Here is a 49,546-nt window from a genome sequence, read left to right as displayed (position 1 = left end):
AACTGGGTCTGTAGCTCAGTTGGTTAGAGCGCACCCCTGATAAGGGTGAGGTCGGCAGTTCGAATCTGCCCAGACCCACCAGTTTCTTGTTGGGGCCATAGCTCAGCTGGGAGAGCGCCTGCCTTGCACGCAGGAGGTCAGCGGTTCGATCCCGCTTGGCTCCACCACCCCTTGCTACCGTGTCAAAGCTTAGAAATGAATATTCGCATCGAATATTGATTTCTGAACTTTTTCAGAATCGTTCTTTAAAAATTTGGGTATGTGATAGAAAGATAGACTGGACAGCACTTTCACTGGTGTATGTTCAGGCTAAGGTAAAATTTGTGAATCATTACAAATTTTCGGCGAATGTTGTCTTCACAGTATAACCAGATTGCTTGGGGTTATATGGTCAAGTGAAGAAGCGCATACGGTGGATGCCTTGGCAGTCAGAGGCGATGAAAGACGTGGTAGCCTGCGATAAGCTTCGGGGAGTCGGCAAACAGACTTTGATCCGGAGATCTCTGAATGGGGGAACCCACTCAGCATAAGCTGAGTATCTTGTACTGAATACATAGGTGCAAGAGGCGAACCAGGGGAACTGAAACATCTAAGTACCCTGAGGAAAAGAAATCAACCGAGATTCCCTTAGTAGTGGCGAGCGAACGGGGACTAGCCCTTAAGTGGCTTTGAGATTAGCGGAACGCTCTGGAAAGTGCGGCCATAGTGGGTGATAGCCCTGTACGCGAAAATCTCTTAGTCATGAAATCGAGTAGGACGGAGCACGAGAAACTTTGTCTGAATATGGGGGGACCATCCTCCAAGGCTAAATACTACTGACTGACCGATAGTGAACCAGTACCGTGAGGGAAAGGCGAAAAGAACCCCGGAGAGGGGAGTGAAATAGATCCTGAAACCGTATGCGTACAAGCAGTGGGAGCCTACTTTGTTAGGTGACTGCGTACCTTTTGTATAATGGGTCAGCGACTTATATTCAGTGGCGAGCTTAACCGAATAGGGGAGGCGTAGCGAAAGCGAGTGTTAATAGCGCGTTTAGTCGCTGGGTATAGACCCGAAACCGGGCGATCTATCCATGGGCAGGTTGAAGGTTAGGTAACACTGACTGGAGGACCGAACCGACTACCGTTGAAAAGTTAGCGGATGACCTGTGGATCGGAGTGAAAGGCTAATCAAGCTCGGAGATAGCTGGTTCTCCTCGAAAGCTATTTAGGTAGCGCCTCATGTATCACTGTAGGGGGTAGAGCACTGTTTCGGCTAGGGGGTCATCCCGACTTACCAAACCGATGCAAACTCCGAATACCTACAAGTGCCGAGCATGGGAGACACACGGCGGGTGCTAACGTCCGTCGTGAAAAGGGAAACAACCCAGACCGTCAGCTAAGGTCCCAAAGTTATGGTTAAGTGGGAAACGATGTGGGAAGGCTTAGACAGCTAGGAGGTTGGCTTAGAAGCAGCCACCCTTTAAAGAAAGCGTAATAGCTCACTAGTCGAGTCGGCCTGCGCGGAAGATGTAACGGGGCTCAAACCATACACCGAAGCTACGGGTGTCACTTAGGTGACGCGGTAGAGGAGCGTTCTGTAAGCCTGTGAAGGTGAGTTGAGAAGCTTGCTGGAGGTATCAGAAGTGCGAATGCTGACATGAGTAACGACAATGGGAGTGAAAAACTCCCACGCCGAAAGACCAAGGTTTCCTGCGCAACGTTAATCGACGCAGGGTTAGTCGGTCCCTAAGGCGAGGCTGAAAAGCGTAGTCGATGGAAAACAGGTTAATATTCCTGTACTTCTGGTTATTGCGATGGAGGGACGGAGAAGGCTAGGCCAGCTTGGCGTTGGTTGTCCAAGTTTAAGGTGGTAGGCTGAGATCTTAGGTAAATCCGGGATCTTAAGGCCGAGAGCTGATGACGAGTTGCCATTAGGCGACGAAGTGGTTGATGCCATGCTTCCAAGAAAAGCTTCTAAGCTTCAGGTAACCAGGAACCGTACCCCAAACCGACACAGGTGGTTGGGTAGAGAATACCAAGGCGCTTGAGAGAACTCGGGTGAAGGAACTAGGCAAAATGGCACCGTAACTTCGGGAGAAGGTGCGCCGGTGAGGGTGAAGGACTTGCTCCGTAAGCTCATGCCGGTCGAAGATACCAGGCCGCTGCGACTGTTTATTAAAAACACAGCACTCTGCAAACACGAAAGTGGACGTATAGGGTGTGACGCCTGCCCGGTGCCGGAAGGTTAATTGATGGGGTTAGCTAACGCGAAGCTCTTGATCGAAGCCCCGGTAAACGGCGGCCGTAACTATAACGGTCCTAAGGTAGCGAAATTCCTTGTCGGGTAAGTTCCGACCTGCACGAATGGCGTAACGATGGCGGCGCTGTCTCCACCCGAGACTCAGTGAAATTGAAATCGCTGTGAAGATGCAGTGTATCCGCGGCTAGACGGAAAGACCCCGTGAACCTTTACTATAGCTTTGCACTGGACTTTGAATTTGCTTGTGTAGGATAGGTGGGAGGCTTTGAAGCGTGGACGCCAGTTCGCGTGGAGCCATCCTTGAAATACCACCCTGGCAACTTTGAGGTTCTAACTCAGGTCCGTTATCCGGATCGAGGACAGTGTATGGTGGGTAGTTTGACTGGGGCGGTCTCCTCCTAAAGAGTAACGGAGGAGTACGAAGGTGCGCTCAGACCGGTCGGAAATCGGTCGTAGAGTATAAAGGCAAAAGCGCGCTTGACTGCGAGACAGACACGTCGAGCAGGTACGAAAGTAGGTCTTAGTGATCCGGTGGTTCTGTATGGAAGGGCCATCGCTCAACGGATAAAAGGTACTCCGGGGATAACAGGCTGATACCGCCCAAGAGTTCATATCGACGGCGGTGTTTGGCACCTCGATGTCGGCTCATCACATCCTGGGGCTGAAGCCGGTCCCAAGGGTATGGCTGTTCGCCATTTAAAGTGGTACGCGAGCTGGGTTTAGAACGTCGTGAGACAGTTCGGTCCCTATCTGCCGTGGACGTTTGAGATTTGAGAGGGGCTGCTCCTAGTACGAGAGGACCGGAGTGGACGAACCTCTGGTGTTCCGGTTGTCACGCCAGTGGCATTGCCGGGTAGCTATGTTCGGAAGAGATAACCGCTGAAAGCATCTAAGCGGGAAACTTGCCTCAAGATGAGATCTCACTGGAGCCTTGAGCTCCCTGAAGGGCCGTCGAAGACTACGACGTTGATAGGTTGGGTGTGTAAGCGCTGTGAGGCGTTGAGCTAACCAATACTAATTGCCCGTGAGGCTTGACCATATAACACCCAAGCAATTTGCGTCGAAAGGCCAGATTGCGGTGTTGTGAAGACTGCACAGCCGAGAATTTGTAACTCACAAACATCACATACCCGATTCGCTGGAGTGTCTTAAACAAGACCTTCTGGCAACAGAATTTCTTGACGACCATAGAGCATTGGAACCACCTGATCCCATCCCGAACTCAGCAGTGAAACGATGCATCGCCGATGGTAGTGTGGGGTTTCCCCATGTGAGAGTAGGTCATCGTCAAGATTAAATTCCGAAACCCCTATCTGCGTATGCAGGTAGGGGTTTTGTCTTTTCCGCTCCCACTCTCACTCCCGTAGCAGTGAACACCAGCCCAAAAAAAAACCACCCCGCAGGGTGGTCTCTTCATTTCCATTATCGACTCAGTCGCCGTAATACTCGCAACCACTGGTGCAGGTCTCATGAATCCGCACCTTGGACAGCTCAGGCAGCAGCGGCTTGACCTGGTCCCAGATCCACTTGGCGATCACTTCGCTGGTCGGGTTTTCCAGGCCAGGAATGTCGTTCAGGTAGTTGTGGTCCAATTGCTCGTACAGCGGCTTGAAGATCGCCTTGATCTCGGAGAAGTCGCGGATCCAGCCGGTATGTGGATCGAGCGGGCCGGTCAGGTGCAGGGCAACCTTGAACGAATGGCCATGCAGGCGACCGCACTTGTGCCCTTCAGGCACGTGGGGCAGGCGGTGGGCCGATTCGAACGTAAACTCTTTGAAAATTTCCACGATGTCTTGACTCTGTAAACCAATGCTGGCGGCCAGTTTACCAGCATGGTCACTTCAGTGGTTGCAGATGCGCGTGCAGCTTGCCGGTTTCTATCAGCTCTAGCAGCTCATCGCCCAGGCGCTGGCTTTCGGCCATTGCCTTGTGCCAGTAACGCTGACGGCTGCCAGCGTCGCCTATGAAGCGCTTGAAGTCGCTACGCTCCGGCAGCTTGCCGTAGGGCAGGCTGGCCAGGTACTGCGGCGAGGGCGCAAGCAGCAGCACGTTGCGCAGCCGATCGACATCACCACGGCGCCAGGGCAGGGCCTTGTCGAACCAGCCAGGGATGACCTTGTCGGTGAAGTGCGGGTAGAGCACCAGGTCATCGCCGGCATAGGGCAGGTCCAGGTGATAGTCCAACAAGCCGCCATCACGATAGGTTCCCCGGCCCACGCCGGGGATATCGCGCACGCCTTCCATGACCATGGGGATCGACCCGGAAGCCAGCAGGGCATGGCGCAAATTGGCGACGTCCAGGGGCAGGCAGCGCGAAGGGAAGTCCGTCAGTGGCTGCAGCGGCGGTGCACTGCGGGCATCGTGAAGAATGATCCGTTCGAAGTGCCGCGACAGGCGCGGGCGGCCGATCAGGTTATCGGCAATTACCGATGACAGGCCCATGCCCAGGCGCCCGCGGTGATCGTCAGCAAGCAGGCCATGGCTTTTCACCACCATGATGTTCAGGCGGTAGTCCGGGCTTGCGAGGATCTGCGCGTCACGGCTGTCGAGCAAGTCATTGAGCATACGTTCGCAACTGCGGCTGACTTGCGCCTGGGTCACGCCCTTGGCAAAGTCCTGTTCGGTGTACAGCTGGCCGAGACGCTGCAGGGCTTGGGCCGGGTTGGGCAGGCAGGCACTGGCGAAGCGCCAGGAGCCGATCGAGGCACCAATCAGCGCCCGTTCACGCGGTGCACTGGGCAACCACTGGCCAAACAGTGCCAGGTCCAGCCCCTGGATGCCTAAGGCCTTGGGGCCTCCTGCAGCGCCCGGTATTACGCCCACATCGGCTGCCTGCAGGCCGCGCTCGCCAATTCGCTGCAGGGCACGGCTGCCGGCCTTTAGGGTCAGGGCCGGGTACTTGATATGGATTGCGCTCATACGGGCCTCGCTGTCTTGAGCCGGTAATTATAAAGAACAGCAGTCCAGATGTGGGGCAGGGCTGCGCTATCATGTCGCCAGTTGTTTTCAGCTTCAATTAAGTTCGGTTGGGTACTCTAGGCCCCGTAGAAACATTTTTGATCTCAACGGAGAGACACGATGAAAACTTTGACTGCCCTGTTCGCCACTGCTGCCCTTGCCCTTAGCGCCAACGTTGCCCTGGCTAAAGATGTACAGCCTGACGAAGTCGTGAAACTGGTCAACGCCAAGACCATCAAGTCTCTGGACGAACTCAAGGCCGCTGCCGTGGCCAAGCATCCAGGCGCAACCGTCACCGATTCCGAGCTGGAAGACGAGTACGGTCGCTACATCTACAAGGTCGAACTGCGTGACGCCCAGAACGTCGAGTGGGATGTCGACATGGATGCCAAGACCGGTGAAATCCTCAAGGATGCCCGGGATAACTAATGACCGTTCGATTGCGAACAGCACAGACCGTTCTCATTGCGCTGTTGGCCCTCTGCTCGCTGGCTTCGGCCCGCGACCTCGATCAGGATGAAGCCCTGCAACTGCGCGAGCGGGGCATCATCTTGCCGTTGGAGCAACTGCTCAAAGACGCCCTGGGACGCTATCCCGGGGCGAAGTTGCTGGAGGCGGAGCTGGAAGAGAAGCACGACAGGTACGAGTACGAGGTCGAATTGCTGACCCCTGAAGGCGTGGTGCGCGAGATCAAGCTCGATGCTACCAATGGAGCGCTGCTCAAAGACGAGGAAGATGACTGATGCGCCTGTTACTGGTCGAGGACAACGTACCGCTGGCAGATGAACTGACCCAGAGCCTGCAACGCCAGGGTTATGCGGTCGACTGGCTGGCCGACGGCAGGGACGCGGTCTACCAGGGCAGCAGCGAACCCTATGACCTGATCATTCTCGACCTTGGCTTGCCCGGCTTGCCGGGCCTCGAGGTGCTGGCCCAATGGCGGGCATCGGGGCTGGTGACACCGGTGCTGATCCTCACCGCGCGCGGCTCGTGGGCCGAGCGTATCGAGGGCCTCAAAGCCGGCGCCGATGACTACCTGAGCAAGCCGTTTCACCCGGAAGAACTTCAACTGCGCATCCAGTCGCTGCTGCGTCGTGCCCGTGGCCTGGCCAACCAGCCGACCCTGGAAGCCGCCGGCCTGCAGCTGGACGAAGGCCGCCAGTGTGTGACCCGCGCCGGTGTCGACATCCAGCTCACCGCTGCCGAGTTTCGCCTGCTGCGTTACTTCATGCTCCACCCGCAACAGATCCTCTCGAAAAGCCACCTGGCCGAACACCTCTACGACGGTGAAACCGAGCGCGATTCCAACGTCCTCGAGGTGCACGTCAATCACCTGCGCCGCAAGCTCGGCCGCAGCGTGATTGAAACCCGCCGTGGCCAGGGTTATCGCTATGCCGGGAGCAACGAGTGAAGTCGATCCAGGCACGCTTGAGCCTAGGCCTGATTGCGGTACTGGTGGTGGTCGGGCTGATCCTCGCCCAGCTCAGCCTGTGGCTGTTCGAAGCCGGCCTGCAACGCTACCTGGAAACCGGCCTGCGCAAGGAGAGCGAGAACCTGCTGGTGGCCCTGGTGCGTGGCCAGACCGGCCTTGAGCTGGATGAACGGCGGATATCCTCGGCCTACAAGCGGCCGTTTTCTGGTTATTACTTCCGCATTGATTTTGACGGTGGCAATTGGCGTTCGCGTTCGTTGTGGGACATGGACATGCCGGCGCCGCAAACCCCGGGGCTGCACGCCGGGCTGGAGCTGGGGCCTGAAGGCCAGCAGTTGTTGGTGCTGCGCGCGGACTACCGGCGCCTGGGCCAGGCCATCTCCATCAGCGTTGCCCAGGACTATACCCCGGTGCGCGATGGCTTCAGGCGCATGCAGCAGATCGGCCTGGGCTTGGGCCTGGTCGCGCTGTTGCTGATCCTGGTGCTGCAACGCATCACCGTGACCCGCTCATTGCGCCCGCTGGAGCGGGCCCGCGAACAGATTGCCCAGTTGCAGCAGGGCCAGCGTTCGCAGCTCGATACCCAGGTGCCTACCGAGCTCGAGCCCTTGGTCGCGCAGATCAACCACTTGCTGGCCCACACCGAGGACAGCCTGCGTCGTTCACGCAATGCCCTGGGCAACCTTGGCCATGCGCTGAAGACGCCTCTGGCGGTGCTGCTCAGCCTGGCCTCCAGCGAACGCCTCAAGGACCTGCCGCAAGTCCGTGCCCAGTTGCGTGACCAGCTCGAGCAGATCCAGCAGCGCCTGAGCCGCGAGCTCAATCGCGCGCGGCTGGCCGGCGATGCATTGCCGGGCGCCCAGTTTGATTGCGATGCCGAGCTGCCAGGGCTGCTGGCAACCTTGGGCATGATCCATGGTGAAGGGCTGGAACTGAGCCAGCAGGTGCCAGCCGGTTTATTGCTGCCCTGGGATCGCGAAGACCTGCTCGAACTGCTGGGCAACCTGCTGGACAACGCCTGCAAATGGGCGGACAGCGAAGTACAGCTGACTGTCGAAGAGCTGCCGCAAAGCTACCGTCTATGGATCGACGACGACGGCCCCGGCATTCCCGAAGCCGCGCGGGAACAAGTGCTTGAGCGCGGTACCCGGCTTGACGAGCAAGTCGATGGTCACGGCCTGGGCCTGGGCATCGTGCGCGATATCGTCGAGGCCTGGGGTGGGCAGATGAGCTTGCTGGAGAGCCCTTTGGGTGGGTTGCGCGTCAGTATCGAACTGCCGCGCAGGGTTTCGAAAACCATTTAATCGTGTTTAAAGATATCTGAAAATCTCCCCTCGGAGACGGTAAAGTTGTACGGTTCCCATGGTGGTATCCCCCATGATTCAGGAGGTGGCTCGACGGGGATGGAGCAGTCAAATTCACCGAACAGTTGATTGGTCTTTCTATCATGGTGAATAATTTTCAGTGTTCCTGATGTGGCTTTATGTACCGTTAGCCCGATAAGCTCTTCAGTCACCTTGAAAAAAAACGCTAGTGAGAGACTTGGGAGGTTGTCTTTGAGGTCATAGGTGCCAGGTTCGATTTCGGGTGAGGTTATTACTTGCAGGCTTTGCTGGATGGCTCCGTGGAAACCAGGCTGCTGCGAGCCAACGCTAGCCCTTTGACCGGTGGGGGTGAAATTGACAATTACGCCAGCATTTGAGTAAAAGATTTTTTTCGGTTGCTGAGGCTCTCCCAAGTAGGCGAAGTACTCGGTCCAGCTTGCCGGAGCCTGCAACCCTTGTTCTCGGGCTTGCGACGGGGTCAAGGTTTTGAATTCACTGCGGGTGATTATTGTCATTGCGATACTCTCCATGGTGGAAGAATGATCTTCAGAGCATGGCAATCGGCCGTCTACTGGTAAAAATATCAGGTGTGGATACCGGCTGGCGGAAATCAACAGGGCGTGTGCCACCGGCCAGCAGGCACACGGACGGGCATTGAGTAACGTTACAGAGTTTTACGGGGTCGTTCAGTTCGCCGCAGCTGCCCATACGCCTGGCTAATCCGGTCAATCACCATTGCCAACGCCACAATCGCCAAGCCTGCCTCCACGCCTTTGCCCACATTGAGCGTCTGGATCCCCGCCAGCACATCCTCACCCAAGCCGCGCGCGCCGATCATCGAGGCGACCACGACCATCGACAGCGCCATCATCACCGACTGGTTGAGCCCGGCCATGATGCTTGGCATCGCCAGCGGCAGTTGCACCCGTCGCAGCCGCTGCCAACGGCTGGCGCCAAGACCGTGTGCCGCCTGGATCAGGCTCGGGTCGATCTGGCTCAGGCCCAGTTCGGTCAGGCGGATCAACGGCGGCAGGGCGTAGATCAGGGTGGCGAAAATCGCCGGCACCTTGCCCAGGCCGAACAGCATCAGCACCGGGATCAGGTAGACGAAACTGGGCAACGTCTGCATGACGTCGAGTACCGGCATCAGCAGCTTGCGCGCCAAGGCCCGGCTGGCCAGCAGGATGCCCAGCGGAATGCCGATCAGCACGCACAGGCCGGTGCTCACCAGCACCAGCGCACAGGTCTGCAGGAGCTTGTCCCACAGGCCGACCACGCCGATCAGGAACAGCAGGCCGCTGAGCACCAGGGCGCGAGTGATACTGCGGCTGGCGTGCCAGGTCATCAGGGCGACGATCACCAGCAACAGCCACCAGGGCGTCAGGCGCAGCAGGTTCTCCAGGCTGACCAGCACTTGCAGCAAGCCATCGGAGACGTTGCGCAGCTGGTCGCCATAGGCCAGCACCAACCAATCGACAAAACGGTTAACGGCATCGGCAAAGGAGAAGTGCAGTGCTTCAGGAAAGCCTCCACTCACAAGCCTGCCCCGACTTTGCTGGCGACCTCGGCGGGCAGCCAGGCTTTCCAGATTGCCGGGTTGTCACGCATGAACCTGAGCGCGGCATCCTTGGGCGATTCGCGCTTTTCGCTCATCTGCGCCAGGGTCTTGTTGAGGGTGTCGATGGGCAGCTCGACCTTGGCGAAGAACTCGACCAGTTCGGGGTATTCCTTTTTGAAGGGCGCCGAAACACCGATGGACAATTTCGCCGGCAACGAGCGCGTACCTTGCGGGTTCGGATTGTTGGCGTCGGTCAGGGTCTGCCACGCTTGGGCATTGAACGGCGGCTCCTCAAGACGCACCAGATCGTAGCGGCCCATCAGTGGGGTAGGGCTCCAATAGTAGAACAGCACGGGTTTTTCACGGCGGATGGCTGAGGTGATTTCCGCGTCAAGGGCAGCGCCCGAGCCACTGCGAAAGTTCACGTAGTCGTTATCCAGGCCGTAGGCCTTGAGCTTCTGGCTGTTGACGGTCTCGGAGGTCCAGCCGCTGGGGCTGTTGAGGAAACGGCCTTTATCGGGGGATTCGGGGTCCTTGAACACGGCCTTGTATTGCTTGAGGTCGGTCACCGAGCGCAGCTTGGGCGCCAGATTCCTGATCACGTAGGCCGGCACATACCAGCCCTCATCGGCGTTCTTCACCGTATCGCCGATGCTGAACACCTGACCGGCTTTTTCGGCCTTGATCCAGGCCGGGCTGCGGCCGGCCCATTCTTCACCGATGACCTGGATGTCGTTGCGGGCCAGGGCTACTTCCATGCTCACGGTGCTACCGGGCAGGGTGTCGGTGGGGTAGCCGTAGCCTTTCTCGACGATCAGCCGCAGGATTTCAGTGGTGAGGCTGCCGCTTTCCCAGGTGATGTCGCCGAAGTGGATGGGCGTGGATTTGTCGGCGGCGTGGCTGGAGGTGATCAGGGTCAGCGCAAGGACGGCGCCGCCTAGCAGGGTAGTGATTGGCTTCATTGTGCCTCGCTCGCAGGGTAGGGAGTCTGGCAAGTGTAGTAGACCGATCGCGGGGCAAGCCCGCTCCCACTGTGGGAGCGGGCTTGCCCCGCGATACTGTCACACCCTGAACTGATCCATCAGCCCCTGCTGCTGGTTGGCCAGGCTGTTGAGCGACTGGCTGACGCGTGCCGATTCGTTGGCCTGCTCCGACAGCGACTCGGTGACGTCACGAATGGTCGCCACGTTGCTGTTGATCTCTTCAGCCACCGCGCTCTGCTCTTCGGCGGCGCTGGCGATCTGCAGGTTCATGTCGCTGATCACCGTGACCGCATCGCCAATCTGCTGCAGGGCGGTGACCGCCTGGCCGACCTGCTCGACGCTGCCCTGGGCCTGGCGATGGCTGCTGTCCATGGCACCGACCACTTCGCGGGTACCGGCCTGCAGCTCTTCGATCACCTGGCGGGTTTCTTCCACCGATTCCTGGGTACGGCGGGCGAGGTTGCGCACCTCGTCGGCGACCACGGCAAAGCCGCGGCCGGCTTCACCGGCACGCGCGGCCTCGATGGCGGCGTTGAGGGCCAGCAGGTTGGTCTGTTCGGCGATCGAGCGGATCACTTCCAGCACCGAGCCGATCTTCTCGCTGTTCTCGGCCAAGCCTTCGACCTGGCCCATGGCGGTGCTCATGTCAGCCGCCAGAGTGTCGATGCTGCTGGTGGTGCGGTCGATCACCGCCAGGCCCTGGCGGGTGGCCTGGTCGGCATCGCGGGCAGCCTGGGCGGCTTGCGCGGCGCTGCGAGCGACGTCCTGGGCGGTGGCGCTCATTTCATGGGACGCAGTCGCTACCTGGTCAACCTGACGGTACTGCTGCTCCATGCCGGCGCTGGTCTGGGTGGCAATGGCCGAGGACTGGTCGGCGGTATTGCGGGCGGCCTGGACCGAGCGTTTGACCTCGGCAATGGTCGGCTGCAGTTTGTCGAGGAAGCGGTTGAACCAACCCGCCAATTCGCCCAGTTCATCGCGCTTGTCATAGGTCAGGCGGCGGGTCAGGTCGCCTTCGCCGCTGGCGATGTCCTTGAGCATGGCTGCCACGCCGAGGATCGGCCGGGTCACGGTGCGTGCCATCAGCCAGATCAGCAACAGGCCGACAATGGCCGCCAGCAGGCCCAGGCCCAGTTCCATCAGGGTCCCGCTGGTGTTGCGCTGGTCGAGCTCTTGCTTGAGGGCCTCGGCCGGGCCGGTCAGGGCGCTCTCCGGCACGTCGAGCAGTACGCCCCAGGACTTGCCGCCGGGAATCGGCGCGAACGAGGCCAACACTTTCAGGCGCTGGTTGTGGTGGATGCTGTGCAGCGGCGTGCTGTCGCCGAGCAGGCGGGTCAGCTCGGCGCCTTTTTCCGGGTCGACCTGGTCAAAGCGCTGGGCCAGTTTGCTGGCATCCGGGCTATAGCCGGCCAGCAGGCCCACGGGGCTGAGGATGCCGACCTGGGTCTGGCCCTGGTACAGATTGCGGCTGGCCTGTTGGCTCATGGCCTGCAAACTGTTGAGGTTGATGTCGATGGACAGGGTGGCGATGACCTTGTCGGCGGCCATCAGCGGGAACACGATGCTGGTCATCAGCACCTGCTGACCGTTGATCTCATAGAAGTAGGGCTCGATCACACAGACCTTGCCGGTGGTGCGCGGGCACACCGACCAAGTGTTGGCCGGTTCGCCGCTGGGGCCAATGCTGGTGTCGTTCATGTCGCGTTCTGGCAGGGCCATGGAGGTCAGCTGGCCCGGGGTCGGTTGCGACCAGTACAGGGCGAAGCGGCCTTTCTCGTTGCTGCCCAGGTCTTTCTGGTCGACGAACAGCGAGTCCTTGTTGTCCAGCGCGTTGGGTTCGAATACCAGCGACAGGCCGAGCAGGTCGGGGTTGGCCTGCAGTGCGGCGCGCACCTGGCGGGTCATGTCTTCGCGCAGGTCGAAGGCATCGAGAAAGCGCTTTTCGGCCTGCTCGCGCAGGAACAGCACCTGGCGCGAGAAGCCGGCGCCGTACTGGTAGGCATCCATGAATTGGCGACGAATGTTCAGCGCCTGGACTTCGCCCTGGGATTCAATACGCCCCTGGGCCGCTTCGGTGAGCATCTGCATGCTGCTGGCCTTGACCAATTGCGTGCTGTGCTCCATGCGGTACAGCGAGAGTCCCACCAGCAGGGTGACGATGCCGGCCAGGCACAGGCCGGCGAGCAGGGTGATCTTCCACTGAATGGAAAGTTGTCTGAACGACATGGCGAAGTCCTTAGATCCTGAAAGATTGAGGCTGCCGACTATATCGGCCGCGATGCCGTTTTCTTTATTCAAACGTTCAATTGAAATGCGTCGTTTTCGGTCAGGGAAGCGACTGATTGTCGCAGCCGGCAAACCGCGTTTTTTTGACAAGCGCGGGGGTCTGCTTCAGAGTGTGCGCCCTCCATAAAAATACCTGTCGTTCGGCCACTGCTCCCGAGCAGTCTGTCGCCGGATCGGTCGCTTTTTGTCTGGTTTCTAGAGGTCACAGAATGAATGCAGTAATTGCCGCGGTCGGCATCATGCTGGTATTGAGCCTGTCCCGCGTGCATGTGGTGATTGCCCTGATCGTCGGCGCTTTGGCCGGCGGCCTGGTCGGTGGCCTGGGTATCGAAGGCACGCTCAAGGCCTTCAACGGCGGGCTGGGTGGCGGTGCCACGGTAGCGTTGTCCTACGCTTTGCTCGGCGCCTTCGCCGTGGCTATTGCCAAGTCGGGCATGGCCCATGCACTGGCCGACCGCGCATTGGCCATGGTCGACCGTCAAGGCCATAGCGACGGCGGCAAGGTCAAGTGGCTGCTGATAGGTCTGCTGCTGGTGGTGGCGATCTCTTCGCAGAACATCCTGCCCATCCATATCGCCTTCATTCCGTTGCTGGTGCCGCCGTTGCTGTACGTGCTGACCAAGCTGCAGATGGACCGGCGCCTGGTGGCCTGCGTGATGACTTTCGGCCTGATCACCCCGTACATGTTCCTGCCGGTGGGCTTCGGCAATATCTTCCTCAATGAAATCCTGCTGGCCAACGTCAGCCGCAGCGGCGTGGATGTCAGCGGCGTCAACGTTACCCACGCCATGGCCATTCCGGCGGCGGGCATGCTCTTCGGCCTGCTGGTGGCGGTGTTCATCAGCTACCGCAACAAGCGCGTGTACGACCTGGAGAAAATCGAAAAGGTCGAACAGGTGGCGGTGCGCTACAACCCGCTGACCCTGCTGGTGGCGGGTATCGCCATTGCCGCGGCGTTCATCATCCAGCTGTGGCTGGACTCGATGATCATCGGCGCCATGGCCGGCTTTCTGATCTTCTCGGTGTCGGGCATCGTGCGCTGGAAAGACACCGACGACCTGTTTACCGAAGGCATGAAGATGATGGCCATGATCGGCTTCATCATGATTGCCGCGTCGGGCTTTGCCGAAGTGATGAAGGCTACCGGCGAGGTCAAGTCCCTGGTCGAGGCTTCGGCGGCCTGGATCAACCACAGCAAGGGCGTTGGTGCGTTGCTGATGCTGCTGGTGGGCTTACTGGTGACCATGGGGATCGGCTCGTCGTTTTCCACCGTGCCAATCCTGGCGGCGATCTTCGTGCCGCTGTGCGTGCAGTTGGGCTTTGATCCTGTCGCCACCGTGTGCATCGTCGGTACCGCTGGTGCCTTGGGTGATGCCGGCTCACCGGCGTCGGACTCGACCCTGGGGCCGACCTCTGGCCTGAACGTCGACGGCCAGCATCACCATATCTGGGACACCGTGGTGCCGACCTTCATCCACTACAACCTGCCGTTGCTGGCGTTCGGTTGGCTGGCGGCGATGATGCTCTAGGGCAGGGCAAGGGCTGAGCGCACGGCTCAGCCTTTGGCGGGCGGTGGCGAGATGCGATTGAGCACCATGTTGCCGCTCTTGTTCTGGGTCAGGTACACCGGCAGCACCTTGGGCAGGGTGCTGACCAGGCGCTTGATCTCGCTGGTGTTGTAAATGCCGCTGATGCGAATGCTGCCGGTGCCGGTATCGGCCAGCAGCAGCGGTTTGTCCAGGTAGCGGTTGATCATCGGCAGGGCCTGGGCCAGGCTCTGGTTGTCGAGGATCAGTTTGCCGTTGCGCCAGGCCAGGCTGTTGTCCTGGTTGTCGGTCTGGTCCAGACGCGGTTCATAGTCGCCGGCCCTGTAGCTGGCCTGCATGCCAGGGCCGAGGCGATAGCTGCTGTCGCTGGCGTTGCCGTCGCTGCTGACCCGTACCGATCCTTCGACCAGGGTCACCTTGACCTGATCATCATACTTCCACACGTTGAACTGGGTCCCGGTGACCCGCGTCCAGCCGTTGGCCGCGTGCACCACAAAAGGGTGCTGGCTGTCGTGGCTGACCTTGAAGAAGGCTTCGCCCTTGATCAGGGTGACCCGGCGCTCATCCTTGTAGTTGGTGTAGCGCAGTTCGGTATTGAGGTTCAGTTCGACCTCGCTGCCGTCGCTCAGCACAACGCGATTCACCCGATCACCGGTCTCCACGAACTGATAGCTGTTGGGCAGCCAGCCCTGTTCCCAGCCAATCCAGGCACCTGCCGGCAGGGCCAGCAGGATGATGGCTGCCGCCGTGGCGAAACCCTGCCAGCGGTGGCGCTGGCGTTGAGGCAAAGGCAGCACATTGTCCGGGAAGGTGCGCGGCAGATGGTCGGCGGTCTGCCAGATCTCCAACATCGCTTGATATTCCTGCAGGTGCAGCGGGTTGGCGCTCAGCCATTGTTCGAACGCGCGCCGCTCGGCGGCGGTACAGTCTTCAGCTTGCAGGCGCAGGCACCACTGCGCGGCGGCATCGGTGATGGCATCGTGTTCGGCGGCGCTGAGACTGGTGTGGTTCATTGATACTCCCGGTTTTGTCCATTCTACCTTGCAGGGTAGGTGGGCGAGAACCGAGATAATGGCGAATGACTATCATTTGTAAGTTTTTTTACCGTCAAAACCCCGTAAAACTGCGGATCTGACAATGATTACTTACAAAATCACGGACGAAAGGTAGGCCTGCGCTGCTGGCTAGCAACGCAGGCGGTTTTTCAGAACTGCGTGGCGTCCAGCTCGAACAGGGAGGCACTGCCGGCACGAATGCTCGCCTGCAGTGACAGGGTCCGTGGCAGCAGGCGTTCGAAGAAAAATCCGGCGCTGGCCAGCTTGGCGCCGTAGAACGCTGGGTCCTGAACCAGCGAATCACGGGCGACAGCCGCCATGCGTGACCACATGTAGGCGTAAGCGACGTAGCCGAACAGGTGCAAGTACTCCACAGACGCCGCGCCGATGGCATTCGGGTCGCGGCTCGCTTGCTCGCACAGCCACTGGCTGAGCTCTTGCAGCTCGCCCAGGGCCTTGAGCAGCGGCTGGTGGAAAGGCGGCTGGCTTTCGCTGAACTGGCGAACCTGCGCGGCAAAGGCGGCCAGCGCCTGGCCGCCATCGGCGACCACCTTGCGCCCGAGCAGGTCCAGGGCCTGGATACCGTTGGTGCCCTCATAGATCTGCGCAATGCGTACGTCGCGCACCAGTTGCTCCTGGCCCCATTCGCGAATGTAGCCATGGCCGCCGAATACCTGCTGGCCGAGCACACAGCTTTCCAGGCCGTTGTCGGTGAAAAAGGCCTTGGCCACCGGCGTCAGCAAGGCCACCTGGCGTTGCGCCGCGTTGCGTTCATCGGCGTCTTCGGCGTACTTGGCGATGTCCAGTTGCTGGCCGACGTAGGTGGCGAAGGCGCGTCCGCCTTCGGTGAGGGCGCGCATGGTCAGCAACATGCGCCGCACATCCGGGTGGACGATGATCGGATCGGCAATCTGTTCTTTGTTCTGGGCACCGCTGGCAGCCCGGCTTTGCAGGCGCTCGCAGGCGTAGCGGGCGGCGTTCTGGTAGGAGGCCTCGGCGCAACCGATACCCTGGATGCCGATCGACAGGCGCTCGTAGTTCATCATCGTGAACATCGCCGCCAGGCCGCGGTTCGCTTCACCGATCAGGTAGCCGCGGGCGCCGTCGAAGTTCATCACGCAGGTGGCCGAGGCCTTGATGCCCATCTTGTGCTCGAGCGAACCGCAGCTGACCGCGTTGCTGTCGCCAAGGCTGCCGTCGGCATTGACCAGGTACTTGGGCACCAGGAACAGCGAAATGCCCTTGGGCCCCGGTGGTGCATCCGGCAGCTTGGCCAGCACCAGGTGGATGATGTTTTCGGTCAGGTCCTGGTCGCCGCCGGTGATGAAGATCTTGGTGCCGCTGACGTTGTAGCTGCCATCGGCCTGAGGCTCGGCCTTGCTGCGAATGATGCCCAGGTCGGTGCCTGCGTGGGGCTCGGTCAGGCACATGGTGCCGGCCCACTGGCCGCTGTACAGCGCCGGCAGGTACAGGGCCTTGAGCGCTTCGCTGGCGTGGGCGTCGATGGCCAGGCAGCAGCCGGCGCTCAGGGCCGAGTACAGGCTGAAGCTGCAGTTGGCGGCGTAGAGCATCTCTTCGAACTGCACAGCGAGCATCTTCGGCATGCCCAGGCCGCCAAACTCCGGGTTGCCGGCCAGACCCACCCAGCCGCCGTCGCGGTAGGTCTGCCAGGCCTGACGAAAGCCGTCTGGGGTGTGTACTGCACCGGCCTCGAAGGCCACGCCCTGTTCATCGCCGCTGCGGTTGAGCGGGGCGATCAACTGGCCGGTGATTTTCGCCGCCTCTTCGAGGATGGCATCGGCGGTGTCGGCATCGACCCGCTCGGCCAGGGCGGGCAGGCGCGCCCACAGTGCCGGGCCATGGAACACTTCATGAAGGACGAAGCGCATGTCGCGCAGGGGAGCATTGAATTCAGGCATGGCAGTTCTCGCAGTCAAAGGGGTCAGAGCGCTTTGGCCCAGTCGCGCAGCAGGTACTTCTGGATCTTGCCGGTGGAGGTTTTCGGCAACTCGCTGAACACCACGGTTTTCGGTACCTTGAAGCCGGCCAGGTGCTCGCGGCAAAAGGCGATGATCTCGGCTTCGCGGGTGCCCTCGCAGCCAGCCTTGAGGGTGATGTAGGCGCAGGGGGTTTCACCCCATTTCTCGTCAGGGCGGGCAACCACGGCGGCTTCGAGCACTGCCGGGTGTTTGTACAGGGCGTCTTCGACTTCGATGGTGGAGATGTTCTCGCCGCCGGAAATGATGATGTCCTTGAGCCGGTCCTTGATCTCCACGTAGCCGTCGGCGTGCCACACCGCCAGGTCGCCGGTGTGGAACCAGCCGCCACGGAAAGCTTCGGCGGTGGCTTCGGGGTTTTTCAGGTAGCCCTTCATCACCGTGTTGCCGCGCATGAAGATTTCGCCCAGGGTGTTGCCGTCGCGTTGTACCGGCTCCAGGGTCTGCGGGTCGGCGACCATCAGGCCTTCAAGGGTCGGGTAGCGCACGCCCTGGCGTGACTTGATCCGCGCCCGTTCGGCCAGCGGTTGTTCGTCCCACTCGGCATGCCAGGCGCACACGGTCACCGGGCCATAGACTTCGGTCAGGCCATAGACGTGGGTGACCTTGATGCCCATCTCTTCCACCGCACCGATGACCTTGGCCGGCGGCGCCGCACCGGCGACCATGGCATTGACCGGGTGATCGATCGCCGCCTTGGCCGATTCGGGCATGTTGATCAGCGCGTTGAGCACAATCGGTGCACCGCACAGGTGGCTGACCTGATGCTCGCGGATCAGGGTGAGGATCTTCTGTGGGTCGACCCGGCGCAAGAACACATGGGTGCCGGCCAGGGCGGTGACGGTCCAGGGGTAGCACCAGCCGTTGCAATGGAACATCGGCAAGGTCCACAGGTACACCGGGTGGTTGCCCATGGCCCAGGTCATCTGGTTGCCCAGGGCATTGAGGTAGGCGCCGCGGTGGTGATAGACCACGCCCTTGGGGTTGCCGGTGGTGCCGGAGGTGTAGTTCAGCGAGATCGCCTGCCATTCGTCTTCGGGCCAGTGCCAGGCGAATTCGGGGTCGCCTTCGGCAAGAAACGCCTCGTAGTCCAGGTCGCTGGCCGCCTGGCCTTCGCCGTACTCCGGGTCATCGACATCGACCACCAGCGGCGGGTACTTCATCAGCGCCAGGGCCGCTTCGATGACCTTGTGGAACTCGCGGTCGGTGATCAGCACCTTGGCTTCGCCATGCTCGAGCATGAAGGCAATCGCTTCGGCATCCAGGCGCACGTTGAGGGCGTTGAGCACGGCGCCGATCATCGGCACGCCAAAGTGCGCTTCGAGCATGGCCGGAATATTCGGCAGCATCACCGCCACCGTATCGCCCTGGCCGATACCGCGCCCGGCCAGGGCGCTGGCCAGGCGGCGGGAGCGTTCGTAGGTCTGCTGCCAGTTGCGCCGGATGGCGCCATGGATCACCGCCGGGTACTGGCCATAGACGGCGGCGGTACGCTCGATGAAACTCAAGGGGCTCAAGGCAACATGATTGACAGGGGCGGGCGCCAGGCCCTGGGAGAAAATCGACATGAGGTCGTCCTGTGCAGGAGGCAGCCGCCCGTTGGCGAACTGAAACCCCCGATGGCTGATTGTTAGCTCTGTTCAGGTGGCGTGAAGGGCAGGCCCTTGCGCTGTCGCAAGTTTTACGCGAATGGCTATGGTAACTGGAAGATAGACTATAGCAATATGGTATAAATACTATAAAGGCCCTGAGGCACTGCTTTGGACACTTCCTACTCCTTGTGGCTGGCCAAGGATCCGCAACCCAGCCTGTTGCTGGATGCCGCGGCGAGCCTGCTGGCCAGCAACCCGGCGATGCAGGCCTTGCTCGGGCCCTGGCCGCAGCGTGACGTCGAGCACTGGCTGCCGAGCAACTATCGGGCCCTGGTGCGCGCCTGCCTGGAGCAAGGGCGAGCGATCAGTGAGGTTGAAGCGCAGGTGACCGGGCAGATTCTGCTCTGGACCTTCATCCCCGATGACGCCGCCCAGCAGGTGCTGGCCCGTTGTCGTGACGCCACCCTGGAACGCCAGGGAGAGCGTGATGCCAGCCAGGCCCGGCGTCTGTACCGGTTGATCACCGAGAACACCACCGACCTGATTTCCCGGCACACGCCCGATGGTAGCTTTATCGACGCTTCGCCCGCTGCGTTCCGTCTGCTGGGCTATTGGCCGGAGGAGCTGCGCGGAGTGCCGGTACAGTCGCTGTTTCACCCCCAGGATCGCCAGCAGTCGCTGGTGCAGGCGTCCCAGGCGCTGGAGCTGGACGGTTATCAGACCATGACCTGCCGGGTACGCCACCGTGACGGGCGGTACCTGTGGTTCGAGATCGCCAGCCGCGCCATCCGCGAAACCTATACTGGCGCCGTGGTGGAAATCGTCAGCGTCTCACGCGACATCAGCGTGCGAATCGAGGCCCAGGAAAACCGCCGACGCCTGGCCGAAGTGGTCGAAGCCAACACTGACCTGGTGCTGTTCAGCGACCGCGACGGCCACCTCAGCTACCTCAACCGTTCGGCGCGCCGGGCCTTGGGGTTGCAGGGGGTCGAGCCGCTTCCCGGCTTGCAGGCCTTGCTCGATCCACAGCTGCAGCAGCGCCTGCACAGTGAAGGCTGGCAGCGTGCCGAGCAGCACGGTGTGTGGCAGGTCGAGGCGCGGCTGGTGCCGCATCAGGGCGGCGCGGCTTTTCCGGTATCGCTGGTGCTGCTGGCCCATCGCGCTACCGGTGGCGAGCGCTACTACTCGTTGGTGGCCCGCGACATGACCGAGCGTGAACTGCGCGAAAGCCAGCAGCGCCGCCATCAGGACGAACTGGCCCATAGCGCCCGGCTGATTACCCTGGGCGAGTTGGCCTCGGGGATTGCCCATGAAATCAACCAGCCGCTGGCGGCGGTGGTCAATTACGCCAGTGCCAGCCAGCGTTACCTGCAAGCCGTGGAGCGCGATCCGCAGGCCGCCCAACGGGTTGCCCAAGGCTTGCAACGCATCAATGAGCAGGCGACCCATGCCGCGCAAGTGATCAAGCGCTTGCGTGCCTTCTTGCGCAAGGAGCCGCGGCGCCTGCAGGCCTTGGCGATTGTCGATGTCGTGGCGCAAGTCGTGCGTCTGTGCGACTGGGAGGCCAGCCGCGATCAGGTGAGCATCGAGCAGCGCGTGGTCGAAGGCTTGCCGGCGGTGTATGCCGACCGGGTACTGCTCGAACAGGTGCTGCTCAACCTGTTGCGCAACGCTATCGAGGCCAACCGTGAGCAGCACAACGGCCAGGCCTCGCGTATCCTGCTCAGCGCCGAGCTTGAGGCCGGTTGGCTGACGATTCGGGTCAGCGACCAGGGGCCGGGGGTGGCTGCCGAGCGCCTGGACGGCATCTTCACCCCGTTCAACACCAGCAAGGCGGATGGCCTGGGGTTGGGCTTGAGCATGAGCCGCAGCATCGTCGAAGGCTTTGGCGGCACCTTGCAGGCACAGCCCGGCGAGGCGGGCGGATTGATCTTGTGTTGTCGGCTGGCGCCGGTGGCCAACAGTGGGGAGTGATATGCAGGAACCGCGGGTGTATGTGGTCGATGATGACCAGGGCATGCTCGATTCGACCGTGTGGTTGCTCGAGTCGGTGGGCTTGCAGGCGCTGCCGTTCACCAGCGGCCAGGCGTTCCTTGATGCCTGCGACGGCCATGTGCCGGCCTGTGTGCTGCTTGATGTGCGCATGCCGGGGATGGGCGGCTTGAGTGTGCAGGAAGCGCTGCGCGCGCGCGGGCTCGAGTTACCGGTGATCTTTGTCAGCGGCCACGCCGATGTGCCGATCGTGGTGCGCGCCTTCAAGGCCGGGGCCTGCGATTTCATTGAGAAACCCTACAACGACCAGTTGCTGCTCGACAGCGTTCAGGACGCCCTCGGCCAAGCGCGCCAGGCCGGGCCGCTGGAAGCGGTGCAGGCGCGTGTCGAGAGCCTCACGCCCCGTGAACGCGATGTGTTCCTGCCGCTGGTACAGGGCTATACCAACCGGGAAATTGCCGAGCAGTTGCAGGTCAGCATCAAGACGGTCGACCTCTATCGCTCGCGGGTGATGAAGCGCATGCAGGCCGAGCATTTGCCGGCGCTGGTGGGCATGGCGATTGCCTGTGGGCTGGTGCAGCCGTTGAGTTTGCGTTGAATTCATCGCGGGTCAAGCCGAGGCGTCGCACCGCCGCTCACAGGAGCGCGCTTGCCCGCGATGGGTGTTAAGGTCTGCGGCCCAGCAACAAGCCAACCACCAGGCCAAAGCCCGCTGAAATTGCTACCGTCTGCCACGGATGGCCGCCGATGTAGTCCTGGGTGGCGTCGACCACTGGCTGCGCCTTGCTGCGCACGCCGGTGACCGCATCCCGGGCCTGTTTCAATTTCAGCCCGACTTGGGCACGCAGGGTTTCGGCTTCTTCGCCTACCAGCGCAGCGCTGTCGCTGAGCAGTTTTTCCGATTCCTCGATCAACGCCTGCAATTCGCTGAAAGCCTGATCCTTGATTTGCTCGGCATCGCTTTGCACGGTGGTTTTCTTGGCCATGGGTGCTTCCTCGTCAGTTGATGGGCATTGAACAGTGGATGCCGACGGGCTTGGAAAGTTGCAGCGGTTTGCCGAGCGTCGGCGGCTACAGTGTAAGATAGCGCCTATTTTCCAGCGGCAGGACACCCCTCATGAGTTTCAATCTGGCCAACAAGAGCTTCGCCGAACGGGCGCAGATCGAGGACGAGAAAGCACGACTGTACGAGCTCTGGCAGACCAACCTGGGCAAGGCCAAGGCCGATGCTGCGCGGATCATCGCCGAAAAGCCGCGGCGCAAGGGCAAGTGGGCCGAATGGGTACGGGCAGAACTGGACGGCATGTCGCCGCCCGAATACGCCAACATGGTCCGCAGTGAAGTCAACAAGCTGATGGCCGCGGCCAAGTAACCGTTACCAGGGCGCGCTGGCCGGTTGCGGCAGGTTGAGCCGGCCGCTGTCGCTGAAGCGCCGGGTGCCGAACGCGCCACCGGCCAGTTTGCCGCGTACCGTGTACGGCAGGCCATCGAGGCTGCGCACCTGGCTCAGGCCCACCGCCTGGCGCAGCACCGAAAACGCGGTGATGCTCACCGGCACCACCAGAACCCCTTCGCTGAAGCGGCCAATGCTGCCGCTTTGATCGCTGACACCGGCCGCCAGCGGCTGGCCGTTGACCTCAAGGTTCAGGGCGATGCCGTTATAATCGATTGCGCTTTCGTTGGGGTTCTGCACGCGGATCTTCACCGCCATGCGCAGCTCCAAGTCCTGGCCGGGCAGGGGGTCGATACCGATCACGCTGATATTCACCGGGTCGCGGGGCTGGAGCAGGGCGCAGGCGCTCAAGCCGCCAATCAACAGCAGGGCGAGGCACAGGCGTAGGAATCGGGTCACGGGTACAGCTCCAAGCAGGAGAACAGCCCCGAGTGTGGCAAATGCACAGCGGCGTTGAAAGTGCTGTACGTTATGAAAGATACTTGTTCTCATTAACGCCCGCTAATTCCTCTTACTGGCACCCACTCTCTCCATGTTGACGTCTCCCGTGTCCGGGCTGCTGGCAAGCTTCCAGGAACATTACGATGACCTGCTGCTGTTCCTCACCCGGCGCATGAGCGACCGGCAGCGGGCCGCCGACGTCGCCCAGGAAACCTACCTCAAGCTGGTCAAGATCGAGCAGCAGGACCTGCCGGTGCTGCATGCGCGCAGCTTCATCTTTCGCGTGGCCGGCAACCTGGCCATCGATACCCTGCGCCGCGAGCAGCGCATGAGCAGCAATCTTGACGACAGCGACGCGGCGCGCCAGGTGCCGTGCCCGGCGCCGGCGCCGGAAGCGGCGTTGCTGGCCAGTGAACGTCTGGAATTGCTCGATGAGGCCTTGCTGCAACTGTCCGTCAATGCCCGCCAGGCGTTGCTGCTCAACCGCGTCGAAGGCCTGACCCAGGCGCAGATTGCACAACGGCTGGGCGTTTCCGAGAGCATGGTGGCAAAATACATCGGCCAGGCCCTGCGCCATTGCCGCGACTGGCTCAAACACAACCATGACTGATGCCTACGCCATGCCAGCGCCGCAACCGATCAGCGATTTGTCCGATGATGCCCTCGACTGGCAGGTGCTGTTGCATTCGGGCAACGCCAGCGCCAACGATCGGCAACGCTACCAGCGCTGGTGCGCGCTCAGCCCGGCCCATGCCGAGGCCGCGAGCGAAGCCGAGGCACTGTGGGCCGACCTAGGGCAGACTCGGACGGCGGCTGAAGTCAAAGCAGCTGCGCCACGTCGGCCGCGCTGGGGATCGGCCCTGGCCGCCTCGCTGGTGCTGGCGCTGGTCGGCTACGGCGGCCTGCAGCAGGCGCCGGCGTTGCTGGCCGACTACCACACCGGCATTGGTCAGCAACAGCGCATCACCCTGGCCGATGGCTCGCAGGTCACCCTCAACAGTGGCAGTGCCTTGTCGGTGGACTTCAACCGTGGCGAGCGTCGCGTTGTGCTCAAGGCGGGAGAGGCCTTGTTCGAGCCGGCTGCCGATCCGCGGCCATTCGTGGTCGATGCCGGGGCAGAACCCGTACAGGGCAGCGCTGCGGTGTTCAGCGTACGCCGTGACGGTGCGCGCAATCGTGTGGTGGTTGCCCAGGGCCAGGCGCGGGTCGGTGAGCAGTTGCTTGAGACCTCGCCCGATGCCCGGGCGCAAACCGCCTGGCAACGCGGCAAGCTGATCTTCAACGGCAAGCCACTGCGTGAGGTGCTGGCCGAACTTGAACGCTATCAGCACGGGCGCATCGTGCTGTCGGATCAGCAACTGGCGGCACTGCAGGTCAGCGGGGTGTTTGACCTGAACGACCCTGAAGGGTTGTTGCGCACCCTTGAGCAGCGGTATGCGCTGAAGGTCACCTATTTGCCGTGGTTGGCCGTGGTGTACTGACTGACCCGCGATAGCAGCACCACTGGAAAAATATTTTTAAATTCCCACTGCAAGTTCTTCCCCGCCCAATCGTCGTAGTGAGACTGATCAGCAATCCATTCTCATTTACAACTATTTGCCTGGAAGAAAACAGTGAAGGGTCCGCTCAAGCCAATCGCCCGTTCCACCGGTTATTTCAAACACGCTCTGCTGGCCTCGACCGCCGTTGCCGCGCTGCTCGGCACCCTGCAGGTGCATGCCGCCGACGCAGTAACCGCCGCCAGCACCCAGCAGGAACGCGAAGTATCCCTGGAGCTGCCAGCGCAGAACCTTGACCAGGCCTTGACCGCCTTCGCCGACCAGGCGGGCCTGCACCTGCTGTTTACCAGCCAGGACGTTGCCGGCCGGCAAAGCCCGGCGCTCAATGGCCGCTACAGCATTGCCCAGGCCTTGCAGAGCCTGCTGGCCGGCAGCGGCATGAGCTGGCAGTTCAGCGAGCAGAACACGGTGATCCTGCGCAAGAGCGCGGCGGCGCAAAGCGTCAGCCTCAAGCCCATTGAGGTCAGTGTCGCCTCGCGTACCAGCACCTCGATCAGCGAAATCCCCGGCACCGTCTGGGTGGTCGACCAGCAGCAGCTCAACGAGCAGATCAATAGCGGCGTCAGCCTCAAGGAAGCCATCGGCAAGCTGGTACCGGGCCTGGACCTGGCGCCGGAAGGGCGCACCAACTACGGCCAGAACATGCGCGGGCGCAACGTGCTGGTGATGATCGACGGCGTCAGCCAGAACAGCTCACGCGGCTTGTCGCGCCAGTTCGACAGCATCTCGCCGTTCAACGTCGAGCGCGTCGAGGTGCTCTCCGGGGCCAGCGCCATCTACGGCGGCGGTGCCACCGGCGGGATCATCAACATCGTCACCAAGAAGGGCGAATCGGGGCCGGCGCGCTTTGAAACCCAGCTGGGCGCCAGCAGCGGCTTCAACAACAGCGACGACCTGTCGACCCGCATCGCCCAGTCGATCAGTGGCGGCAACGAGCGGGTCAATGCCCGCCTGGGCGTGTCTGCCGAGCAGAACGAAGCCTTCTACGACGGCGCCGGCGACCAGATCTTCATCGACAACACTCAGACCGACCTGCAGTACAACCGCACCATCGACGTACTCGGCAGCCTGGGCCTGCAATTCAACGACGAGCAGAGCCTCGACCTGCTGGCCCAGTACTACGACTCGGGCAACCACGGCAGCACCGGCATCTATTTCCCCAACCTGAACCACAACGCCCCGTCGGACCTGGAAGACGCCGAGCTGCGCGGTGGTTACTCCACCGACCTTGAGCCGCGCACCAAGCGTCTGCTGCTCAACGCCAACTACCACCACAGCGATGTGCTCGGCCAGGACTTCTACCTGCAGGCCTCGTACCGCAAGGAAGACGACAACTTCTACCCGTTTGCGTATTACAACGCCGGCAAACCGGCGGGCTCCAAGGGCGTGTACTTTGCCGCGTCGCAGCAGAACTTCGAGGTCAGCAGCCTCAAGGCGCTGTTCGCCAAGCAGTGGGACAGCCTCAAGCTGACCTACGGCGTGGACCTGGACCGCGAGCGTTTCAACGCCGACCAGACCACCTTCGATGCCCTGACGTCATCCGAAAGCGGCGGCCTGGACCTGGATGAAGCCAGCAAGGCGGCGCGCTACCCCAGCTACCGGGTCGATGGCATCTCTGCCTACGCCCAGCTGGACTGGAAGGCGACCGATAACCTGAGCGTTTCCGGTGGCGCCCGTCGCCAGCAGATGGACGTCGATGTCGGCGACTTCAAGAACGTGCCCGGCGGCAACAACGACTACCAGGTCAACCTGTTCAACCTTGGCGCCATCTACGACTTCAAGAACGGTCACCAGCTGTGGAGCAACTACGGCGAAGGTTTCGACCTGCCGGACCCGGCCAAGTACTACGGCAAGCCGGGCCTGAGCGTCGAAGACAACCCGCTGGCCGGGATCAAGAGCCGCCAGGTGGAACTGGGCTGGCGCTACGCCGACCTGGACTGGGACGCTCAGGCGGCGGTGTACTACATCTGGTCGGACAAGATCATCACCACCGACATGGCTACTTTGACCATCAACGTCGAAGAACAGAAGAGCCGCGACTTCGGCTTTGAAGGCGCATTGACCCGCCACTTCGAAAGCGGCTGGGAAGCTGGTAGCACCCTGCACCTGGTGCGCTCGGAGGAGGAAGACAAAGACGGCGACTGGATCAAGCGCGATGCCCGTTATGCATCGCTGTCCAAGTCCACCGCCTTCGTCGGCTGGAAGGGCGATGGCCGCAGCGCGCGCCTGCAGGCCAACCACGCCTTCACCCTCAAGGACGATGCCGATCACAAGATCAGCGGCTACACCACCTTCGACCTGCTGGGCAGTCAGGACACCGGTTTCGGCACGTTCAGCGCCGGCATCCAGAACCTTCTCGACAAGCAGTACAGCACCGTCTGGGGCCAGCGCGCGACGCTGTTCTACTCGCCGACCTATGGCCCGGCCTACCTCTATGACTACCAGGGCCGTGGTCGCACCTACACCCTGACCTGGTCGCTGGCCTACTGAGTCAGGCGAAGGCTGCCAGCAGGTCGGCTGCAAAGGCCTGCTCGGCATCACTGGGCACCTGGGCGCGGTGGCGCACCAGCACGAACGGCACGGCGAAATCCAGTGCCGGGTCCAGGCCCTGCAACAGGCCGCGCTCGACCCAGGGCTCGGCATAGTGGCAGGGCAGGTAACCGATGTGCCGACCGGAGAGGATGAAGGTCAGGGCGCCTTCGACCTGCTCGGAGCGGGCGGCGCCACTGGTGCCGTCAAAGGGCTCCTGGCGGCTCTGGAAACGGTAGGGGTGTTCGACCTGGTCGGCTTGCTGCAAGGCCTCCAGGCTGACCTCAGCTTGGCCGGCCAGCGGATGGTGGCTGGCGCAGTACAGGCGCTGGCTTTCTTCGAACAACGGCGTGTAATCGAACGCCGCCTGCTTGCCGGAAAAATAGCCGATGGCCAGGTCCAGGCGCTGCTGCAACAGTTGGCGCTCAAGGTCGGCCGGCATGGCGCTGACCAGCTCCAGGCGCACCGACTCGTCACGCTGGCGAAACCGCTCGATGGCCCGCGCCAGGCGCAAGGTCACGGTGCTCTCCTGAGCTTCGGAAATGCCGATGCGCACCTCACCGAGCAAACGCCCGGCCACACCATTGGCCTGATGACGAAACGCCTCGATCTGCACCAGCAGTTCGCGGGTGGCCTTGAGCAGCACTTCGCCCTTGGCGGTCAGGCGAAAGCCGCCCTTGCCGCGGCTGCACAGGCGATAACCCAGGCGGGTTTCCAGACGCGCCATCTGCTGGCTGATGCTCGGCTGGCTCAGGCCCAGTACGCCCTGGGCGGCACTGAAGCCGCCGGCCTCGACTACAGTGACGAACAGCCGCAGCAGGTGCAGGTCGAGGTCGTGCAGTTGTCCCAGCATCAAACATTGCTCCTGATGAATGTCAGGTTAATTGACTTGCCATTTTAGTAATGTAACCCGGCAGGCATGCTGGCGGCATCCACTGACTAAGGTGCCCGACATGCGTACATCCCTGTGGTTGTTATCCCTGATCCTGGCCCTGCCGGTGCAGGCTGAGGAAAAAGTCCTCAATCTGTACAGCTGGGCCGATTATGTCGCCCCTGAAACCTTGCAGCGTTTCGAAAAGGAAACTGGCTACAAGGTGCGCTATGACACCTTCGACACCACCGAAGTCCTGGAAACCAAGTTGCTCACCGGTGGCAGTGGCTATGACGTGGTGGTGCCATCCTCCAGCCTGCTGGCCCGGGCCCTGGCTGCCGGCGCCTTGCAACCGCTGCAGGCCCAGGCCATGCCCGGCTACGACAACCTCGACAAGGACCTGCTGGCCAAGCTGGCCGAGGTCGACCCCGGCAATCAGTACGCGGTGCCCTATACCTGGGGCACCCTGGGCCTGGGCATGAACCTTGAGGCAGTGCGCCAGCGGCTCGGCGATGTACCGCTGGACAGCCTCGACCTGCTGTTCAAGCCCGAATACGCCAGCAAGCTCAAGGATTGCGGGATTGCCATGTCCGACTCGCCCCAGGAGGTCATCGGCGTCGCCCTGCATTACCTCGGCAAGGATCCCTACAGCCGTGACAAGGACGACTTGGCGGCAGCCCAGGCGCTGCTCAAGCAACTGCAGCCATCGATCAGCTATGTCGCCAACGGCCGGCAGATCAGCGACCTGGCCAACGGCAGCGTGTGCCTGGCCCTGACCTACAACGGTGACGCGGCCATGGCCGCCGATCAGGCGCAGAAGGCCGGCAAGCCGTACCAGGTGATCTATCGCATTCCGCGCGAAGGCACGCTGATTTGGCAGGACAACCTGGTCATGCCCAAGGACGCGCCGCACCCGGACGCCGCCCGCGCCTTCATTGCCTTCATGTTGCGCCCTGACTCGGTGGCGCCGCTGACCAACACGCTGTTCTTCGCCACTGCCAACCAGGCGGCCACGCCCCTGGTGGACGAGGCGGTGCGCAGTGACCCGGACATCTACCCCACGGCCCAAGTGCGCGCGCGGCTGTTTGCCGACCGCAGCATGAGCCTGGCCGATATGCGCCAGCGCACTCGCCTGTGGACCACCTTCCGTAGCCGCCAATAACAACACACCAGGAGCCCGACCATGGACCTCGCCCCCGACAACGACCAGGCCATCACTCGCGACAGCCTCTACGGCACCATCGCCGAAAACACCTTTGCCGGTATCACCAGCTTCTCGCGCCGGCGCTACAGCCGCGACCTGCGCGGTGTCGACGTGGTGGTCAGCGGCGTGCCGTTCGACACCGCCACCAGCAACCGCCCTGGCGCACGCTTCGGCCCGCGGGCGATTCGTGCCGCCTCGGTGCAGCAGGCCTGGGCCCGGCACTGGCCGTGGGAATTCGACCCCTTCGATCATCTGGCGGTGATCGATTACGGCGACTGCAACTTCGACTACGGCAGCCCGCACAGCGTGCCCGGGAGCATCCAGGCCCATGCCGAGCAGATTCTCGAGGCCGGCTGCGCCATGCTTACCCTGGGCGGCGACCACTTCATCAGCTACCCGCTGCTCAAGGCCCATGCGCGCAAACACGGAGCGCTGGCGCTGGTCCACTTCGATGCCCACAGCGACACCTGGCCGGACGAGGAGGGCCAGCGTGTCGATCACGGCACGATGTTCTGGCATGCCGCCCGCGAAGGCCTGGTGGACCCGGCGCGCTCGGTGCAGATCGGCCTGCGCACCACCCATGACGATACCCAGGGCTTTGCCGTGCTCGACGCCCGTCAGGTGCATCAACGCGGTACCCAGGCGATCATCGAGGCGATTCGCCAGCGGGTCGGCGATCAGCCGGTGTACCTGACCTTCGATATCGACTGCCTGGACCCGGCGTACGCGCCCGGCACCGGCACTCCGGTGTGTGGCGGGCTGACCACGGTGCAGGCCCTGGAGATTCTCGGCGGGTTGCGCGGTATCAACCTGGTGGGCATGGACCTGGTGGAAGTTGCGCCGGCTTACGATCATGCCGATATCACCGCCCTGGCTGGCGCCACCCTGGCCATGGAAATGCTTTGCCTGTATGCCGCGCGGCACAAGGTCGATGGCTGATCCGGTAACAAAATGAATCACCTGCGCGGCAAATCGAGGTTTCCCGGCGAACCTGTCGCGCCTTAGGCTATCCAACGCTTGGGCGCGCTGGTTTTCGGCGTCGTGTGGTGCCGGAGGTGAATACCATGAACCGATCACTGTCGGGCCTAGCCATGGCCCTGTTGTTGAGCTCGCCGCTGCAGGCTGCGCCCGTGGCCGGGCCGTTGCAGTTGGCGGCCAGCAACAACAACCCCTACAACAGCCCGATCATGCGCGCCAACCCCAACAGCCGCCAGGGCAGCGTGCCGGCCACGCCGCCCGTGCGCGGCCCGTCGACCCAGCCCAATCCGCGTCCGCCGACCCTGGATAATCGCGGCATCGGCAATGGCGAAAACATCCGCCGCGAACAGACCACCCCGCGCCTGGAACCCACCCGGCCGCCGCGCGCACCTGCGCCCTGAGCAACAGGCCCTCCCTGGAAGGAATCGTTGATGTCCCCACGCACCTGGCTACCTACCCTGATGACCGCGGCGCTGCTGCCGCTGCTGGCCCACGCCGCACCCGAGCGCGATTTCAAGAGCGAGGAGGGCAGCGTCAAGGTCAGTACCCTCGCCGAAGGCTTGCGCAACCCCTGGGCCCTGGCGTTCTTGCCGGACGGCCAGGGCATCCTGGTCACCGAGCGCGCCGGCAACCTGCGCATCGTCAGCCCCGAAGGCAAAGTCGGGCCGCCCCTGGGCGGCGTCCCTGAGGTCTGGGCCCAGGGCCAGGGTGGTTTGCTCGATGTGGTGCTGTCGCCGACCTTCAAGCAGGACCGCATGGTCTACCTGTCCTATGCCGAAGGCGGCGGCGAAGGCGGCACGGCGGGTACCGCCGTGGGCCGCGGGCGCTTGTCGGCCGACAACGCCAAGCTTGAAGACTTCAACGTGATCTTCCGCCAGCAGCCCAAGCTCTCCAGCGGCAACCATTTTGGTTCGCGCCTGGTGTTCGACCGCGACGGTTATCTGTTCATCGCCCTGGGCGAGAACAACCAGCGCCCGACCTCGCAGGACCTCGACAAGCTGCAGGGCAAGGTGGTGCGCATTCTGCCCGACGGCACAGTGCCCAAGGACAACCCGTTCGTCGGGCGCGACAACGTGCGCCCTGAAATCTGGTCGTTCGGCCATCGCAACCAGCAGGGTGCGGCGCTCAACCCCTGGACCGGCGAGCTGTGGACCCACGAACACGGGCCCCGTGGCGGCGACGAGATCAACCTCCCGAAACCCGGCAAGAACTATGGCTGGCCGATCGCTACCCACGGCATCAACTATTCGCTGATGCCGATTCCGGAGGCTCAGGGCGAGCATGTCGATGGCATGATCGACCCGCACCATGTCTGGGAAAAATCCCCGGCCATCAGCGGCATGGCGTTCTACGACAACCCGCGCTTCAAGCCTTGGGATCACAGCCTGTTCATCGGCGCGCTGGCGGCGCAGGAGCTGATTCGCCTGGAGCTCAATGGCGACAAAGTAGTGCATGAAGAACGCCTGCTCGGCGAGCTCAAGGCGCGGATTCGCGATGTGCGGGTAGGGCCGGACGGCTATCTGTACCTGCTGACCGATGAGAGTGGCGGTGCGCTGCTCAAAGTCGGGCTGGATCTGTAGAGACGTTGTGGGAGCGGGCCTTGCCCCGCGATCGAGCGCGCAGCGGTCGTATCTCAGACAACATCCGATGTGCTGACTGTACTTGCCTCATCGCGGGGCAAGCCCGCTCCTACCAATGGTGGTACCACTTGCCCCGCGATGCCCCCCGCCGCAGAATGCCCCTTTTGCGACGGACGCCGCGCATGTCCTGCTTCACCGAACAGTCCCCCCTGACCCTCTACCAGCAGGCCATTGCCAGCGAAGGCTTTGTCAGCGACCCGGCCCAGTTGCAGGCCGCCACTGCCCTGCAAACCTGTTTCGAGGCCCTGCAGCGCGGTGAAACCCCACGGGGTGTCTACCTCTGGGGGCCAGTGGGGCGCGGCAAGACCTGGCTCATGGATCAGTTCCATGCCTGTCTGCAGGTACCGGCCCGGCGCCAGCATTTTCACCACTTCATGCGCTGGGTGCATCAGCGCCTGTTCCAGCTCAATGGCACTGCCGAGCCCCTGCAGGCCCTGGCCTTGTCCCTGGCCGAAGAAATCCGCGTGCTGTGTTTTGACGAGCTGTTCGTCAACGACATCGGCGATGCGATCATTCTCGGCGGCCTGTTCCGGGTGCTGTTCGAGGCCGGGGTGGTGATCGTTGCCACCTCCAACCAGCCGCCCGAGCAGCTCTACAGCGACGGTTTCAACCGCGAGCGCTTCCTGCCGGCAATTGCCGCCATCGCGCAGCATATGCAGGTGGTCGCCGTCGCAGGCGAGCAGGACCATCGCCTGCACCCCGGCGCGGCCCAGCAACGCTACTGGGTACGCGACCACGGCCAGCCCGGCGCCCTTGCGCAAGTATTTGCCCAGTTACGCGGTGAGCAAGCGAGCACTGATCAGCCGTTGCAGATCGGCTCGCGTCGCTTGAACGTGGTGCAACGCTGCGACAGCGTGCTCTGGTGCCGCTACGCCGACCTCTGCGAACAACCCTTCGCCGCCATGGATTTCATGGCCCTGTGCGACAGCTTCCAGGCCATCCTGCTCGGCGAGGTACCAGCACTCGGCGCCCGCCAGCGCCCGGCGAAGATCGCCCGTGGCACCGAGGACGGCGCCCAGCGGGTGGTGGCCGGCGACCGCGAACTGCCGCAGCTGTCGGTGCACGATGACAGCGTGCGGCGCTTCATCGCCTTGGTCGATGAATGCTACGACCGTCGGATCGCCTTGTACCTGGAGGCCGAGGTACCCCTGGAAGCGCTCTACACTCAAGGGTATCTGGAGTTCCCGTTCCGGCGTACGCTCAGCCGCTTGCGGGAGATGCAACTGCAACGCTTTTGCTGAGGAGTCGATCATGGCCGAGCCTCTTTCGCACCACCTGCTGACCATGGCCTACCACAACGGTTGGGCCAACCACAGGGTGTACAAGGCCTGCAGGCAACTGAGCCAGGATGAGTTCGTCGCCCCACGGGCGAGTTTCTTCCCGTCGATCAAGGCCACCCTCAACCATATCCTCACGGTCGACTGGTTCTACCTGCAAGCCCTGGAGTGCGAGCAGCGCGGCGAAGCGCCCGACCCCGATAGCGAGCGTTTCTTCGAGCCCGAGGAGCCTTACGCCACCTGTCTGCAACTGCACGCCGAACAGCTGCAGGCCGATCACCGGCTGATTGCCTACTGCCGCCAGCTGCGCGACGACCAGTTACGCCGCTACGTGAGCATCGTGCGCCCCGACTGGGTGCAGCGAGAGCAACGCCTGCGCCTGCTGTCGCACCTGTTCGAGCACCAGATCCACCACCGCGGCCAGGTGCATGCAATGCTCAGCGACACCTCGGTGCGCCCGCCACAGCTGGATGAGTTTTTCTGTGAGGAGCAAGCGCACCTGCGTGCCCAGGATTTTGCCGAGCTGGGCTGGAGCGAGGCGCAGATCTGGGGGCACTAGTGCTGCATCCAACCCAGGGTAAGCAACGCCAGCACCAGGTAACGGCCGGCTTTGGCGACAGTGACCAGGAGCAAAAAGCGCCAGAACGGCTCGCGCATGATCCCGGCAATCAGCGTCAACGGGTCGCCGATCACTGGCATCCAGCTCAGCAGCAGTGACCACTGGCCATAGCGCTGGTAGCGGCGCTGGGCCTTTTCCAGTTGCTCTGTCTTGAACGCAAACCAGCGCTTGTCGCGCAGGTGCTCGATGCCACGCCCCAGCAGCCAGTTGACGATCGAACCCAGCACGTTGCCTGCGGTGGCGATCAGCAACAGGCTGACCACGGCGTCAGGCTGGCGTAGCAGCAAACCGATCAACACCGCTTCCGATTGCAGCGGCAGCAAGGTCGCTGCGCCGAAGGCGCTGAGAAACAGCGCCCAATAACTGAGCATCAGCGGCGGATCAGTAGTTGGCGACCACTTCGTCCTGGCCCTCGGCGGTCAAACCGATGACCTGATAGGCGTCCTTGTGGTCACCCATTTCCATGCCCGGCGAGCCCATGGGCATGCCCGGTACGGCCAGGCCCTTGAGGTCGGGACGCTTGGCCAACAGCTTGATCTGTTCGGCCGGTACATGGCCTTCGACGAATTTGCCGTCGATCACCCCGGTATGACACGAGGCCAGGCGCGGAGCGACGCCCAGGCGCTGCTTGACCGCGCTCATGTTCGGCTCGACATGGTCGTTGACCGTGTAGCCGTTGTCTTGCAGGTGCTTGATCCACTCCTTGCAGCAGCCGCAGTTGGGGTCACGGTACACATCGATGGTCTGCCCGGCCTGGGCCAGAGTGCTCAGGGCCAGCAGGCCGAAGGCGACGATTTTCTTGCTCAGCATGTACTTCTCCACTTCTAGAAACGCAGGCGAACCCCGGCGACCAGGCGGGTCTGGCCGATATCGCCGTGCTCATCACGGATTTGCTCGGCGTTGTTGCCGTAGGCCCGATTGAAGCTGATGCCCAGGTAAGGGGCAAAGCCGCGGGTGATTTCGTAGCGCAGGCGCAGGCCGATCTCGCTGTCGGCAAGGCCGCTGCCCTGGTCCCGGGTCGCGTCGTTACGGCCGTAGAAATTGGCCTCCAGCGATGGTTCGAGGATCCAGCGATTGCTCAGCAGGATAGCGTAACTGCTCTCCAGGCGCAGCGCGGTTTGCTCGCGTTCGCCAGCATACAGGGTGGCTTCCAGCTCCAGCCCGTACAGTGGCGTGCCCTGGATGCCGAAGGCGGCCCAGGTCTGGCCGCTGGCCGGCTTGAAGTCCTGGCGCAGGCCACCGACCAGTTCCCACCAGGGGCTGATGGCATGCCCCCAGAGCGCCTGCAGTTCGGCCTTGTGGGTCACGCCCTGTTCGCGCTCGCCTTCAGTGCGCAACCACAGGCGGTCGATATCGCCGCCGATCCAGGCGTTGGCGTCCCACTTCAGGGCGCTGCTGCTGTCGAAGTTCTGGTACTCCAGTTGCTCGACCGTCATTGCCCAGTTGGTCTGCCGGTCGTGGACCTGATGACCGGGCAGCGGCGGGAAGGCCGCCTGGCGGTCGGCGTCGGTAATCGGGCGCAGCGGCGTGCGTGGCGAGTTGGGCGCGATGCTGTGCTTCATACCCTGGTGATTCATGGCTCCGTGGCCCATGGCGGCATGATCCATGATTTCGGCACGCGCCTCTTCACTGGCCAGCAAGGCCAGTAGGGCGAAGCCGCCGAGCAGCGGGCGCAAGATGGGCTCATTCATCGACGCGTACCTCGCGGAACATACCCATCTCCATGTGATAGAGCAGGTGGCAGTGATAGGCCCAGCGCCCCAGGGCGTCGGCGCTGACCCGGTAGCTGCGGCGGCTGCCTGGCGGGATGTCGAGGGTGTGCTTGCGCACCTGGAAACGCCCGTGTTCGTCTTCCAGGTCACTCCACAGGCCATGCAGGTGGATCGGGTGGGCCATCATCGTGTCGTTGACCAGGGTGATGCGCAAGCGCTCGCCGTAGGTCAGGCGCAGTGGCTCGGCGTCGGAGAACTTGATGCCGTTGAACGACCAGGCGAAGCGCTCCATGTGCCCGGTCAGGTGCAGTTCGATCTCCCGTGACGGCTCGCGGCCATCGGGGTCGGCGAAGGTGCTTTTCAGGTCGGCATAGGTCAGCACCCGGCGGCCGTTGTTGCGCAGGCCAATGCCCGGGTCGGCGAGGTTGGGCTTGGGGTTCATGGTCTGCATGTCGACCAGCGGGTTGGCGCTTTCGCTGGCTGGGTGCTGCTGCATGCCAGCCATCTTCGAGTGGTCCATACCGGCCATCTGGCTGTGGTCCATGCCGCCCATGCCCGCCATGGCGCCGTGGCCCATGTCGGCCATGCTCAGGATCGGTCGCGGGTCCGGCTCCGGCACCTCGGCGCTCAGCCCGTTGCTACGTGCCAGGGTGCCACGGGCGTAGCCTGTGCGGTCCATGCTCTGCGCATACAGGGTGTAGGCGGGCAGGTCGCCGACCCGCACCAGCACGTCATAGGTTTCGGCCACGGCGATGCGCAACTCGTCGACTTCGACCGGCTGCACGGGCTGGCCATCGGCGGCGATGACCGTGAGTTTCAGGCCCGGGATGCGAAAATCGAAGTAGCTCATGGCCGAGCCGTTGATCAGGCGCAGGCGCACGCTGTCGCCGGGCTGGAACAGGCAGGTGAAGTTGCCGTCCGGCGGCTGGCCGTTGAGCAGGTAGGTGTAGGTGGCGGCGCTGATGTCGGCAAGGTCGGTGGGGCTCATGCGCATGGCGGCCCAGGCCTTGCGTTCGGTAATGGTTTGCTGCCAGCCGTTGCTGGCGACATCGTCGATGAAGTCGCCGACGGTGCGCTTGTGGTAGTTGAAGGCGTCCGACTGTTTTTTCAGGGTCGCCATCAGCTCAAAGGGGGCCTGGTCGCTCCAGTCGCTGAGCAACAGTACGTAGTCGCGCTGATAGCGATGGGCTTCAGGCTCTTTGGGTTCGATGACGATCGCCCCGTAGACCCCGGCCTGCTCCTGCAAGCCGGAATGGCTGTGGTACCAGTAGGTGCCGTGCTGCTCCAGGGTAAAGCGGTAGAGGTACTCGCCACCGGCTTCGATGCCGGCAAAGCTCAGGCCCGGTACGCCATCCATGTTGGCCGGGAGGATGATCCCGTGCCAGTGCAGCGAGGTCGGCTCGCTCAGGCGGTTGCGCACCCGCAAGGTTACGGTGTCGCCTTCACGCCAGCGCAGGGTCGGGCCGGGCAGGCTGTTGTTGATGGTCAGCGCCGTGCGCGGGCGGCCGGTGAGGTTCACCGGGGTCTGACCGATGAACAGCTCGAAGTGCTCGCCGCTCAGTTCATTGGCCAACACGGGGGGCGCGGCAAACGCCGGCAGGCGCCAGAGGCCGAGGCCGGCCAGGGCGCTGCCGGCGGCGAAGCCCTTGACGAAGGTGCGACGGGTCGGGTGTCGAAGCATGGGTGCCATTCCAGGGGCGGGGATGGCACGACCTTAGCCAGCGCTGACTGTCAGCAAACTGAGCAGTGGATTACAGATTTGTCAGCTGGCCATGGGGGCAAGGCTTCACTTGTGGCTGCGGGCCGGTATACTCCGCGCCGCACGGAGCCCACCATTTTGAAGGAACAGCGATTCATGCAGGCAATCAAGGCCTATTTCAAACGCCACGGCCACGGCCCGTTCAAGCTCGGCGACGGGCGTATCAGCGGCTACATCTCGGCCACCCTGGGGCTGCTCAGCCTGCTGGCGGTGCTGTGCTTCCTGTTTCCGCAGTGGCTGACCTTTGCCGAGTTTCGCAAGGTCTACAGCGTGCACTTTGCCCGCACCGTGCTGCTGATCGGGCTGATCCTGGCTTTTGCCCTGGGCACCCTGAACATCCTCCTCAACAAGCGCAAGCGCCTGGGCTTTACCGGCATCAGCGCGGCAGGGCTGGCGATGTTTCTCGGCGGCACCAACATCCAGACCGAAACCATCGGCCAGACCCCGTACTCGCTGGGCCTGGACTGGTTCGTGCTGGCGCTGCTGGTGTCGGCGGTGATCTTCATCCCGCTGGAAAAACTCTACGCCAAGGATCCGCAGCAGAACATCCTGCGCCCGCACTGGCGTACCGACCTCAGCTACTTTTTCGTCAGCCACATGCTGGTGCAGTTCATCCTCATCTTCGTCACCGCCTCGTCCAGCTGGCTGGCCGGCTGGGTGGTCTCCGATACCTTGCAGGCCAAGGTGCAAAGCCTGCCGATCGTGGTGCAGTTTCTGCTCGCGGTGTTTGTCGCCGACCTCGGCCAGTACTGGCTGCACCGCCTGTATCACGTGGTGCCGTGGATGTGGCGTTTTCATGCAGTGCATCACTCGAGCACGCACATGGACTGGCTGGCCGGTTCGCGCATCCACTTCTGCGAGATCCTTCTGACCCGTACCGGGGTGCTGGCGCCGCTGATCCTGCTGGGTTTCTCGCCCCAGGCGATGAACGCCTATGTGATCCTGGTCGGCGTGCAGGCAGTGCTGGCCCATGCCAACGTGCGCATCGACGGCGGCTGGCTCAACTACCTGCTGGTGCTGCCGCGCTATCACCACTGGCATCACGCCCGGCACAAGGATTACATCTACAAGAACTACGCGATCCACACGCCGCTGGTGGACATGCTGTTCGGCACCTTCAAGCTGCCGCCCAAGGAATGGCCGGCGCGTTACGGCGTGTTCGGCAAGGACTTGCCTGAAGGCATCGTGCGCCAGCACCTGTACCCGCTGCGCAAAGCCGAGCCCAAGGCGCCAGTACCGCCACCGGCTGCCTGAAGCGGCTTTGTACCCGGCCCCTGACTGCGTTAGCCTTGAGGGGTCAACGTCATTGGGGCCAAGGAGTATCCATGGACAAGGTTATCGTGATCACCGGCGCCAGTCGCGGTATTGGCGCCGCCACCGCACGCCTGGCCGCACGTGCCGGTTACCGTATCTGCATCAACTACCTGCGTGACGACGAGGCTGCCCAGCGGGTGCTGGCCGAGGTTCGCGAGCTGGGCGCCGAGGCCATTGCGGTCAAGGCCGACGTCAGTGTCGAGGATGAGATCATCCAGCTGTTCCAGCGCGTCGATGCCGAGCTGGGCCCGGTCACCGCGCTGGTCAACAATGCCGGTACCATCGGCCATCAGAGCCGGGTCGAGGAGGTGTCGGAGTTTCGCCTGCTCAAGCTGATGAAGACCAACGTGGTCGGGCCGATGCTGTGCGCCAAGCATGCGCTGCAACGCATGTCGACCCGCCATGGCGGGCAGGGCGGCAGCATCGTCAACGTCTCGTCGGTGGCGGCGCGGCTGGGTTCGCCCAACGAATACGTCGACTACGCTGCCTCCAAAGGCGCGCTGGATACCTTCACCGTGGGCCTGGCCAAGGAAGTGGCCGGTGAAGGGGTGCGGGTCAATGCCGTGCGCCCGGGTTACATCTTCACCGACTTCCACGCCCTCAGCGGTGACCCGCAGCGGGTCAGCAAGCTTGAGCCGGGCATCCCCATGGGCCGCGGTGGGCAGGCAGAGGAAGTGGCCGAGGCGATCATCTGGTTGCTCTCGGACCAAGCCTCTTATGCCACTGGCAGCTTCCTCGATCTGGGCGGCGGGCGCTGATCAGCCGATCATTTCCTCGATACGCTGGGCCAGGTTATCGAGGCTGAACGGCTTGGTCAGCACCCGCGTAGTAGGCTCGAACACCCCAGTGCCGAGCACCGCCTGCTCGGCGTAACCGGTGATGAACAGCACTTTCAATCCGGGCCGCAATTGACGGGCGGCGGCTACCAGTTGCTGGCCGTTCATGCCGCCGGGCATGCCGACATCGCTGATCAACAGGTCGACGGTCGCGCCACTTTGCAGGGCCGCCAGGGCGCTGTGGCCGTCGCCGAATTCGAGCTTGGCGTAACCCAGGTCGCTGAGCACCTCACCGACCAGCATGCGAATGGTCGCTTCGTCATCGACCAGCATCACCGTCATGTCGCGCAGTTCACGCCGGGTGTGGGCCGTTGGCTGCGACCCGCTGGGCGGCAGGCTGGCGTTGTCCAGACGCGGCAGGTACAGGTGCACGCTGGTGCCCTGGCCCGGCTCCGAATACACCCGTACCTGGCCACCGGACTGGCGCACGAAACCATAGACCATCGACAGCCCCAGGCCCGTGCCCTGGCCCATCGGCTTGGTGGTAAAGAACGGGTCGAAGGCACGCGCCAGCACCTGCGGCGGCATGCCGCTGCCGTTATCGCTGACGCTCAGGGCCAGGTAGTCACCGGGCTTGAGGTCCAGGTGCGCGGCGACCTGCTCATCGGCCTGCAGATGACGGGTTTCGATGGTGATCCGGCCACCGGCCGGCATGGCGTCACGGGCGTTGATGCAGAGGTTGAGCAGGGCGTTTTCCAGTTGCGATGAATCGATGCTGGCCCGGCAGGTCGCGTTGGCGGTAAACACCTCGGTCTCGATGTGCGGGCCGACGCTGCGGCGGATCAGTTCGCTCATGCCGCTGACCAGGCGGTTGACGTCGATGGTGCGCGGTTCCAGGGTCTGACGCCGGGAAAACGCCAGCAGCCGATGGACCAGGGACGCGGCGCGGTTGCACACGTCCTGGGCGGTGCGCAGGTAGGGGGCGATTTGTTCATGGCGGCCGCGTCCGAGCAGGTTGCGCGACAGCTCCAGGGAGCCGCTGATCCCGGTCAGCAGGTTGTTGAAGTCATGGGCGATACCACCGGTGAGCTGGCCCACCGCTTCCATTTTCTGCGCCTGGCGCAGGGCTTCTTCGGTCTTGCGCAGGCGTTTTTGCTCGCGGACCCGCTCGCTGATGTCGTAGGCGAACAGGTAAGCACCGATCAGTTGCCCGTGCCCGTCATGCAGCGGGCTGAAGCGCAGTTCGTAATGGTGGTGCTGGTCGCCTGCGCCAAACTCGGCAATCTCGACGAACGCTTCACCTGTGAGCGCCCGTGTCCATAGCAGCAGGCCGCGGGCGCAGTCATCGGGATGCTTGGCCATCTTTGTGGGCAGGCTGTCGCCGACGCTCGGCGTCAGGCCGAAAATCCGCTGGAACTCGTCGCGGGCAGCGCGGTTGATTGCCAGCCAACGCATGTCCAGATCCACCACCTGGATCTGTGCCAGGGTGGCTTCGACCACATCGGTGAGGATCTTGCGTTCTGCCATCGCCTGGGCAACCCGTTGTTCCAGCTCCTGGTTGAGCCGCTTGAGGGCGAATTCGGCGCGCTTGCGCGCAGTTACATCCTGGAACAGCACCGCGACCTGCTTGCGGCCGGCCGGCTCCATGCGAAACGCGCAGATATCCAGGTGGCGGCCGGTGGCCACCAGTTCTTGCTCAAAGCGGATCGGATTGCCGCTGTGCAGCACCGCACCGTAACGGGCAATCCAGCCGTCGGCCTCCTCGGGCACCATCTCCCGCAGCTTCTGCCCGACCACATTGTCGATACCGGCATGCATGGCGTAGGCGGCGTTGGCTTCGATGTGGACGTAGTCGCTGAGCGGGCCATGGGGGCCGTCGAAGAACTCGATGATGCAAAAACCTTCGTCCATGGCCTCGAACAGAAAGCGGTAGCGCTGCTGGGTATCGGCCTCGGCTTGCTCGGCAGGTACGGGGGCCGCGCCGTTGCGCTTGGCGAGCCGGGCTTTGAGCAGGTTGTTTTGCTGCTTCAACTGCTCAAGTTGCTGACGCAGGGACTGCAGTTCGCTCGACGGCATGCGCGTGTTCCGACCTGGGGACTCTGGCAAATGTAGCGCTCCGCGCAGCACTCAACAACTGCGCGGCCTCAGGTCGAATGCTTCAATGGCCGTGGTAGCGAGCGCTGGCCCATTCCCACCACAGGGCGTTCAGTTCGCAGTAGGGGGCAATCCGCCCGGTGGTTTCGGCATACAGGTCGTCCCGGTCGAGTTTCCCGGGGATGAAACCCAGGCTGCGCAAGTCTCGGTCGATCAGCGTCACGCTGCTGTCCAGCGCCTTGATCGGCTGGCGCTGGTAGGGGCGTGGGTCTTCACCGTAGTACACCTTGGCCGGGCCGAAGGGTACGCCTTCAAGGCGGATATGGCCGAGGTTGTTCAAATAGCCTTCAGCAACGCTGCCGTCGGCGAAGATCACCTTGTAGGCCGCGCCGGGAACCCCGCCCAGCTTGCCGTCGTCAAGGCTCAGCTCCAGCCAGTTGCTGGTGGCCGCCGGGTTGATCTGCTCCCGGCTGAGTTTGCCGCCATCGCTGGCCGCCGGATGGGTACTGAGCGTGCCGTGCTCGCGCAAGCTGTCGACCCGCCGCGACTGCGGTTTGCTGGTTTGCGCCGGGATGCGCTGGCTGCTGCCCGAGGCCTCGCCAGAGCTGTTGCGTTGCACCGCAAGCCAGGGCATCAGGCGTTCGTCGATGCGTTCGAGCAGATCATCGAGGTGCTCGCCGGCCTGTTCCAGGTCGCTCAGCACCAGGGCCTGGCGTTGCTCGTCGAGGGCCAGGAAGGTCGCACTGGCACGTACCGCGGTGATGATCTGCGCAAGCTCGGTACGCAGCAGCTCGGCGTTCAGGCTTTCTTCGAGCAGGGCATCCGGGCTGGTCTTGAGCTTGCAGTTGAGCAGTACATGGCGCAGCAGGTCATAAAGCTGTTCGGCGTGCTTTTGCGGGTCGCGATTGACCAGGCGCAGTACTCGCTTGAGGCCGTGGCCGGGGCCTGGGACCCAGCCGAGCAGGGCCAGGGCGAGGTCGAAGAAGGCGTCGTCTTCCTCCTGCTGATCGGCCGCCAGGTTCAGGGCCAGGATCGCCTCGACGGTGTCGTAGGCGCTCAGGGCCTGGGCCAGGTGCGGGATGCTGCCGGCGTCGATGGCATCGGACAGGGTCACGCCGGCAGCCTTGATGTCGTAGGCGAAGTCTTCGTCGCTGTCCTCTTCGTCCTCTTCGTCGATAACCTCATCTTCCTCTTCCTGCTCGTCTTCACCTTCGCCCAGGCACTCCCAGCGAATGGCCTGGTACGCAGGCAGGTTGCGGGCGTGCTCGAGCAAGTCATGGGGGAAGATCACGTGCAACAGTGCGCGGGTATCAATGCCATACAACAGGGCCACGGCTGCGGCCTCGAACGACCAGTAGCCAACGTAGCCGCTTACATCGTCGCCATGGGTGTCGTACCAGCTGGCGTGCAGGAAGTGGTCGTACCATTGCTCGCAGTAGCCCTGCAGGCGGCTGGCCGCTTGCTCGGGGCTGGCGGCATAAATGGTTTGCACCAGCGGCGTGGCGTAATCCTGGTACCACTCATCGACGTCGTAGCGGTCGGGCAGTACCCGGCTCAGCAGGTCTTCATAGAGGGTGTCTTGTTCGGCGTAGCCGCCGTTGTCCATCAGGGCGACGAAGCGTTCGAGCAGGTCGTGGCGGCCGAGCAGGATGCACAGGCTGATGACCTGCATGCATTCGTGGTGCTCTTCGGTATCACCCAGATTCAGCGGGGCGACGTCTGGGTCCTCGGCGTACACGGCCATCTTGTGTTGCAGTTGCTCGTACTCGACGATCAGCGTCTCGAGCACGGCGGGCAGGGCATCAATGTCGACGCCGGCGGTATAGCTGATCAGCAGCTTGTCCAGCGCCAGTTCCTTCAGGCTCTTGCCGCTGAATACCGCTTCCTGTTCGTCGGAGTCGGCTTGCAGTCGATTGTTGCGCAGGAATGCACGGCTCTCTTGGTCGTGTTCGAGGAAACGCTCGTAGCGTTGTGGCGTAAGAAAATGCTGTCGCTTGTGCATGCCATCCATCCCTGGGAAATCCGAGCGCGCAGGGTGCAGCAAGCGCGCTCGAAGTTCAACCGTGGCTCAGAACGAGCGGACGATCTTGCCCAGGGTTTCCATGGCCTTTTCCGATTGCTCGGTCCAGGGGCTGCCGTAGTTGAGGCGGATGCAGTTGCGAAAGCGCCGGGTCGGCGAAAAGATCGGCCCCGGGGCGATGCTGATGCCCTGGGCCAAGGCCATCTGGAACAGTTTGAGCGAGTCCATCTGTTCGGGCAGCTCCAGCCACAGGAAGTAGCCGCCGTCAGGGTGACTGACGCGGGTTTGCGCTGGAAAATAACGGGCAATCGCCGCAAGCATCGCCGCCTGTTGCTCTTCCAGGGCGTAGCGCAGCTTGCGCAAATGACGGTCGTAGCCGCCATGTTGCAGGTAGTCGGCAATCGCCGCCTGCGCCGGCATCGAGGCGCACAGCGAGGTCATCAGCTTGAGCCGTTCGATCTTCTGCGCATAGCGTCCAGCCGCCACCCAGCCGATGCGGTAGCCGGGGGCCAGGCTCTTGGCGAACGAGCCGCAGTGCATCACCAGGCCGTCGGTGTCGAAGGCCTTGGCCGGTTTCGGCGCCTGCTGGGCGTAGTACAGCTCGGCGTAGACGTCGTCTTCGATCAACGGCACCTGATGCTCGCGCAACAGTTCAACCAGTTGCTGTTTCTTTTCCTCCGGCATGCTTGCGCCCACCGGGTTCTGGAAGTTGGTCATGCACCACACGGCCTTGACCGGGTGTTTGGCCAGGGTCTGGGCCAGCACCCCGAGGTCGATGCCTTCACGCGGGTGCACGGGGATTTCCACCGCCTTGAGCTTGAGCCGCTCAAGAATCTGCAGGCAGGCATAAAACGCCGGCGCTTCGATCGCCACCAGGTCACCGGGCTCGGTCACCGCCTGCAGGCACAGGTTCAGGGCCTCCAGCGCGCCGTTGGTGATCAGCAGCTCTTCCATGGGCAGCATCAGGCCGCCGACCATGTAGCGCAGGGCAATCTGGCGGCGCAACTGCGGGTTGCCCGGCGACAGGTCGGTGACCACCATCCGTGGGTCCATCTCGCGGCTGGCGCTGGCCATGGAGCGGGCCAGGCGCGGCAGCGGGAACAGGCTGGGGCTGGGGAAGGCCGAGCCGAAGGCCACGGTTTGCGGGTCCTTGATCGAGTCGAGGATCGAGAACACCAGTTCGCTGACATCCACCTCGGTGGATTCGCTGGCCTGCTCGATGATCTGCGGCTCGCTGAACTGGCGCGGCGCGTGGGCGTTGACGAAGTAGCCCGAGCGCGGCCGCGCGCGGATCAGCCCGCGGCGCTCCAGCAGGTAGTAGGCCTGGAACACCGTGGACGGGCTGACGCCGTGGGTCTGGCTGGCATAGCGCACCGACGGTACGCGCTGGCCGGGACCCAGGACCCCGGAGCGAATCAGTTCGGCAATGTCGTCGGCGAATTTCTCGTAGCGTTTCATCATGGCTCGAAGGGTTTCGGATGCTCGGGCAGTGTATGGGATCAGCGGTTCAAAGGCGCGACAAAACGGCTATGGGCGACGCTGCGCACGCCCGGCTCGTCGGTGTCGAGCAGTTCGAAGCTGATGTCCTGGGAGCTGCTTTGCGGGCGCTCGGCCAACATCGCCACTGACACTGGCAAGTCGCTCATTTCCCCGGCCGCCAGGCTGAACTCGGTCTTGCCGTGCAGTTCGAAACCGTCGGCATCGAGCAGGCGCAGGCGATAGTGCTGGGGTTGCTGGGTCTTGTTGATGACCTTGAGGGTGTAGATGTTTTCGATCTGCCCGGCATTGTTCTCGCGGAACAGGCCGCGGTCCTTGATCACGTCCATCGACACCATCGGCCGTTGCTGCAGGGCGATGACCAGGGCGCCGATCATCACCACCAGGGCGGTGACGTAACCGAGCAGGCGCGGCCGTAGCCAGTTGGTGGTACCGCCTTGCAGGGTGTGTTCGGACTTGTAGCCGACCAGGCCGCGGGCGTAGCCCATCTTGTCCATGATCGAGTCACAGGCGTCGATACAGGCGGCGCAACCGATGCACTCCATCTGCAGGCCATCGCGGATGTCGATGCCGGTGGGGCAGACCTGCACGCACATGTGGCAATCGATGCAATCGCCCAGGCCCTTGGCCTTGTGGTCGACTTCCTTTTTACGCGGGCCGCGGGATTCGCCCCGGGCCGGGTCGTAGGCGACGGTCAGGGTGTCTTTGTCGAACATCACGCTCTGGAACCGCGCGTACGGGCACATGTGCATGCACACCGCTTCGCGCAGCCAGCCGGCGTTGATGTAGGTGGCGCCGGTGAAGAACAAAATCCAGAACAGGCTGACACCGCCCAGTTGCAGGGTGAACAGTTCTTCGGCCAGCGGACGGATCGGCGTGAAGTAACCGACGAAAGTCAGCCCGGTCAGCAAGCTGATGCCCAGCCACAGGGTGTGCTTGGCCGAGCGCCGGGCCAGTTTGTTCAGGCTCCAGGGCGCGGCATCCAGCTTGATGCGCTGGTTGCGCTCGCCTTCGGTGATCTTTTCGCACCACATGAAGATCCAGGTCCAGGAGCTCTGTGGGCAGGTATAGCCACACCACACCCGGCCGGCGAACACGGTGATGGCAAACAGGCCGAAGGCGCAGATGATCAGCAGCGCCGAGAGCAGGATGAAATCCTGCGGCCAGAAGGTGGCGCCGAAGATGTGGAATTTGCTGTCGGCCAAGTCCCAAAGCACGGCCTGACGACCGCCCCAGTTCAACCAGACGGTGCCGAAGAACAGCAAAAACAGAAAACCCGCGCCAGCCAGGCGCAGGTTGCGAAACAAGCCGGTGAAGCTGCGGGTGTGGATCTGTCGGTCGCTGCTGGCAGGCTTCTTCTTGAAGGTGGAAGGCTCAGCAATTTCAACGATCTGGACGGGGATTCTATCGCTCATGGTTCGTCGCTCATCAGGCCTCGATCAGGCCAGAGCACTATGGCGCCCCATCTGTTTGCATAACAGGCTCAGGTATCTGGATAAAAACCGTATCAGATTTCCCGCTGAAACCCTGCAGGCCTCAGATTACCGAGCCTGGCTCGGATGCTTTGAGATGCCTGCGACCATCCACCGCACCCGCTACAGTGAGGGCGTCTGCCTCTTGTTCGGTGATCGGCACGCGCTCGCCGTTGAGCACTGCGACGGACATGCGCAGGTCGGCATCAGTGACGACTTCGACATCCTTGGCTTCGCCCTGGATATGCATGTTGTCGCTGATCAGGGTGCAGCGTTGGTTGCTCTCGTCAATTTCGATAGGCATGGCCGTGTCCTCGTTGCTGGGGTCCTATGCTTGGGACCACACGAGCGCGGCGGATACTGGCGGCAACCGATCAGCGGTCGGCGGCGCACTTGCCGTCTACGCCGTTGTCCATCGATTAACCCTTCTGCATGGACACAGCCCATGGACGCCTGGTGGCATCAAGTCTGGATTACCCTGGTGGCGGAGTTTGCCGACATCACCGATGCCAAACAGCTTACCCAGGTCACGGTGCGTCTGATTATGGCGGCACTGCTTGGCGCCATCCTCGGTTTTGAGCGCGAGCTCAAGGGCAAGGCCGCCGGGGTGCGTACCCATATGCTGGTGGCCCTGGGCGCGGCGTTGTTTGTGCTGGTACCGCGCATGGCCGGGGCCGACGACGCGGCGCTGAGCCGGGTGGTACAGGGTATCGTCGCGGGGATCGGTTTTCTCGGTGCCGGTACCATTCTCAAGGGCCACGACCAGGATGCCGGGCATGTCAAAGGCCTGACCACGGCAGCGGGCTTGTGGATGACGGCGGCGATCGGCGTGGCGGCGGGCATGGGCCGTGAAGCCACGGCAGTGATCAGCACCGTGCTGGCGTTGTTGGTGTTGGGTGTGATGCCGCTGGTGGTGAACCGCTTCGAGAAGGACAACGAGGATGAAAACGGGGAGGGCGGGAAGCACTGAGGGGAGCCTAAGCTCCCCTCAAAGATTGTTGCGTGCTCTTTTTTTGTTATTGGAGGGCGGCCTATTGTTGTTTTTGGCGACCGTTGCCTCTGTATCACTGGCGATCCCCATCCGGGATCAAGAGCAAACGTATTTTTTTGAGCGCTGATCTACCTTCATCATTGCTGATCCAACCGTGACTTGCGCTACCTTGGGGTAGTTTTATTGTTCTGTGTCCGGTTGCGGGGCAAGCCCCTGGAAAGCACATCCTCTCCAAAAAAATCTGTTAGCTGCGCCTCTGTCGTGTTGTTCTTGTTATGTCAGAGTCGTTTCGTCTTATTTTTATTGGGTGTGTCGCACTTTTTATTGTTCTTGTACCTGAGATATAGCAGGTGCCGTGCCAACTTTTTAAAACCCAATAAAATCAATAGTTTGCAGGTTTTATGAAAAAAACAGGCCGGGGAATTCTGTCGATTTGTTTCCGTGTTACCCGGAATTTCCCTGGAAAGTGCGGGGGCGGTAACACCCGGACGCTGATCCGGCTGTTACCGCGTGTGTTTATTGTGCGTGACGGGCGCGTGCCACCCGCGAGCCACTGGCGCGGCCGAGCACTTCACTGATACGCAAGCCCGCGGCAATCAAGCGTTCCAGGTCGATACCGGTGTCGATCCCCAGGCCCTGGAGCATGTACAACACGTCTTCGCTGGCAACGTTACCGCTGGCGCCCTTGGCATAGGGGCAGCCGCCAAGGCCCGCAACAGAGCTGTCGAACACACTGATACCTTCGAGCAGGCTGGCATAGACATTGGCCAGGGCCTGGCCGTAGGTGTCATGGAAGTGACCGGCCAGTTGGGCCCGGGGAACCTGGGCGCCGACCACCTCGAACAGGCGCCGGGTCGCCCCGGGGGTGCCGGTGCCGATGGTGTCGCCCAGCGACACTTCATAACAGCCCATGTCGTGCAGCTCGCGGGCCACCGGGGCGACCTGTTCGGCACTGATCATGCCTTCATAGGGGCAGCCCAGGACGCAGGACACATAGCCGCGCACCCGCACCCCATGCTGGCGCGCCGCTTCCATGATCGGCACGAAGCGCTGCAGGCTGTCGCTGATCGAGCAGTTGATATTGCGCTGGGAGAACGCTTCGGAGGCTGCGGCGAACACCGCCACCTCCTTGACCCCGGCCGCCAGCGCATCTTCGAAACCACGCAGGTTCGGCGCCAGCGCGGCGTAGGTCACCCCACTGTGTTGCTGGATATTGGCAAACACTTCGGCGGAGCCGGCCATCTGGGGCACCCACTTGGGTGAAACGAAGCTGCCCACCTCTATATAGGACAAGCCTGCGTCGCTCAGGTCATCGACCAGTCGTACCTTGTCGGCCACGCTGATGGGCTGGGCTTCGTTCTGCAGGCCGTCGCGCGGGCCGACTTCGACCAGGCGAACTTTTTCAGGCAATGACATGGGCAGGGTTCCTCAGGGCTCAATGGCTGTTTTTCTGGTTGTTCAGGGTGGCGGCCAGGGCTTGCTCGCAGCGCTCTTGGGCGGTGTCCAGCTCCAGTTGCATCTGCTGGATGTCGAGCAACTGCTGTTCAAGCTGGGCCCGGCGCTCGGCGATCTTCGCCAGCATGCTGTGCAGTTGCTTCAGGTTGCCGCTGGAAGGGTCGTAGAGTTCGATCAGCTCTCGGCACTCGGCCAGGGAAAAACCGATGCGCTTGCCGCGCAGAATGAGTTTCAGGCTGACCTTGTCGCGGGCCGAATAGACCCGCTCCAGGCCACGGCGCTCCGGGCTGAGCAGGCCCTGTTCTTCATAGAAGCGAATGGCCCGGGTGGTGATGTCCAGCTCGCGGGACAGGTCGGAGATGCTGTAGGTCTGGCTGCTCATTGCTTGGCTCGGTAAAAGGGCATGGAGCTAAGCTAATTGCAGGTTGACGTTTACGTCAAGCAAGGATTGGCGGGGTCATCGCGGGACCTCAGCCTTGGCCGCCCGGTCATCCTGGGCAACCACGCCCTGGCACAGCTCGATGATCTGCTCGCGCATCCAGCGGTTGGCCGGGTCCTGGTCGGTGCTTTCGTGCCAGTACAGGTGGGTTTCCAGCGGCGGCACGTCCACCGGCAGGCTGACATGGTTGAGCTGGTGGCGGCGGGCGAAACGCTCCGGCACGGTCATGACCATGTCGGTCTGTTGCAGCACTTGCGAGGCCATCAGGTAATGCTGGGAGCGCAGGGCGATCTTGCGCTGCACGCCCATCTTGCCCAGGGCCAGGTCGACATAACCCAGGCCATTGCGGCGGCTGGAGATATGGATGTGGGTCATGCCCAGGTAGTCGTCCAGGCTGAGTTTGTCCTTGAACAGCGGATGCCCCTGGCGCATGGCGCAGACGTAGCGGTCCTGCATCAGCTTGACGTGGCGCACCTGCGG

The 49,546-nt window shown here is 62.6% G+C and carries 43 protein-coding genes, 2 tRNA genes, 2 rRNA genes and 2 pseudogenes (1 of these 49 cut by a window edge); 24 read left to right on the top strand and 25 right to left on the bottom strand.

Annotated features, from left to right (window positions below; genetic code table 11):
- Window positions 1-4 precede the first annotated feature (4 nt).
- The 4 genes from F8N82_RS15570 (at window position 5) to rrf (ending at window position 3,534) form a co-directional block, all read left to right on the top strand.
- Window positions 5-81: transfer RNA gene (locus F8N82_RS15570), tRNA-Ile, on the top strand.
- A gap of 10 nt (window positions 82-91) precedes the next feature.
- Window positions 92-167: transfer RNA gene (locus F8N82_RS15565), tRNA-Ala, on the top strand.
- Between the two features lie 222 nt (window positions 168-389).
- Window positions 390-3,280 (top strand): 23S ribosomal RNA (locus tag F8N82_RS15560).
- A gap of 138 nt (window positions 3,281-3,418) precedes the next feature.
- Window positions 3,419-3,534: ribosomal RNA gene (rrf, locus tag F8N82_RS15555) — 5S ribosomal RNA — on the top strand.
- 137 nt (window positions 3,535-3,671) lie between these two features.
- Here the strand turns inward: rrf and queD are convergent.
- Window positions 3,672-4,028: a 6-carboxytetrahydropterin synthase QueD gene (gene queD / locus F8N82_RS15550; protein ID WP_010226613.1), complete on the bottom strand. Its 357-nt coding sequence runs from the start codon at window positions 4,026-4,028 to the stop codon at window positions 3,672-3,674.
- Between the two features lie 49 nt (window positions 4,029-4,077).
- Entirely contained in the window at window positions 4,078-5,160 is a 1,083-nt protein-coding gene (locus tag F8N82_RS15545) for a patatin-like phospholipase family protein (RefSeq protein ID WP_038996114.1), read from the bottom strand.
- Between the two features lie 159 nt (window positions 5,161-5,319).
- Here F8N82_RS15545 and F8N82_RS15540 point away from each other — a divergent pair, with 159 nt between their 5' ends.
- From F8N82_RS15540 to F8N82_RS15525, 4 genes are read left to right on the top strand one after another with little or no spacing between them, the layout of a single operon-like run.
- On the top strand, window positions 5,320-5,628 hold the full coding sequence (locus F8N82_RS15540; protein WP_038996113.1) for a PepSY domain-containing protein: 309 nt from the start codon (window positions 5,320-5,322) through the stop codon (window positions 5,626-5,628).
- Complete coding sequence (locus tag F8N82_RS15535) at window positions 5,628-5,942, top strand: PepSY domain-containing protein (protein ID WP_038996112.1); 315 nt, start codon at window positions 5,628-5,630, stop codon at window positions 5,940-5,942. The genes F8N82_RS15540 and F8N82_RS15535 overlap by 1 nt, the downstream gene beginning before the upstream one ends.
- Window positions 5,942-6,610: a response regulator transcription factor gene (locus tag F8N82_RS15530; RefSeq protein WP_038996111.1), complete on the top strand. Its 669-nt coding sequence runs from the start codon at window positions 5,942-5,944 to the stop codon at window positions 6,608-6,610. Before F8N82_RS15535 ends, F8N82_RS15530 begins: the two co-directional genes overlap by 1 nt.
- The gene (locus F8N82_RS15525; RefSeq protein ID WP_038996109.1) at window positions 6,607-7,935 is read left to right on the top strand and encodes a sensor histidine kinase; all 1,329 of its coding nucleotides are present in this window, start codon (window positions 6,607-6,609) and stop codon (window positions 7,933-7,935) included. The genes F8N82_RS15530 and F8N82_RS15525 overlap by 4 nt, the downstream gene beginning before the upstream one ends.
- On the opposite strand, the gene F8N82_RS15520 is transcribed toward F8N82_RS15525, so the two are convergent.
- The 5 genes and pseudogenes from F8N82_RS15520 to F8N82_RS27630 all read right to left on the bottom strand — a co-directional run.
- Window positions 7,932-8,471: a hypothetical protein gene (locus F8N82_RS15520; RefSeq protein ID WP_038996108.1), complete on the bottom strand. Its 540-nt coding sequence runs from the start codon at window positions 8,469-8,471 to the stop codon at window positions 7,932-7,934. The two genes, F8N82_RS15525 and F8N82_RS15520, sit on opposite strands and share 4 nt — an antisense overlap.
- A gap of 149 nt (window positions 8,472-8,620) precedes the next feature.
- Complete coding sequence (locus F8N82_RS15515; protein ID WP_038996107.1) at window positions 8,621-9,493, bottom strand: ABC transporter permease; 873 nt, start codon at window positions 9,491-9,493, stop codon at window positions 8,621-8,623.
- Window positions 9,490-10,476: an ABC transporter substrate-binding protein gene (locus tag F8N82_RS15510; RefSeq protein ID WP_038996106.1), complete on the bottom strand. Its 987-nt coding sequence runs from the start codon at window positions 10,474-10,476 to the stop codon at window positions 9,490-9,492. The genes F8N82_RS15515 and F8N82_RS15510 overlap by 4 nt, the downstream gene beginning before the upstream one ends.
- A gap of 99 nt (window positions 10,477-10,575) precedes the next feature.
- Entirely contained in the window at window positions 10,576-11,331 is a 756-nt protein-coding gene (locus tag F8N82_RS27635) for a methyl-accepting chemotaxis protein (RefSeq protein WP_371857280.1), read from the bottom strand.
- A gap of 102 nt (window positions 11,332-11,433) precedes the next feature.
- Window positions 11,434-12,402, bottom strand: a pseudogene (locus tag F8N82_RS27630) (HAMP domain-containing protein); the annotation flags it as partial.
- 590 nt (window positions 12,403-12,992) lie between these two features.
- Between F8N82_RS27630 and F8N82_RS15500 the strand changes: the two are divergent.
- On the top strand, window positions 12,993-14,312 hold the full coding sequence (locus F8N82_RS15500) for a Na+/H+ antiporter family protein (protein ID WP_038996104.1): 1,320 nt from the start codon (window positions 12,993-12,995) through the stop codon (window positions 14,310-14,312).
- A gap of 26 nt (window positions 14,313-14,338) precedes the next feature.
- Here the strand turns inward: F8N82_RS15500 and F8N82_RS15495 are convergent, their stop codons facing one another.
- The 3 genes from F8N82_RS15495 to F8N82_RS15485 all read right to left on the bottom strand — a co-directional run bounded on the left by F8N82_RS15495 (window position 14,339) and on the right by F8N82_RS15485 (window position 18,950).
- Window positions 14,339-15,343: a FecR family protein gene (locus tag F8N82_RS15495; protein ID WP_038996102.1), complete on the bottom strand. Its 1,005-nt coding sequence runs from the start codon at window positions 15,341-15,343 to the stop codon at window positions 14,339-14,341.
- 191 nt (window positions 15,344-15,534) lie between these two features.
- Complete coding sequence (locus F8N82_RS15490) at window positions 15,535-17,304, bottom strand: acyl-CoA dehydrogenase C-terminal domain-containing protein (protein ID WP_038996101.1); 1,770 nt, start codon at window positions 17,302-17,304, stop codon at window positions 15,535-15,537.
- 23 nt (window positions 17,305-17,327) lie between these two features.
- Window positions 17,328-18,950 carry an acyl-CoA synthetase gene (locus tag F8N82_RS15485; protein ID WP_038996100.1) on the bottom strand — a complete coding sequence of 541 codons (1,623 nt, stop codon included), beginning with the start codon at window positions 18,948-18,950 and terminating at the stop codon, window positions 17,328-17,330.
- Window positions 18,951-19,142: 192 nt separating this feature from the next.
- Between F8N82_RS15485 and F8N82_RS15480 the strand changes: the two genes are divergently transcribed.
- Together F8N82_RS15480 and F8N82_RS15475 are read left to right on the top strand one after the other, a co-directional pair.
- Entirely contained in the window at window positions 19,143-20,948 is a 1,806-nt protein-coding gene (locus tag F8N82_RS15480) for a PAS domain-containing sensor histidine kinase (RefSeq protein WP_052251543.1), read from the top strand.
- Between the two features lies 1 nt (window position 20,949).
- Window positions 20,950-21,564 (top strand): response regulator transcription factor, encoded by a 615-nt coding sequence (locus tag F8N82_RS15475; protein ID WP_038996099.1) that lies wholly within the window; start codon window positions 20,950-20,952, stop codon window positions 21,562-21,564.
- A gap of 67 nt (window positions 21,565-21,631) precedes the next feature.
- On the opposite strand, the gene F8N82_RS15470 is transcribed toward F8N82_RS15475, so the two are convergent.
- Window positions 21,632-21,952: a DUF883 family protein gene (locus tag F8N82_RS15470; RefSeq protein ID WP_038996097.1), complete on the bottom strand. Its 321-nt coding sequence runs from the start codon at window positions 21,950-21,952 to the stop codon at window positions 21,632-21,634.
- Window positions 21,953-22,083: 131 nt separating this feature from the next.
- On the opposite strand from F8N82_RS15470, the gene F8N82_RS15465 reads away from it, so the two are divergent.
- Window positions 22,084-22,338 (top strand): hypothetical protein, encoded by a 255-nt coding sequence (locus F8N82_RS15465; RefSeq protein ID WP_038996096.1) that lies wholly within the window; start codon window positions 22,084-22,086, stop codon window positions 22,336-22,338.
- 3 nt (window positions 22,339-22,341) lie between these two features.
- Here F8N82_RS15465 and F8N82_RS15460 read toward each other — a convergent pair whose 3' ends face one another.
- Window positions 22,342-22,818 carry an LEA type 2 family protein gene (locus F8N82_RS15460; protein ID WP_038996094.1) on the bottom strand — a complete coding sequence of 159 codons (477 nt, stop codon included), beginning with the start codon at window positions 22,816-22,818 and terminating at the stop codon, window positions 22,342-22,344.
- Between the two features lie 133 nt (window positions 22,819-22,951).
- Between F8N82_RS15460 and F8N82_RS15455 the strand changes: the two are divergent.
- From F8N82_RS15455 to F8N82_RS15445, 3 genes and pseudogenes are all read left to right on the top strand, one after another.
- Window positions 22,952-23,455, top strand: a pseudogene (locus F8N82_RS15455) (RNA polymerase sigma factor); the annotation flags it as partial.
- 7 nt (window positions 23,456-23,462) lie between these two features.
- The gene (locus tag F8N82_RS15450) at window positions 23,463-24,341 is read left to right on the top strand and encodes a FecR family protein (protein ID WP_038996092.1); all 879 of its coding nucleotides are present in this window, start codon (window positions 23,463-23,465) and stop codon (window positions 24,339-24,341) included.
- Between the two features lie 132 nt (window positions 24,342-24,473).
- Complete coding sequence (locus F8N82_RS15445; RefSeq protein ID WP_038996091.1) at window positions 24,474-26,909, top strand: TonB-dependent siderophore receptor; 2,436 nt, start codon at window positions 24,474-24,476, stop codon at window positions 26,907-26,909.
- Window position 26,910: 1 nt separating this feature from the next.
- Here the strand turns inward: F8N82_RS15445 and F8N82_RS15440 are convergent, their stop codons facing one another.
- A complete protein-coding gene (locus F8N82_RS15440) occupies window positions 26,911-27,801 on the bottom strand; it encodes a LysR family transcriptional regulator (protein WP_038996090.1) in 891 nt (296 codons plus the stop codon).
- Window positions 27,802-27,901: 100 nt separating this feature from the next.
- On the opposite strand from F8N82_RS15440, the gene F8N82_RS15435 reads away from it, so the two are divergent.
- The 6 genes from F8N82_RS15435 (at window position 27,902) to F8N82_RS15410 (ending at window position 33,477) form a co-directional block, all read left to right on the top strand.
- The gene (locus F8N82_RS15435) at window positions 27,902-28,981 is read left to right on the top strand and encodes an extracellular solute-binding protein (protein ID WP_038996089.1); all 1,080 of its coding nucleotides are present in this window, start codon (window positions 27,902-27,904) and stop codon (window positions 28,979-28,981) included.
- Between the two features lie 21 nt (window positions 28,982-29,002).
- On the top strand, window positions 29,003-29,962 hold the full coding sequence (gene speB / locus F8N82_RS15430) for an agmatinase (protein WP_038996088.1): 960 nt from the start codon (window positions 29,003-29,005) through the stop codon (window positions 29,960-29,962).
- A gap of 125 nt (window positions 29,963-30,087) precedes the next feature.
- Entirely contained in the window at window positions 30,088-30,402 is a 315-nt protein-coding gene (locus F8N82_RS15425; RefSeq protein ID WP_038996087.1) for a hypothetical protein, read from the top strand.
- 30 nt (window positions 30,403-30,432) lie between these two features.
- On the top strand, window positions 30,433-31,581 hold the full coding sequence (locus F8N82_RS15420; protein ID WP_038996086.1) for a PQQ-dependent sugar dehydrogenase: 1,149 nt from the start codon (window positions 30,433-30,435) through the stop codon (window positions 31,579-31,581).
- A 182-nt stretch (window positions 31,582-31,763) separates the two neighbouring features.
- Entirely contained in the window at window positions 31,764-32,882 is a 1,119-nt protein-coding gene (zapE, locus tag F8N82_RS15415) for a cell division protein ZapE (protein ID WP_038996085.1), read from the top strand.
- A 10-nt stretch (window positions 32,883-32,892) separates the two neighbouring features.
- Window positions 32,893-33,477, top strand: coding sequence for a DinB family protein (locus F8N82_RS15410; protein WP_038996084.1), 585 nt, complete (start codon window positions 32,893-32,895; stop codon window positions 33,475-33,477).
- Here the strand turns inward: F8N82_RS15410 and F8N82_RS15405 are convergent.
- The 4 genes from F8N82_RS15405 to F8N82_RS15390 are packed head-to-tail and all read right to left on the bottom strand — an operon-like array spanning window position 33,474 to window position 36,930.
- Window positions 33,474-33,908, bottom strand: a complete 435-nt coding sequence (locus F8N82_RS15405) for a YqaA family protein (protein WP_038996083.1) — start codon at window positions 33,906-33,908, stop codon at window positions 33,474-33,476. The two genes, F8N82_RS15410 and F8N82_RS15405, sit on opposite strands and share 4 nt — an antisense overlap.
- 10 nt (window positions 33,909-33,918) lie before the next feature.
- Window positions 33,919-34,347: a DUF411 domain-containing protein gene (locus F8N82_RS15400; protein WP_038996082.1), complete on the bottom strand. Its 429-nt coding sequence runs from the start codon at window positions 34,345-34,347 to the stop codon at window positions 33,919-33,921.
- 14 nt (window positions 34,348-34,361) lie between these two features.
- The gene (locus tag F8N82_RS15395; RefSeq protein ID WP_038996081.1) at window positions 34,362-35,228 is read right to left on the bottom strand and encodes a copper resistance protein B; all 867 of its coding nucleotides are present in this window, start codon (window positions 35,226-35,228) and stop codon (window positions 34,362-34,364) included.
- Window positions 35,221-36,930 carry a copper resistance system multicopper oxidase gene (locus tag F8N82_RS15390; RefSeq protein ID WP_038996080.1) on the bottom strand — a complete coding sequence of 570 codons (1,710 nt, stop codon included), beginning with the start codon at window positions 36,928-36,930 and terminating at the stop codon, window positions 35,221-35,223. The genes F8N82_RS15395 and F8N82_RS15390 overlap by 8 nt, the downstream gene beginning before the upstream one ends.
- Window positions 36,931-37,104: 174 nt before the next feature.
- Here F8N82_RS15390 and F8N82_RS15385 point away from each other — a divergent pair, with 174 nt between their 5' ends.
- Together F8N82_RS15385 and F8N82_RS15380 are read left to right on the top strand one after the other, a co-directional pair.
- Complete coding sequence (locus F8N82_RS15385; protein WP_038996079.1) at window positions 37,105-38,262, top strand: sterol desaturase family protein; 1,158 nt, start codon at window positions 37,105-37,107, stop codon at window positions 38,260-38,262.
- A 71-nt stretch (window positions 38,263-38,333) separates the two neighbouring features.
- Window positions 38,334-39,080: an SDR family oxidoreductase gene (locus F8N82_RS15380; RefSeq protein ID WP_038996078.1), complete on the top strand. Its 747-nt coding sequence runs from the start codon at window positions 38,334-38,336 to the stop codon at window positions 39,078-39,080.
- On the opposite strand, the gene F8N82_RS15375 is transcribed toward F8N82_RS15380, so the two are convergent.
- The 5 genes from F8N82_RS15375 to F8N82_RS15355 all read right to left on the bottom strand — a co-directional run bounded on the left by F8N82_RS15375 (window position 39,081) and on the right by F8N82_RS15355 (window position 46,485).
- Window positions 39,081-41,174: a hybrid sensor histidine kinase/response regulator gene (locus F8N82_RS15375; protein WP_038996077.1), complete on the bottom strand. Its 2,094-nt coding sequence runs from the start codon at window positions 41,172-41,174 to the stop codon at window positions 39,081-39,083.
- Between the two features lie 82 nt (window positions 41,175-41,256).
- A complete protein-coding gene (locus F8N82_RS15370) occupies window positions 41,257-43,194 on the bottom strand; it encodes a PoNe immunity protein domain-containing protein (RefSeq protein WP_224793799.1) in 1,938 nt (645 codons plus the stop codon).
- A gap of 66 nt (window positions 43,195-43,260) precedes the next feature.
- On the bottom strand, window positions 43,261-44,670 hold the full coding sequence (mapR, locus tag F8N82_RS15365; protein WP_038999487.1) for a GntR family transcriptional regulator MpaR: 1,410 nt from the start codon (window positions 44,668-44,670) through the stop codon (window positions 43,261-43,263).
- Between the two features lie 41 nt (window positions 44,671-44,711).
- Window positions 44,712-46,124 carry a cytochrome c oxidase accessory protein CcoG gene (gene ccoG / locus F8N82_RS15360; protein WP_150776958.1) on the bottom strand — a complete coding sequence of 471 codons (1,413 nt, stop codon included), beginning with the start codon at window positions 46,122-46,124 and terminating at the stop codon, window positions 44,712-44,714.
- Window positions 46,125-46,245: 121 nt separating this feature from the next.
- The gene (locus tag F8N82_RS15355) at window positions 46,246-46,485 is read right to left on the bottom strand and encodes a DUF3203 family protein (RefSeq protein ID WP_038996075.1); all 240 of its coding nucleotides are present in this window, start codon (window positions 46,483-46,485) and stop codon (window positions 46,246-46,248) included.
- A gap of 141 nt (window positions 46,486-46,626) precedes the next feature.
- On the opposite strand from F8N82_RS15355, the gene F8N82_RS15350 reads away from it, so the two are divergent.
- Window positions 46,627-47,151, top strand: a complete 525-nt coding sequence (locus tag F8N82_RS15350) for an MgtC/SapB family protein (protein ID WP_038996074.1) — start codon at window positions 46,627-46,629, stop codon at window positions 47,149-47,151.
- A gap of 537 nt (window positions 47,152-47,688) precedes the next feature.
- Here F8N82_RS15350 and F8N82_RS15345 read toward each other — a convergent pair.
- The 3 genes from F8N82_RS15345 to F8N82_RS15335 all read right to left on the bottom strand — a co-directional run.
- Window positions 47,689-48,588 (bottom strand): hydroxymethylglutaryl-CoA lyase, encoded by a 900-nt coding sequence (locus F8N82_RS15345; protein WP_038996073.1) that lies wholly within the window; start codon window positions 48,586-48,588, stop codon window positions 47,689-47,691.
- 19 nt (window positions 48,589-48,607) lie between these two features.
- Window positions 48,608-49,009 (bottom strand): MerR family transcriptional regulator, encoded by a 402-nt coding sequence (locus tag F8N82_RS15340; RefSeq protein ID WP_038996072.1) that lies wholly within the window; start codon window positions 49,007-49,009, stop codon window positions 48,608-48,610.
- 75 nt (window positions 49,010-49,084) lie between these two features.
- A protein-coding gene (locus F8N82_RS15335) for a LysR family transcriptional regulator (RefSeq protein WP_038996071.1) crosses the window boundary here: on the bottom strand, window positions 49,085-49,546 show its final stretch. Its footprint extends 474 nt past the window's final position; only the last 462 of its 936 coding nucleotides appear in the window; its start codon lies off the right edge, out of view; it ends in the stop codon at window positions 49,085-49,087.

Source organism: Pseudomonas fluorescens, assembly GCF_902497775.2.
Lineage (GTDB): Bacteria > Pseudomonadota > Gammaproteobacteria > Pseudomonadales > Pseudomonadaceae > Aquipseudomonas > Aquipseudomonas putida_F.
The sequence above is the reverse complement of the archived record's forward strand: the minus strand, read 5'-3'. Positions and strand labels throughout refer to the sequence as shown.

Excerpts from the sequence above, each read along its gene's own strand:
- F8N82_RS15545 (WP_038996114.1), bottom strand. The coding sequence starts at position 5,160 with ATGAGCGCAATCCATATCAAGTACCCGGCCCTGACCCTAAAGGCCGGC.
- F8N82_RS15540 (WP_038996113.1), top strand. The coding sequence starts at position 5,320 with ATGAAAACTTTGACTGCCCTGTTCGCCACTGCTGCCCTTGCCCTTAGC.
- F8N82_RS15535 (WP_038996112.1), top strand. The coding sequence starts at position 5,628 with ATGACCGTTCGATTGCGAACAGCACAGACCGTTCTCATTGCGCTGTTG.
- F8N82_RS15530 (WP_038996111.1), top strand. The coding sequence starts at position 5,942 with ATGCGCCTGTTACTGGTCGAGGACAACGTACCGCTGGCAGATGAACTG.
- F8N82_RS15520 (WP_038996108.1), bottom strand. The coding sequence starts at position 8,471 with ATGACAATAATCACCCGCAGTGAATTCAAAACCTTGACCCCGTCGCAA.
- F8N82_RS15510 (WP_038996106.1), bottom strand. The coding sequence starts at position 10,476 with ATGAAGCCAATCACTACCCTGCTAGGCGGCGCCGTCCTTGCGCTGACC.
- F8N82_RS27635 (WP_371857280.1), bottom strand. The coding sequence starts at position 11,331 with ATGGAGCAGCAGTACCGTCAGGTTGACCAGGTAGCGACTGCGTCCCAT.
- F8N82_RS15500 (WP_038996104.1), top strand. The coding sequence starts at position 12,993 with ATGAATGCAGTAATTGCCGCGGTCGGCATCATGCTGGTATTGAGCCTG.
- F8N82_RS15495 (WP_038996102.1), bottom strand. The coding sequence starts at position 15,343 with ATGAACCACACCAGTCTCAGCGCCGCCGAACACGATGCCATCACCGAT.
- F8N82_RS15490 (WP_038996101.1), bottom strand. The coding sequence starts at position 17,304 with ATGCCTGAATTCAATGCTCCCCTGCGCGACATGCGCTTCGTCCTTCAT.
- F8N82_RS15485 (WP_038996100.1), bottom strand. The coding sequence starts at position 18,950 with ATGTCGATTTTCTCCCAGGGCCTGGCGCCCGCCCCTGTCAATCATGTT.
- F8N82_RS15475 (WP_038996099.1), top strand. The coding sequence starts at position 20,950 with ATGCAGGAACCGCGGGTGTATGTGGTCGATGATGACCAGGGCATGCTC.
- F8N82_RS15470 (WP_038996097.1), bottom strand. The coding sequence starts at position 21,952 with ATGGCCAAGAAAACCACCGTGCAAAGCGATGCCGAGCAAATCAAGGAT.
- F8N82_RS15465 (WP_038996096.1), top strand. The coding sequence starts at position 22,084 with ATGAGTTTCAATCTGGCCAACAAGAGCTTCGCCGAACGGGCGCAGATC.
- F8N82_RS15450 (WP_038996092.1), top strand. The coding sequence starts at position 23,463 with ATGACTGATGCCTACGCCATGCCAGCGCCGCAACCGATCAGCGATTTG.
- F8N82_RS15440 (WP_038996090.1), bottom strand. The coding sequence starts at position 27,801 with ATGCTGGGACAACTGCACGACCTCGACCTGCACCTGCTGCGGCTGTTC.
- F8N82_RS15435 (WP_038996089.1), top strand. The coding sequence starts at position 27,902 with ATGCGTACATCCCTGTGGTTGTTATCCCTGATCCTGGCCCTGCCGGTG.
- speB (WP_038996088.1), top strand. The coding sequence starts at position 29,003 with ATGGACCTCGCCCCCGACAACGACCAGGCCATCACTCGCGACAGCCTC.
- F8N82_RS15425 (WP_038996087.1), top strand. The coding sequence starts at position 30,088 with ATGAACCGATCACTGTCGGGCCTAGCCATGGCCCTGTTGTTGAGCTCG.
- F8N82_RS15420 (WP_038996086.1), top strand. The coding sequence starts at position 30,433 with ATGTCCCCACGCACCTGGCTACCTACCCTGATGACCGCGGCGCTGCTG.
- zapE (WP_038996085.1), top strand. The coding sequence starts at position 31,764 with ATGTCCTGCTTCACCGAACAGTCCCCCCTGACCCTCTACCAGCAGGCC.
- F8N82_RS15410 (WP_038996084.1), top strand. The coding sequence starts at position 32,893 with ATGGCCGAGCCTCTTTCGCACCACCTGCTGACCATGGCCTACCACAAC.
- F8N82_RS15405 (WP_038996083.1), bottom strand. The coding sequence starts at position 33,908 with ATGCTCAGTTATTGGGCGCTGTTTCTCAGCGCCTTCGGCGCAGCGACC.
- F8N82_RS15400 (WP_038996082.1), bottom strand. The coding sequence starts at position 34,347 with ATGCTGAGCAAGAAAATCGTCGCCTTCGGCCTGCTGGCCCTGAGCACT.
- F8N82_RS15395 (WP_038996081.1), bottom strand. The coding sequence starts at position 35,228 with ATGAATGAGCCCATCTTGCGCCCGCTGCTCGGCGGCTTCGCCCTACTG.
- F8N82_RS15390 (WP_038996080.1), bottom strand. The coding sequence starts at position 36,930 with ATGCTTCGACACCCGACCCGTCGCACCTTCGTCAAGGGCTTCGCCGCC.
- F8N82_RS15385 (WP_038996079.1), top strand. The coding sequence starts at position 37,105 with ATGCAGGCAATCAAGGCCTATTTCAAACGCCACGGCCACGGCCCGTTC.
- F8N82_RS15380 (WP_038996078.1), top strand. The coding sequence starts at position 38,334 with ATGGACAAGGTTATCGTGATCACCGGCGCCAGTCGCGGTATTGGCGCC.
- F8N82_RS15375 (WP_038996077.1), bottom strand. The coding sequence starts at position 41,174 with ATGCCGTCGAGCGAACTGCAGTCCCTGCGTCAGCAACTTGAGCAGTTG.
- F8N82_RS15370 (WP_224793799.1), bottom strand. The coding sequence starts at position 43,194 with ATGCACAAGCGACAGCATTTTCTTACGCCACAACGCTACGAGCGTTTC.
- mapR (WP_038999487.1), bottom strand. The coding sequence starts at position 44,670 with ATGAAACGCTACGAGAAATTCGCCGACGACATTGCCGAACTGATTCGC.
- ccoG (WP_150776958.1), bottom strand. The coding sequence starts at position 46,124 with ATGAGCGATAGAATCCCCGTCCAGATCGTTGAAATTGCTGAGCCTTCC.
- F8N82_RS15355 (WP_038996075.1), bottom strand. The coding sequence starts at position 46,485 with ATGCCTATCGAAATTGACGAGAGCAACCAACGCTGCACCCTGATCAGC.
- F8N82_RS15350 (WP_038996074.1), top strand. The coding sequence starts at position 46,627 with ATGGACGCCTGGTGGCATCAAGTCTGGATTACCCTGGTGGCGGAGTTT.
- F8N82_RS15345 (WP_038996073.1), bottom strand. The coding sequence starts at position 48,588 with ATGTCATTGCCTGAAAAAGTTCGCCTGGTCGAAGTCGGCCCGCGCGAC.
- F8N82_RS15340 (WP_038996072.1), bottom strand. The coding sequence starts at position 49,009 with ATGAGCAGCCAGACCTACAGCATCTCCGACCTGTCCCGCGAGCTGGAC.